The organism is Frankia sp. AgB1.9 (assembly GCF_016786355.1).
Lineage (GTDB): Bacteria > Actinomycetota > Actinomycetes > Frankiales > Frankiaceae > Pseudofrankia.
Window position 1 is genome coordinate 1 of sequence record NZ_JADWYX010000023.1, and the last position, 57671, is coordinate 57671.

At 71.6% G+C, this 57671-nt stretch carries 42 protein-coding genes, 3 rRNA genes and 1 pseudogene (1 of these 46 running past the window's edge); 26 read left to right on the top strand and 20 right to left on the bottom strand.

What is annotated here, in order from left to right:
* From I6A60_RS11070 to I6A60_RS11090, 5 genes are all read left to right on the top strand, one after another.
* Window positions 1-144: ribosomal RNA gene (locus I6A60_RS11070) — 16S ribosomal RNA — on the top strand; the annotation flags it as partial.
* 357 nt (window positions 145-501) lie between these two features.
* A 23S ribosomal RNA gene (locus I6A60_RS11075) occupies window positions 502-3610 on the top strand.
* 107 nt (window positions 3611-3717) lie between these two features.
* Window positions 3718-3834 (top strand): 5S ribosomal RNA (gene rrf / locus I6A60_RS11080).
* Between the two features lie 1303 nt (window positions 3835-5137).
* Window positions 5138-8398 (top strand): fused isobutyryl-CoA mutase/GTPase IcmF, encoded by a 3261-nt coding sequence (icmF, locus tag I6A60_RS11085; protein ID WP_203022517.1) that lies wholly within the window; start codon window positions 5138-5140, stop codon window positions 8396-8398.
* Window positions 8399-9070: 672 nt separating this feature from the next.
* Window positions 9071-9577: a MarR family winged helix-turn-helix transcriptional regulator gene (locus I6A60_RS11090; protein WP_203022518.1), complete on the top strand. Its 507-nt coding sequence runs from the start codon at window positions 9071-9073 to the stop codon at window positions 9575-9577.
* Between the two features lie 245 nt (window positions 9578-9822).
* Here I6A60_RS11090 and mftC read toward each other — a convergent pair whose 3' ends face one another.
* The 3 genes from mftC to mftA all read right to left on the bottom strand — a co-directional run bounded on the left by mftC (window position 9823) and on the right by mftA (window position 11585).
* Window positions 9823-10983, bottom strand: coding sequence for a mycofactocin radical SAM maturase (gene mftC / locus I6A60_RS11095; RefSeq protein WP_374113454.1), 1161 nt, complete (start codon window positions 10981-10983; stop codon window positions 9823-9825).
* Between the two features lie 69 nt (window positions 10984-11052).
* Complete coding sequence (mftB, locus tag I6A60_RS11100) at window positions 11053-11313, bottom strand: mycofactocin biosynthesis chaperone MftB (RefSeq protein ID WP_307873633.1); 261 nt, start codon at window positions 11311-11313, stop codon at window positions 11053-11055.
* Window positions 11314-11453: 140 nt separating this feature from the next.
* Window positions 11454-11585, bottom strand: coding sequence for a mycofactocin precursor MftA (gene mftA, locus I6A60_RS11105; RefSeq protein WP_013422193.1), 132 nt, complete (start codon window positions 11583-11585; stop codon window positions 11454-11456).
* A gap of 429 nt (window positions 11586-12014) precedes the next feature.
* Here mftA and I6A60_RS11110 point away from each other — a divergent pair, with 429 nt between their 5' ends.
* The 7 genes from I6A60_RS11110 to I6A60_RS42785 all read left to right on the top strand — a co-directional run bounded on the left by I6A60_RS11110 (window position 12015) and on the right by I6A60_RS42785 (window position 20011).
* Window positions 12015-13460 (top strand): glycosyltransferase, encoded by a 1446-nt coding sequence (locus I6A60_RS11110; RefSeq protein WP_307873634.1) that lies wholly within the window; start codon window positions 12015-12017, stop codon window positions 13458-13460.
* A gap of 32 nt (window positions 13461-13492) precedes the next feature.
* The gene (locus I6A60_RS11115) at window positions 13493-14686 is read left to right on the top strand and encodes a cysteine desulfurase family protein (RefSeq protein ID WP_203022520.1); all 1194 of its coding nucleotides are present in this window, start codon (window positions 13493-13495) and stop codon (window positions 14684-14686) included.
* A 65-nt stretch (window positions 14687-14751) separates the two neighbouring features.
* Entirely contained in the window at window positions 14752-15831 is a 1080-nt protein-coding gene (mnmA, locus tag I6A60_RS11120) for a tRNA 2-thiouridine(34) synthase MnmA (RefSeq protein WP_203022521.1), read from the top strand.
* A gap of 66 nt (window positions 15832-15897) precedes the next feature.
* Complete coding sequence (locus tag I6A60_RS11125) at window positions 15898-17121, top strand: methionine synthase (RefSeq protein WP_203022522.1); 1224 nt, start codon at window positions 15898-15900, stop codon at window positions 17119-17121.
* A complete protein-coding gene (gene ligA, locus I6A60_RS11130) occupies window positions 17118-19370 on the top strand; it encodes an NAD-dependent DNA ligase LigA (protein WP_203022523.1) in 2253 nt (750 codons plus the stop codon). The genes I6A60_RS11125 and ligA overlap by 4 nt, the downstream gene beginning before the upstream one ends.
* 228 nt (window positions 19371-19598) lie before the next feature.
* The gene (locus I6A60_RS11135) at window positions 19599-19886 is read left to right on the top strand and encodes a hypothetical protein (protein ID WP_203022524.1); all 288 of its coding nucleotides are present in this window, start codon (window positions 19599-19601) and stop codon (window positions 19884-19886) included.
* Entirely contained in the window at window positions 19883-20011 is a 129-nt protein-coding gene (locus I6A60_RS42785; RefSeq protein WP_255545324.1) for a hypothetical protein, read from the top strand. Before I6A60_RS11135 ends, I6A60_RS42785 begins: the two co-directional genes overlap by 4 nt.
* Before the next feature lie 53 nt (window positions 20012-20064).
* On the opposite strand, the gene I6A60_RS11140 is transcribed toward I6A60_RS42785, so the two are convergent.
* Entirely contained in the window at window positions 20065-20763 is a 699-nt protein-coding gene (locus tag I6A60_RS11140; protein WP_013422199.1) for an ACT domain-containing protein, read from the bottom strand.
* A 270-nt stretch (window positions 20764-21033) separates the two neighbouring features.
* Here I6A60_RS11140 and gatC point away from each other — a divergent pair, with 270 nt between their 5' ends.
* The 4 genes from gatC (at window position 21034) to gatB (ending at window position 24802) form a co-directional block, all read left to right on the top strand.
* Window positions 21034-21330 carry an Asp-tRNA(Asn)/Glu-tRNA(Gln) amidotransferase subunit GatC gene (gene gatC / locus I6A60_RS11145; RefSeq protein ID WP_203022525.1) on the top strand — a complete coding sequence of 99 codons (297 nt, stop codon included), beginning with the start codon at window positions 21034-21036 and terminating at the stop codon, window positions 21328-21330.
* Between the two features lie 127 nt (window positions 21331-21457).
* The gene (gene gatA, locus I6A60_RS11150; RefSeq protein WP_203022526.1) at window positions 21458-22957 is read left to right on the top strand and encodes an Asp-tRNA(Asn)/Glu-tRNA(Gln) amidotransferase subunit GatA; all 1500 of its coding nucleotides are present in this window, start codon (window positions 21458-21460) and stop codon (window positions 22955-22957) included.
* A gap of 43 nt (window positions 22958-23000) precedes the next feature.
* Entirely contained in the window at window positions 23001-23288 is a 288-nt protein-coding gene (locus tag I6A60_RS11155; RefSeq protein WP_203022527.1) for a hypothetical protein, read from the top strand.
* Complete coding sequence (gene gatB, locus I6A60_RS11160) at window positions 23285-24802, top strand: Asp-tRNA(Asn)/Glu-tRNA(Gln) amidotransferase subunit GatB (protein WP_203022528.1); 1518 nt, start codon at window positions 23285-23287, stop codon at window positions 24800-24802. Before I6A60_RS11155 ends, gatB begins: the two co-directional genes overlap by 4 nt.
* 85 nt (window positions 24803-24887) lie before the next feature.
* On the opposite strand, the gene I6A60_RS11165 is transcribed toward gatB, so the two are convergent.
* The 3 genes from I6A60_RS11165 to I6A60_RS11175 are packed head-to-tail and all read right to left on the bottom strand — an operon-like array spanning window position 24888 to window position 26841.
* A complete protein-coding gene (locus I6A60_RS11165) occupies window positions 24888-25574 on the bottom strand; it encodes an ABC transporter permease (RefSeq protein WP_203022529.1) in 687 nt (228 codons plus the stop codon).
* Window positions 25571-26467, bottom strand: coding sequence for an ABC transporter ATP-binding protein (locus tag I6A60_RS11170; protein WP_203022530.1), 897 nt, complete (start codon window positions 26465-26467; stop codon window positions 25571-25573). The genes I6A60_RS11165 and I6A60_RS11170 overlap by 4 nt, the downstream gene beginning before the upstream one ends.
* A complete protein-coding gene (locus I6A60_RS11175; RefSeq protein WP_013422206.1) occupies window positions 26464-26841 on the bottom strand; it encodes a GntR family transcriptional regulator in 378 nt (125 codons plus the stop codon). The genes I6A60_RS11170 and I6A60_RS11175 overlap by 4 nt, the downstream gene beginning before the upstream one ends.
* A gap of 187 nt (window positions 26842-27028) precedes the next feature.
* Here I6A60_RS11175 and I6A60_RS11180 point away from each other — a divergent pair, with 187 nt between their 5' ends.
* Window positions 27029-27880 (top strand): metallophosphoesterase, encoded by an 852-nt coding sequence (locus I6A60_RS11180; protein ID WP_203022531.1) that lies wholly within the window; start codon window positions 27029-27031, stop codon window positions 27878-27880.
* A gap of 14 nt (window positions 27881-27894) precedes the next feature.
* On the opposite strand, the gene I6A60_RS11185 is transcribed toward I6A60_RS11180, so the two are convergent.
* From I6A60_RS11185 to I6A60_RS11210, 6 genes and pseudogenes are all read right to left on the bottom strand, one after another.
* Complete coding sequence (locus I6A60_RS11185; RefSeq protein ID WP_203022540.1) at window positions 27895-29790, bottom strand: penicillin-binding transpeptidase domain-containing protein; 1896 nt, start codon at window positions 29788-29790, stop codon at window positions 27895-27897.
* Between the two features lie 255 nt (window positions 29791-30045).
* Window positions 30046-30837, bottom strand: coding sequence for a septum formation family protein (locus I6A60_RS11190; protein ID WP_238435229.1), 792 nt, complete (start codon window positions 30835-30837; stop codon window positions 30046-30048).
* Window positions 30838-31066: 229 nt separating this feature from the next.
* A complete protein-coding gene (gene serA / locus I6A60_RS11195) occupies window positions 31067-32650 on the bottom strand; it encodes a phosphoglycerate dehydrogenase (RefSeq protein WP_203022533.1) in 1584 nt (527 codons plus the stop codon).
* A gap of 205 nt (window positions 32651-32855) precedes the next feature.
* On the bottom strand, window positions 32856-33848 hold the full coding sequence (ilvC, locus tag I6A60_RS11200; RefSeq protein WP_203022534.1) for a ketol-acid reductoisomerase: 993 nt from the start codon (window positions 33846-33848) through the stop codon (window positions 32856-32858).
* A gap of 155 nt (window positions 33849-34003) precedes the next feature.
* Entirely contained in the window at window positions 34004-34528 is a 525-nt protein-coding gene (gene ilvN / locus I6A60_RS11205) for an acetolactate synthase small subunit (protein WP_203022535.1), read from the bottom strand.
* 261 nt (window positions 34529-34789) lie between these two features.
* Window positions 34790-36631: pseudogene (locus I6A60_RS11210) on the bottom strand (acetolactate synthase large subunit); the annotation flags it as partial.
* 505 nt (window positions 36632-37136) lie between these two features.
* On the opposite strand from I6A60_RS11210, the gene leuA reads away from it, so the two are divergent.
* The 3 genes from leuA (at window position 37137) to cysS (ending at window position 41756) form a co-directional block, all read left to right on the top strand.
* On the top strand, window positions 37137-38843 hold the full coding sequence (gene leuA, locus I6A60_RS11215) for a 2-isopropylmalate synthase (RefSeq protein WP_203022541.1): 1707 nt from the start codon (window positions 37137-37139) through the stop codon (window positions 38841-38843).
* A gap of 223 nt (window positions 38844-39066) precedes the next feature.
* The gene (locus I6A60_RS11220; RefSeq protein WP_203022537.1) at window positions 39067-40098 is read left to right on the top strand and encodes a 3-isopropylmalate dehydrogenase; all 1032 of its coding nucleotides are present in this window, start codon (window positions 39067-39069) and stop codon (window positions 40096-40098) included.
* Window positions 40099-40229: 131 nt separating this feature from the next.
* A complete protein-coding gene (cysS, locus tag I6A60_RS11225) occupies window positions 40230-41756 on the top strand; it encodes a cysteine--tRNA ligase (protein ID WP_203042420.1) in 1527 nt (508 codons plus the stop codon).
* A gap of 53 nt (window positions 41757-41809) precedes the next feature.
* Here cysS and I6A60_RS11230 read toward each other — a convergent pair whose 3' ends face one another.
* Complete coding sequence (locus I6A60_RS11230; RefSeq protein ID WP_203055604.1) at window positions 41810-43159, bottom strand: FHA domain-containing protein; 1350 nt, start codon at window positions 43157-43159, stop codon at window positions 41810-41812.
* A 310-nt stretch (window positions 43160-43469) separates the two neighbouring features.
* A complete protein-coding gene (locus I6A60_RS11235; protein WP_203055605.1) occupies window positions 43470-44621 on the bottom strand; it encodes a PP2C family serine/threonine-protein phosphatase in 1152 nt (383 codons plus the stop codon).
* A gap of 665 nt (window positions 44622-45286) precedes the next feature.
* On the opposite strand from I6A60_RS11235, the gene rlmB reads away from it, so the two are divergent.
* Window positions 45287-46534 carry a 23S rRNA (guanosine(2251)-2'-O)-methyltransferase RlmB gene (gene rlmB, locus I6A60_RS11240; protein WP_203018950.1) on the top strand — a complete coding sequence of 416 codons (1248 nt, stop codon included), beginning with the start codon at window positions 45287-45289 and terminating at the stop codon, window positions 46532-46534.
* A gap of 41 nt (window positions 46535-46575) precedes the next feature.
* Here the strand turns inward: rlmB and I6A60_RS11245 are convergent, their stop codons facing one another.
* A complete protein-coding gene (locus I6A60_RS11245) occupies window positions 46576-46833 on the bottom strand; it encodes a hypothetical protein (RefSeq protein ID WP_203018932.1) in 258 nt (85 codons plus the stop codon).
* A 468-nt stretch (window positions 46834-47301) separates the two neighbouring features.
* A complete protein-coding gene (locus I6A60_RS11250) occupies window positions 47302-47982 on the bottom strand; it encodes an acVLRF1 family peptidyl-tRNA hydrolase (RefSeq protein ID WP_203018938.1) in 681 nt (226 codons plus the stop codon).
* A gap of 234 nt (window positions 47983-48216) precedes the next feature.
* Here I6A60_RS11250 and I6A60_RS11255 point away from each other — a divergent pair, with 234 nt between their 5' ends.
* On the top strand, window positions 48217-49266 hold the full coding sequence (locus tag I6A60_RS11255) for a hypothetical protein (protein WP_203018922.1): 1050 nt from the start codon (window positions 48217-48219) through the stop codon (window positions 49264-49266).
* Between the two features lie 57 nt (window positions 49267-49323).
* On the opposite strand, the gene I6A60_RS11260 is transcribed toward I6A60_RS11255, so the two are convergent.
* Window positions 49324-50331 (bottom strand): acetamidase/formamidase family protein, encoded by a 1008-nt coding sequence (locus I6A60_RS11260; protein ID WP_203018912.1) that lies wholly within the window; start codon window positions 50329-50331, stop codon window positions 49324-49326.
* Between the two features lie 207 nt (window positions 50332-50538).
* On the opposite strand from I6A60_RS11260, the gene I6A60_RS11265 reads away from it, so the two are divergent.
* The 3 genes from I6A60_RS11265 to I6A60_RS11275 all read left to right on the top strand — a co-directional run bounded on the left by I6A60_RS11265 (window position 50539) and on the right by I6A60_RS11275 (window position 55000).
* Window positions 50539-51789, top strand: a complete 1251-nt coding sequence (locus I6A60_RS11265) for a winged helix DNA-binding domain-containing protein (protein ID WP_307873636.1) — start codon at window positions 50539-50541, stop codon at window positions 51787-51789.
* A gap of 269 nt (window positions 51790-52058) precedes the next feature.
* A complete protein-coding gene (locus I6A60_RS11270; RefSeq protein ID WP_203018910.1) occupies window positions 52059-53381 on the top strand; it encodes a wax ester/triacylglycerol synthase domain-containing protein in 1323 nt (440 codons plus the stop codon).
* 125 nt (window positions 53382-53506) lie between these two features.
* Window positions 53507-55000, top strand: coding sequence for an MFS transporter (locus I6A60_RS11275; protein ID WP_238435231.1), 1494 nt, complete (start codon window positions 53507-53509; stop codon window positions 54998-55000).
* On the opposite strand, the gene I6A60_RS11280 is transcribed toward I6A60_RS11275, so the two are convergent.
* Both I6A60_RS11280 and I6A60_RS11285 read right to left on the bottom strand, forming a co-directional pair.
* The gene (locus I6A60_RS11280; protein WP_203018906.1) at window positions 54978-56072 is read right to left on the bottom strand and encodes a hypothetical protein; all 1095 of its coding nucleotides are present in this window, start codon (window positions 56070-56072) and stop codon (window positions 54978-54980) included. The two genes, I6A60_RS11275 and I6A60_RS11280, sit on opposite strands and share 23 nt — an antisense overlap.
* Window positions 56069-56401, bottom strand: a complete 333-nt coding sequence (locus tag I6A60_RS11285) for a PadR family transcriptional regulator (RefSeq protein ID WP_203018904.1) — start codon at window positions 56399-56401, stop codon at window positions 56069-56071. Before I6A60_RS11285 ends, I6A60_RS11280 begins: the two co-directional genes overlap by 4 nt.
* A 214-nt stretch (window positions 56402-56615) precedes the next feature.
* On the opposite strand from I6A60_RS11285, the gene I6A60_RS11290 reads away from it, so the two are divergent.
* Window positions 56616-57671, top strand: the beginning of a protein-coding gene (locus tag I6A60_RS11290; RefSeq protein ID WP_203018902.1) for a PKD domain-containing protein. The gene runs 1497 nt beyond the window's last position; 1056 of the gene's 2553 nt are visible here — the first part of the coding sequence; its start codon is at window positions 56616-56618; its stop codon lies beyond the right edge, outside the window.

Genomic DNA, 57671 nt, shown 5'->3' on the forward strand with positions numbered 1-57671 from the left:
CGCCCGTCACGTCATGAAAGTCGGTAACACCCGAAGCCGGTGGCCCAACCCTTGTGGAGGGAGCCGTCGAAGGTGGGACCGGCGATTAGGACGAAGTCGTAACAAGGTAGCCGTACCGGAAGGTGCGGCTGGATCACCTCCTTTCTAAGGAGCGCATGCCGTTTCCGGATGTTCATGCCGGACGGTTGCTCACTGGCGTGGAATGCTGACTTCGAGAGGCTGTTCACGGCCTGGGTTTGTGTCTAGTACTCCCTGTCCTTCGGGGTGGGGGTGGAACGGGCAGCCAGGTGGTGGGTGGTTTCGTGTGGTGCGCTGTTGGGTCCTGAGGGAGCGGAAGCTTCTTCGGCGGCCATCTGCCCCTGCATCCTCGGTTCGAGGGTGTGGGGGCTGGTTGCGGTACGGACCATGTCTTCCGTGAAACTGCCCTTGTGGGTGTGTCCGGGTGTGGATGTGGGGTCGTCCGTTCTTTGAGAACTGCACAGTGGACGCGAGCATCTTTGTGGCCAAGTTAGTAAGGGCGCACGGTGGATGCCTTGGCACCAGGAGCCGATGAAGGACGTGGGAGGCTGCGATATGCCTCGGGGAGCTGTCAACCGAGCTGTGATCCGAGGATTTCCGAATGGGGGAACCCGGCAGGATGCTAAGTCCTGTCACCTACACCTGAATATATAGGGTGTATGGAGGGAACGCGGGGAAGTGAAACATCTCATTACCCGCAGGAAGAGAAAACAACCGTGATTCCGCGAGTAGTGGTGAGCGAAAGCGGATCTAGGCTAAACCTGTGTCGTGTGATAGCCGGCAGGCGTTGCGGCATAGGGGTCGTGGGATTCTTCAGGTTGGGCTGCCGCCTTTCCAGAGAGTTAGAAAACAGTGTGTTAGTCGAACGGTTTGCGAATGGCCGGCCATAGTGGGTAACAGCCCCGTAGGCGAAAACATTCTGTCTCTCGAAGAATATCCCAAGTAGCACCGAGCCCGTGAAATTCGGTGTGAATCTGGCGGGACCACCCGCTAAGCCTAAATACTCCCTGGTGACCGATAGCGGACTAGTACCGTGAGGGAAAGGTGAAAAGTACCCCGGGAGGGGAGTGAAATAGTACCTGAAACCGTGTGCCTACAATCCGTCGGAGCTGGATTTCGGTCTGGTGACGGCGTGCCTTTTGAAGAATGAGCCTGCGAGTTTGCGGTGTGTGGCGAGGTTAACCCGTTGTGGGGTAGCCGTAGCGAAAGCGAGTCCGAATAGGGCGCCCATAGTCGCATGTCTAAGACCCGAAGCCGGGTGATCTACCCATGGCCAGGTTGAAGCGCGGGTAAGACCGTGTGGAGGACCGAACCCACCAGTGTTGAAAAACTGGGGGATGAGCTGTGGGTAGGGGTGAAAGGCCAATCAAACCCGGTGATAGCTGGTTCTCCCCGAAATGCATTTAGGTGCAGCGTCGTGTGTTTCGTGCCGGAGGTAGAGCACTGGATGGGCTAGGGGGCCGACAAGCTTACTGAACTCAGCCAAACTCCGAATGCCGGTACGTGAAGCGCGGCAGTGAGACTGCGGGCGATAAGGTTCGTAGTCGAGAGGGATACAGCCCAGATCGCCAGCTAAGGCCCCTAAGCGTACGCTAAGTGGAAAAGGATGTGGAGTCGCACAGACAACCAGGAGGTTGGCTTAGAAGCAGCCACCCTTTAAAGAGTGCGTAATAGCTCACTGGTCAAGTGATTCCGCGCCGATAATGTAGCGGGGCTCAAGCGTACCGCCGAAGCTGCGGCATTCACATGTTAGCCCAGCTGCCTCCTTGTGGGGTGGTTCAGGTGTGTGGATGGGTAGGGGAGCGTCGTGTGGCGTGTGAAGCGGCCGAGTGATCGAGCCGTGGATGCCACGCGAGTGAGAATGCAGGCATGAGTAGCGAATGACGGGTGAGAATCCCGTCCGCCGGATGACCAAGGGTTCCTGGGGCAGGTTCGTCCGCCCAGGGTGAGTCGGGGCCTAAGGCGAGGCCGACAGGCGTAGTCGATGGATAACGGGTTGATATTCCCGTACCGGCGCTGGTGCGCCAATGCTGAATCTTCCTGTACTAACCTCCCGCTGATTCCCTTTCGGGGGTTGAGGTGGTTGGGATCTTGGGGGGTAGTAGGCAAGCGATGGGGTGACGCAGGAGGGTAGTCCATCCCGGGCGGTGGTTGTCCCGGGGTAAGCGTGTAGGACGACGTGTAGGTAAATCCGCATGTCATGTGTCTGAGACGTGATGCCGAGCCGATTGTGGCGAAGTGGATGATCCCATGCTGTCGAGAAAAGCCTCTAGCGAGTGCCAGGGCCGCCCGTACCCGAAACCGACACAGGTGGTCAGGTAGAGAATACCGAGGCGATCGAGTGAACTGTGGTTAAGGAACTCGGCAAAATGCCCCCGTAACTTCGGGAGAAGGGGGGCCACCACCGGTGACGGAACTTGCTTCTTGAGCTGGTGTGGGCCGCAGAGACCAGGGGAAAGCGACTGTTTACTAAAAACACAGCTCCGTGCGAAGCCGTAAGGCGATGTATACGGAGTGACGCCTGCCCGGTGCTGGAACGTTAAGGGGACGGGTTAGCTCTTCGGGGCGAAGCTCAGAACTTAAGCGCCAGTAAACGGCGGTGGTAACTATAACCATCCTAAGGTAGCGAAATTCCTTGTCGGGTAAGTTCCGACCTGCACGAATGGCGTAACGACTTTCCTGCTGTCTCAACCACAGACTCGGCGAAATTGCACTACGAGTAAAGATGCTCGTTACGCGCGGCAGGACGGAAAGACCCCGGGACCTTTACTGCAGCTTGATATTGGTGTTCGGTCCGGCTTGTGTAGGATAGGTGGGAGACTGTGAAGCGGCCACGCCAGTGGTTGTGGAGTCATTGTTGAAATACCACTCTGGTCGTGCTGGATGTCTAACCTAGGCCCGTGATCCGGGTCAGGGACAGTGTCAGGTGGGTAGTTTAACTGGGGCGGTTGCCTCCTAAAGAGTAACGGAGGCGCCCAAAGGTTCCCTCAGCCTGGTTGGCAATCAGGTGTCGAGTGCAAGTGCACAAGGGAGCTTGACTGTGAGACCGACGGGTCGAGCAGGTGCGAAAGCAGGGACTAGTGATCCGGCGGTGGCTTGTGGAAGCGCCGTCGCTCAACGGATAAAAGGTACCCCGGGGATAACAGGCTGATCTTGCCCAAGAGTCCATATCGACGGCAAGGTTTGGCACCTCGATGTCGGCTCGTCGCATCCTGGGGCTGGAGTAGGTCCCAAGGGTTGGGCTGTTCGCCCATTAAAGCGGTACGCGAGCTGGGTTTAGAACGTCGTGAGACAGTTCGGTCCCTATCCGCCGCGCGCGTAGGAGTCTTGAGAAGGGCTGTCCCTAGTACGAGAGGACCGGGACGGACGAACCTCTGGTGTGCCAGTTGTTCTGCCAAGAGCATGGCTGGTTGGCTACGTTCGGAAGGGATAACCGCTGAAAGCATCTAAGCGGGAAGCTCGCTTCGAGATGAGGTCTCCCACAGGGTCAACCTGGTAAGGCCCCCGAGAGATGATCGGGTTGATAGGCCAGAAGTGGAAGCACTGCAAGGTGTGGAGCTGACTGGTACTAATAGGCCGAGGGCTTGTCCTACAAAGATGCTACGCGTCCACTGTGCGGTTCCTGAGGAACGGCAGACCACCCCCAACCCCCCATATCTGTGGGTCGGGTTGGGGTGAGGTGCCATAACTCAACAGTTTTTCGGTGGTTTTAGCGGGGAGGGTACGCCCGGTCCCATTCCGAACCCGGAAGCTAAGTTCCCCAGCGCCGATGGTACTGCCCGGGAGACTGGGTGGGAGAGTAGGACACCGCCGAAATACCCTTCGGAACGCCCCCACACCACCAGGTGCGGGGGCGTTCCACATTTCCCAGACCTTTCTGGCGGGGAAGTCACCACACGGCGACACGGATCCCAGCCCCGGCGTCCCGCGGAACCGCGGCCGGCCGCCTGCTGGCGGCCCGTCCACTCGATCTTCGCGTCCCGTGGAACGCCCGGGGCGCGCTCGGTCTCGGGCACCAGACGGCCCAACGCCCGCGAGCGGCACGCGATCTCCGCGTCCCGCGGAACGCGAGACGGTTCGGCCCCCAGGACGTGCCGGCCTGCCGCCCACGGCACCGACTCGATCTCCGTTCCGCGGAACGTGCAAGAGCCGCCGCTTCCAGATTCCGTGGGAAGCGCTTGAAGCCCGTTCCTCGCGGCGGCTCGTCAGGGCGAAATCCATACCAAACTGGCCATCACCGGCCCGGGGTAGTCCTCGTCGAGACAATGATCGCGGACTTGGTAGGCAAACCGGCCCGCCGGGTCTTGTATGCCCCATGTATCCATACCTGTTCGCGATCATGCGGGTCGCGGTGGCTGGAAACATCTGAAGATCAGCAGTGTGGAACGGAATCCGGCCACGCCAACCGAACCGAACTTCTACGAGACACGGCCTGGGCACCTTCGGCGAGGTTCACCAGTCCAGGCGTCTCCATGATCGGCGTTCCGGCCCTCCCGTGGTCGTTGCTGGACTCGTTCCGTAGCCACCAGAAGGCGGAAACGCCGATCAAGACGACGGGCTGACCGTGGCGATCGCGGATCTCACGAGAGGAGCGAGCAGACGCGGGGCGTCGCGGTCGGGACGCGGTGGCAGAGGCGGGGCATGCGCCAAATGCGCAGGAGGTGCCACCGGCACTAGGCGGAGCGCCACCCACGGGAGGTACGCGATCTTCGCGTTCCGCGGAACGCGAAGGCCCGACTGTCTGGGGACGACTGCCTGCGGGACGTATTGGCCTGCGGCCCGCAGGGCGCAATCGATCTTCGCGTTCCGCAGAGGGGCACAGGCCGTACCGCCTGCGAGGACGTATCGGCGCGCCGCGTGCGGGACACACTCGATCTTTGCGTTCCGCGGAACGCGCAGGCCCTGCTGCCTGCGGACGTGCAGGCACGCCGCCCACGGGACATTTGATCGTCGCGCTCCGTGGAACGTGCGGACGATTCGCGCCGTGGTGATCGGCAGAGGCGGGTGCGGTGAGACACATGCCTGCGGTCCGGTGGCATCCGATAGATGGACGTCCTACTATCGGGTAGCCAAGCAGGTCGCCTTGCCGCGGGGTGCGGTGTCTCGGAGGTGCAGGTCGATGGGTGCGACGTCCGCTCTCCACACGCCGGTCTACCCGTTCCGCGCGGTGACCGCTGGCTCGCTGTTCGACGGCCATGATGCGGCGATCAACATCATGCGGCGGCTGCTTCAGGCGCAGGGGGCCGAGGTGATTCACCTTGGCCACGATCGGGGCGTTGAGCAGGTTGTGGCGGCCGCGGTCCAGGAGGACGTCCAGGCGGTCTTCGTGTCGTCCTACCAGGGCGGACACGTCGAGTACTTCACGTACCTGGTTGAGCGGCTTCAGGAGCGCGGAGCGGGTCACATCAAGGTCTACGGGGGCGGCGGCGGCGTCATCGTTCCCGAGGAGATCGAGCTGCTGCACGCGCGCGGGGTGGCCCGGATCTTCTCGCCGGCGGATGGTCAGCGCCTCGGCCTGCCGGCCATGATCAACCTGACGATTCAGGAGAGCGACCGTGATCTCGCGGCGGTCACGCCGTCGAGGGACGCGGTGCTGGCGGGGGACGAGGCCTCGCTCGCGCGGGCGATCTCGGTGCTGGAGGCCGGCCGCGACCCCGAGTTCGCGGAGTGGCTGCGCGACGCGATCGCGGACCGGACGACACCGGTACTCGGCATCACCGGCACGGGTGGCTCCGGCAAGTCGTCACTCACGGACGAACTGATCCGGCGCTTCCGGCTCGACCAGGAGGACAAGCTACGGATCGCGGTCATCGCGGTCGACCCGACTCGGCGTCGCGGTGGCGGTGCACTCCTCGGCGACCGGATTCGGATGAACGCTCTCGGCGACACCGCCGTCGGCGGACCGGTCTTCTTCCGTTCGCTGGCCACCAGGACAGCCGGCCAGGAGGTCCCCGAGCATCTCGGCGATGTGATCGCCGCGACCAAGGCAGCCGGCTATGACCTGGTCATCGTCGAGACTCCCGGCATCGGACAGGGCGACGCGGCGATCGTGCCGTTCTGCGACGTCTCGCTGTATGTGATGACGCCTGAATACGGCGCGGCCTCCCAGCTCGAGAAGATCGACATGCTGGACTTCGCGGACGTGGTGGCCGTCAACAAGTTCGAACGACGTGGCGCCGAGGATGCGCGCCGCGATGTGGCCCGCCAGCTGATCCGCAACCGCGAGGCGTTCGGCACCCCGTGGGAGGACATGCCGGTCTTTGGCACCTCCGCGGCCCGGTTCAACGACGACGGCGTCACCGCGCTCTACCAGGAGCTCAAGAGCCTCCTTCGTGGGCAACGCCTGCCGCTCGCCAGCGGAGCGCTGCCGGCGGTCGCGGTGCGCGCCTCCAGCGGGCTGACGACTGTCGTTCCACCGAAGCGGGTCCGTTACCTCGCCGAGGTCGCCGATGCCGTTCGCGACTACCACGCGCAGACCGAACAGCAGGCCGAGGCGGCCCGCCAGCGGGAGCACCTGGCAACGGCTATCACGGCCCTGGAAGGCACGACGGACGGCGATTCGGCGACCAACGCGCTAGCCGCGCTCCGGGACCAGGCAGAGGCCGCGCTTGCCCCGGAGGTCCGCGAGCAGCTCGCGAACTGGCCGGCACTGGTCGCCGAGCGTTCTGGCGACGAGATGGTCTACCGGGTACGGGACAACGAGATCCGCACGCCGTTGACGAGGACGACGCTCTCCGGAACGAAGGTGCCCCGGGTCGCGGTCCCGAAGATTGACGATGACGGCCGCTTGGTCCGCTTCCTGCGCCGAGAGAACCTCCCGGGGCTCTTCCCGTTCACCGCCGGGGTGTTCCCGTTCAAGCGGGCCGGTGAGGCGCCAGCCCGGATGTTCGCCGGCGAAGGCGACCCGTTCCGGACGAACCGCCGCTTCCATTTCCTTTCCGAAGGCGCCGCCGCGACCCGGCTTTCCACGGCGTTCGACTCCGTCACGCTGTATGGCCGGGATCCCGACACCCGACCGGACATCTACGGCAAGGTCGGCACCTCCGGCGTCTCGATCGCCTCCCTTGACGACATGAAGGCGCTCTACGACGGCTTCGACCTGTGCTCGCCGACCACCAGTGTGTCGATGACGATCAACGGGCCGGCGCCCGCGATTCTCGCGATGTTCCTGAACACCGCGATCGACCAGCAGCTTGCGGCGTTCGTCGAGAAGGAAGGCCGTGAGCCCTCCGCGGCCGAGGCGGCCGCGGTCCGGGCGCGCGCGCTGACAACGGTCCGCGGCACGGTTCAGGCCGACATCCTCAAGGAGGACCAGGGCCAGAACACCTGCATCTTCTCGACCGAGTTCTCGCTGCGCTGCATGGCCGACCTGCAGGAATGGTTCATCCAGAACGCGGTCCGCAACTTCTACTCGGTCTCGATCTCGGGCTACCACATCGCCGAGGCGGGGGCGAACCCGATCAGCCAGGTCGCCTTCACGCTGGCCAACGGCTTCACCTACGTCGAGGCCTACCTGGCCCGTGGCATGAAGATCGACGACTTCGCGCCGAACCTGTCGTTCTTCTTCTCCAACGGCATGGACGCCGAGTACAACGTCATCGGTCGGGTGGCCCGCCGGATCTGGGCCGTCGCCATGAAGGAGCGCTACGGAGCCGCCGAGCGCTCGCAGAAGCTGAAGTACCACGTGCAGACGTCCGGCCGGTCCCTGCACGCGCAGGAGATGAACTTCAACGACATCCGGACGACCCTGCAGGCGTTGTGCGCGATCTACGACAACTGCAACAGCCTGCACACGAACGCCTATGACGAGGCCGTCACGACGCCGACCGAGCAGTCGGTGCGCCGAGCCCTCGCCATCCAGATGATTATTGACCAGGAGTGGGGCCTCGCAGGCAACGAGAACCCCCTGCAGGGGTCGTACGTCATCGACGAGCTGACCGATCTGGTCGAGGAGGCCGTGCTCGCGGAGTTTGAGCGGATCTCCGAGCGAGGCGGCGTGCTAGGGGCGATGGAGACCGGCTACCAGCGTGGCCGCATCCAGGACGAGTCGATGCTCTACGAGCACCGCAAGCACGATGGCTCGCTTCCGATCATCGGGGTCAACACGTTTGTCGCCCCCGCTGGCACGGACGACGCGGCCACCACGCTCGAGCTCGCCCGCGCGACTGAGGACGAGAAGAAGTCGCAGCTGACCCGGGTCACCGATTTCCAGAGCCGGCATCAGATCGAGGCCCAGGCCGCGCTGCGCCACCTGCGCGACACCGCGTCCAGCGGCGGCAACACCTTCGCGGCCCTGATGGACGCCGTCCGGGTCTGCTCCCTCGGCCAGATCACCGATGCCTTCTTCGAGGTGGGCGGCCAGTACCGGCGCAACGTCTGATATCGGCGCAGCGTCTGACCTGCGCGGACCCGAGCTGACCGGCGGGCGGCGTCCCCACCCGGCCGCCGTCCGTCGCCGGTCAGCACGTTTGCCGGCTAGTGCCGGCTAGTGCCGGCTAGTGCCGACTAGTGCTGCCTCCGAGAAGGCTCGCCCGGTCTCCGCGTTCCATGATCGTCGTTTCGACCTTCCGGTGGTCGTAACTGGACCTGTTCCGTAGCCACCAAAGGGCGAAAACGGCGATCAAGGCGACGGGCAGACGTTGACGGTCACGGCGCCAGCGCGGCGCCGGCCCGCGTAGCGCGGGACAGTGCGGCGCCGGCCCGCGTAGCGCCGGACAGCGCGGCGCCGGACAGCACAGCGGCCGGCCAGTACAGCGCCGGGCGGCGCTGTACAGCACAGCGCGGCGCGGGCCAGCGCGGCGCTGGCCAGTACAGCGTCCGCCCGCGTAGCGGCCGGGCACCGGAGCTGGCGGGCGCGACGGGGATCACATCTCGGGGTCGCGGTGGGCCCGATTCGACGGTGCGAGTGGGAATCAATCGATCGATCGCGACGCTCGGGCGCCGCGCCGTTTTGCCTTGACGTCCACACCTGAGATGCAATGGGCGCAAGTTACTACGACGTAGCGTTGGCGGTGCCCCCGTTGACGCCCGCACCCGCCGGAGCGCTCCCACCGTGCCGCCTCGTAAACCCCTGCCTTTCGACCCGATCGCCGAGGCGCGGCGTCAGTGGACCGCGCACGGATGGGGGGAGACGGCGGATGGGATGGCCGCGATCACCTCGCTGATGCGCGCCCAGCAGATCGTGCTCGGCCGGGTCGACGAGGTGCTGCGGCCGTTCGAGCTGACGTTCGCCCGCTACGAGGTCCTCATGCTGTTGCTGTTCAGTCGGGAGGGCAGGCTGCCGCTGAACCGGATCGGCGTCCGCCTGCAGGTGCACCCGACCAGCGTCACCAGCGCCGTCGATCGGCTGGAAACGCGCGGCCATGTCCGCCGCATCCCGCATCCCACCGACCGCCGCGCGATCCTCGCCGAGATCACCGACGAGGGTCGCGCAACGGCGCTGGCGGCCACCGAGAAGCTCAACGGCACCGTCTTCGCGGACCTCGGCCTGCCCGAGGGTGGCATCGACACCCTTGTCGGGCTGCTCAACGAGATGCGCCGCACCGCCGGCGACTTCTGACGCGCCGCCGACGGCGCCCCTGGCGGCCCGACGCCCGGGCGCCGCGCCCGCCGGACGCTGTGCCCGGACGAGCCCAGCCCGGCCCAACCGGCCGGTCCCGGCCGAGGCCAGACCGTCCGGCCGGCCCCGGTCTCAACGCCCCGGGACCGGACTGCGTCGGGATAGCGCTGCGGCCGGGACAGCGCTACGCCGGGACAGCACTACGGCCGGGATAGCACTAAGAGGCCGACACGGCCCCAAGCGGCTCAGAGCACCGACAGGGGCAGCCGGCGGCGCTTGCTGTGGTCGTTGTCGATGATGGGCAGGCTGTGCGGGTCCACCGCGGTCAGTGCGGCCTCACCGTGGCCGAGGACGCATTCCGGGTCCGGGCCGTCCAGTGGCAGGCCGGTGAAGAACTTCGCCGCCATGCAGCCGCCCTGGCAGGCGTCGTAGTGACCGCACGAGGTGCAGGCGCCGGGGTTGTCGGGCTCCCGTAGCTCGGTGAACAGGGTCGAGGTCCGCCACACGTTCGCGAAGCCGCCGCCGTCGAGCACGCTGCCGGCCCGGAAATGGTCATGCAGGGCGAACGGGCAGGCGTACACGTCGCCGACCGGATCGATGAGGCAGACCACCCGGCCGGCACCGCACAGGTTCAGACCGGGCAACGCCTGGCCGTAGGCGGCGAGGTGGAAGAACGAGTCGCCGGTGAGCACCTCGGGCCTGGCCAGCAGCCAGCCGTGCAGCTCGCGCTGCTGGTCGGCGGTCGGGTGCAGCCGGGCCCACGAGTCCTGGCCGCGGCCCGACGGGCGCAGTCGGGTGATCCGCAGCTCGGCCCCGTAGTCGGCGGCCAGTGCGGCGAAACTGTCCAGCTGGTCGACGTTGTGCCGGGTGACGACGACCGACAGCTTGAACGCGCCGAACCCGGCGGTCGCGAGGTGTTCCATCGAGCGGCGGGCCCGGTCGTAGGAACCGAGGCCGCGGACCGGATCGTTGGTCATCGCGTCCGCGCCGTCGAGCGAGATCTGGATGTCGACGTAGTCCAGGTCGGCCAGCCGCCGAGCGTTGGACGCGTCGATCATCCCGCCGTTGGTCGAGAACTTCACGCCGACCCCGTGGTCGACCGAGTACTCCAGCACCTCGAAGAAGTCGGGGCGCGTCATCGGCTCGCCGCCGCCGACGTTGACGTAGAAGACCTGCAGGTCGGCCAGCTGGTCGACGACCGACCGCATCTGCGGCGTGTCGAGCTCGCGCGGGTCGCGCCGGCCGGAGGACGACAGGCAGTGCACGCACTGCAGGTTGCAGGCGTAGGTCCACTCCCAGGTGAGGCAGATCGGTGCCTCGAGGCCGCGCAGCAGCGTCTGCTGCAGCGACGCGCTCGCCGGCGTCGGCGCGAGGCTCGGGGCTACGGCCAGGTCGGTGACGCTCACAATGGCCTCCGTCGGGCGAAAGCTGGCGGGTTGTCTACGGGTGCTCGCGCGGCGGGCGAGCACGGGCGGTCAGCGGGGCTGGACGAAGCCGGTCTCGACGAGGCGCGCGAGCGCGCGTTCGACGGCGGGCCGCTTGGCCGCCGGCACGGCGGCCAGCGCGTCGCCCGCCGAGGGCGCGTCGCCGAGTGCCCGGACGACGGTGACCAGGTCGACGTCCTTGAGCAGCGAGAGTCGGCGGGTGGCGTACGAGTACGCCAGCGCGCCGAACCGCTCCGGCCGCAGCGCCACCTTCGGATGCAGGCGGTAGGGCAGCGACGGGTCGAACGTCACCCCGGACGCCTTGGCCACGGCATGCGCCGGTGTCGGGTGAGGGGACGCCGGGGGGGGGGGGGGGGTGGGGGCCGCGGGGGGGCGGCCGTTCCGGGGCCCCCACGGGTGTCAGGCCTGGAGTCATCTGGGAGAGCGGCGATCTAGTAGACGCCGCACATGCCGTCGATCGAGACGTCCTCGACGAGGAGGTCCTCCACGATCGGCTCGGCCGGCGCACCGGCCTCGAGGGTGCTGGCGGCCGCGATGTCCGTCGTCGGGGCGAGCGAGTCCATACCGTTCCTCCTGTGTGTTCTATGGCCAGGTGCGGGCCGTTGTGTTCTGTGGCCAGGCGCAAGCGGGTGTTCCCGGCGGCCGGCCGTAGGTCGGTGGGTGGGGTGTCACCTGCGGGCACCGCGAGGCTCCACCTGGCCGCGTTGCGTGACGCGGTGTGGCGAACCCTGGCGCCCGGCGCTGTCGGGGGCGTGGGTGGCGCGTCGTCGTCGACGGCCGGGGCGGAGGCCGCTGGGCCGGCGACGGGCCCGGCTCGCGCCGTACCCACGCCACCAGGGCCGGGCGTGGTGCCAGGCCCGACCGGGGCGCCGCCGCTACCAGCGGACTTCCATGTGCAGTGTGACCCGGAAACCACCGTTCTGTCGCGCGGAAAGGTGTTGTTGGGTGGTTCGCCATTGCGGTTGCTGACGTTGTCCCCGGCGGGAGGCTCCGTGTGGGAGGCGCTCCTGGCCGGTCGGCCGGTCGGCTCGGCCGGGCCGGGCGCCGGGGCGCTCGCCCGCCGCCTGGTCGACGCGGGCCTGGCCTGGCCGGTGCCGCCGGCCCAGCCTGAAGGCCGGGCGGCGACGGTCACAGCGGTGCTGCCGGTCCGGGACGGCGCGGCCGGGCTCGGTGTGCTGGTCGCGGCGCTGGCCCGCCGGTGCGCCGAGGTGATCGTCGTCGACGACGGTTCGACGGACGCGACCGGCGCGGTCGCGGCGGCCGCCGGAGCCCGGGTGCTGCGCCACGAGCACCCACGCGGCCCGGCCGCCGCCCGGCTCACGGGCGCGGCGGCCGCGACCAACCCGCTTGTCCTGTTCTGCGACGCCGACATCCAGCTCCCCGACGACCTCGGCACCACGACCGGTCATGCCGGGGCTGGCTCCACGGCGACCGATCCCACCGCGACCGGCCCCGTCGGGGCGGGTCAGGCCGGTTGGCTGGGCCTGTTGCTCGGGCACCTCGCCGACCCGGCCGTCGCGGCCGTCGCGCCCCGGGTTGCGTCCCCCGTGCCAGTGGGGGAGCGGGCCGGGCTGCTGGCCAGGTACGAGAGCGCCCGGTCGCCGCTGGATCTCGGGGCGCGGCCCGCGGCGGTCCGGCCGGGGTCGCGGGTGAGCTATGTGCCGACGGCGATGCTGCTGGTCCGCCGCGAACTGGTCGGCTTCGACCAGGGGCTGAGGTACGGCGAGGACGTGGACCTGGTGTGGCGGCTGGTCGCGGCCGGCTGGTCGGTGCGTTACGAGCCGGCGGCGGTCGTTCATCATCGGCCGCGCGCCGACTGGTTCGGCTGGGCGCGGCAGCGGTTCGGTTACGGCTCGTCGGCCGGTCCGCTGGCCGTCCGCCATGCCGGCCCGTTGCGTCCGGCGCGCCCGGCTGCGCTCGCCGTCGTCGGGGCAGTCGCGATCGCCGCCGCCCCCGCGGGCCCGGCGCGGCGAGCCGTCGTCGGGGCCGTCTGCGTGGCGACGGCCGGCCGTGGCGTGCTCACCGCGTCCAGGCTGGCCCGGCGGCTGGCTGCGGCGCCGAGGCCGGGACGGCTCGCCTGGGTGATGGTGCTCGCCGGGCGCCGCTACGCCGTCGAGGCGGCGGCCGACAACATCCGCCGCGGCTGGTGGCCGCTGTTGGCGAGCAGCCGGGCGGGGCGACGGGTGTTCGCCGCGGCCGTCGTCATCCCCGCCGGCCGGGACTGGTGGGCGACCCGCCCGCCGGTCGGGCTCGGGCCCTACGTGCTGGTGCGGATGCTGGACGACGCCGCCTACAGCGCCGGCGTCTGGTGGGGCTGTGTCCGGGCCCGGACGGCTCGCCCGCTGCTCCCACCGGGGCCGGCCTGGGCCGGGCGGGTGGTCGCCGCCCTGCGTCCCAGGCGAAGCGCGGGCGCGAGGGCCGGCGGCCAACGGGGGTGAGCGGGGCGGGCCCGCGGCTAACCTGTTGAGCTGTGAACTATCTCGACCATGCGGCGACGACGCCGATGCGGCCGGAGGCGCTCGCCGCGTTCATGGCGGCGCACGCGGTCGCGGGCAATCCGTCGTCGCTGCATGCCGGCGGCCGCCAGGCCCGCCGGGCGGTCGAGGAGTCCCGCGAGGCGCTCGCCGGCGTGCTCGGCTGCCGGCCCTCCGAGCTGATCTTCACCGGTGGTGGGACGGAAAGCGACAACCTCGCCCTGAAGGGCCTGTACTGGGCCCGCCGGGCCGCCGACCCGCGCCGGCGCCGGGTGCTCGTCAGCGCCGTGGAGCATCACGCCGTGCTCGACCCGGCGCACTGGCTGGAGCAGTCGCAGGACGCCGTCCTGGAGCTGCTGCCGGTCGACGAGACCGGGCTGGTCTCCCCGCGCACCCTCGCCGCCGCGCTCTGCGCCGGCGACGGGCCGGACGACGTCGCGGTCGTCTCGGTGATGTGGGCGAACAACGAGGTCGGCACCGTTCAGCCGGTCGCCGAGCTGGCCGAGCTCAGCCACGCCCACGGGGTGCCGTTCCACACCGACGCCGTGCAGGCGTTCGGTCAGGTGCCGCTGGGGTTCACCGAGAGCGGCGTCGACGCGATGACGGTCACCGCCCACAAGATCGGCGGGCCGGTCGGTATCGGCGCGCTGCTGCTGCGCCGCGGCCTGACCGTCACTCCGCTCACCCACGGCGGCGGGCAGGAGCGGGACGTCCGGTCCGGCACGCTGGACGCCGCCGGTGCAGCCGCGTTCGCCGCCGCCGCGCAGGCCGCCGCGCGCGGCCTCCCGGCCGAGGCTGCCCGGCTCGCTTCGCTGCGCGACGAGCTGGTCCGCCAGGTGCTGGCAGCGGTGCCGACGGCGGTGCTCAACGGGGCCCCGCCCGGCCCCGGCCGGCTGCCCGGCAACGCCCACCTGAGCTTCCCCGGCTGCGAGGGCGACTCGCTGCTCATGCTGCTCGACGCCCGCGGCATCGAGTGCTCGACCGGCTCGGCCTGCACCTCCGGGGTGGCCCGCCCGTCGCACGTGCTGCTGGCGATGGGCGCCGGCGAGCAGAGCGCCCGCGGCTCCCTGCGGTTCTCGCTGGGGCACACGTCGACGGCCGCGGACGTCGAGGCCGTCGTCGCGGCGATCGCCCCGGTCGTCGACCGGGCCAGCCGCGCGGGCGAGCTCGCGGGCCTCGGCGGGACCTAGCGCGCGGGTCAGGCATCCTGGAAGGGAAAGCAGCTCGGGGGACAAGGCGCACAGGAGGTGGCGTGATGCGGGTGCTCGCCGCGATGTCGGGCGGAGTGGACTCGGCGGTCGCCGCCGCGCGTGCCGTCGACGCCGGGCACGAGGTCACCGGCGTGCACCTGGCGCTGTCCCGCTCGCCGGACGCCGAGCGCACCGGCGCCAGGGGCTGCTGCACGGTCGAGGACGCCCGCGACGCCCGCCGCGCCGCCGACGTGCTGGGCATCCCGTTCTACGTCTGGGACCTGGCCGACCGGTTCGAGACCGACGTGATCGCGGACTTCGTCGCCGCGTATGCCGCCGGTGAGACGCCGAACCCGTGCGTGCGCTGCAACGAGCGGATCAAGTTCTCCGCCGTGCTGGGCCGGGCGCTCGCGCTCGGCTTCGACGCCGTCGTCACGGGGCACCACGCCCGGCTGTCCGCCGACGGCGTGCTGCGCCGCTCGGTCGACCCGGCCAAGGACCAGTCCTACGTGCTCGGCACGCTGCGCCCAGAGCAGCTGCGCCGGGCGATGTTCCCGCTGGGCGACTCCACGAAGACGCAGGTGCGGGCCGAGGCCGCCGCCCGCGGCCTGGGCGTCGCGGACAAGCCGGACAGCCATGACATCTGCTTCGTCCCGTCCGGGGACACCGGTGCCTGGCTGCGCGACCGGTTGGGCGCGAAGCCGGGGCCGATCGTCGACGCGGCGACCGGGGAGACCCTCGGCGCGCACGACGGGACCTTCGCGTTCACCGTCGGCCAGCGGCGCGGGCTGCGCCTCGGCCGCCCGGCGCCGGACGGCCGGCCCCGCTATGTCCTGGACATCTCGCCGGTGACGTCGACCGTGACCGTCGGCCCGGCCGAGTCGCTGGACGTGTGGCGGCTGGCCGCGGACGCGGGTGTCTGGGCGGCGCCCGACGGGTTCGACGTCGAGTGCCTCGCCCAGGTCCGCGCGCACGGCGACGCGGTGCCGGCCGTCGCGCGGGCCGACGGAGGCGAGCTGTCGATCGAGCTGCGCGCGCCGGTGCGCGGCACGGCCGCCGGCCAGGCCGTCGTGCTCTATGACGGCGACCGGGTTCTCGGCGGTGGTCACATCCTGCGCACGATGGCCGAGCGCGCCCTGGCCTAGGCACGCGGCCCGCGCCCGGGGCGCGCTGACCCCCGGACGACATCCGGCTGGAATAGCTTTGATCGCGTGACAACAAGTGGTGAGTCGGGATGGACGTCCCTGTGGCCGGCGGGGGCCGCCACGGGAGTCGGATCCCTGCCGGGGACCGACCCACTGATCGCGGCGAAGCTGGTGTTCGACGAGTTCCCCGACCTGCCGCATCTGGTGGAGCTGCCGGGCCGCGGGCCGGGCGGGGACATGCTGGGCCGGGCCGCGGTGATCGCGGCTGAGCTGCCGGTGGACCTGCAGCCGTCCGGCTGGCGGCTGGTGGCCCGCCCCGGGATGGACTACCGGCGGGCGCGCGGCATGGTCGAGCAGGACCTCGACGCGATCGAGGAGGCCGCCGACGGGTACGTCGGTCCCCTGAAGATCGCGGTCGCCGGGCCGTGGACGCTCGCGGCCGGCGTCGAGCTGACCCGCGGCCACAAGGCCCTGTCCGACCATGGCGCGACCCGTGACCTGGCCGAGTCGCTGGCCGTCGGCCTGGCCGACCTGCTGACGACGATCGCGCGGCGGGTGCCCGGCGCCCGGCTGCTCGTCCAGCTCGACGAGCCGTCGCTGCCGGCGGTGCTCGCGGGCCGGATTCGTACCCCGAGCGGGTTCTCGGTGCTCCGGGTGGTCAGCGAGGAGCTGGCCGGCGAGCGGCTCGGGCTGGTGCTGGCGAAGGCCGCCGCCGCGAACCACGTGGCCGGGGTGGGGGTGCACTGCTGCGCGCCCGACGTGCCCCTGGCACTGCTGCGCCGGGCCGGCGCGCAGTTCGTCGGCCTGGACGCGACCCTGCTCAGCCAGGACGCCGACGACTCCATCGGTGAGGCCGTGGAGTCCGGGCTGCGGCTGATGATGGGGGTCGTCCCGTCGACCGACCGGAGCGACACCGTGCCGCCGCCGTCCCCGTCGGCGGCCCTCGCGGCGGACGCGAAGATCGGGACCGGGCCGCGCCGGCCCGTCGTCGCGGCGCGCGGCAGGTCGAGTGAGCGGATCGCGTGGGCGACCGACCGTGACGAGGGGCCGGACAACCAGGCGAGCGGTCCGTCCGCCGGTGGCGGCTGGTCGGATCTGTCGGACCCGGGTCGTACGGTCGATCCAGTCCGGTCGCTGTGGCGCCGGCTGGGATTTCGGCCCGAACAGCTCGGGGAGGTGGTCGCCGTGACTCCCACCTGTGGACTCGCCGGCGCGAGTGAGCGGTACGCGCGCCTGGCGATGAGGCACTGCCGGGCCGCGGCTCGGGTACTCGTGGAGTCACCGGAATGAGCGGCCCCGCGCCGGACGAGACGGCGACCGCTGCCTCCGACGAGGCCGAGCTCGCGGCCGCGGGCGTCCAGTCCGGGGCCGAGCAGGTGCCCGCGGACGCGCGTTCGCGGGCCGCCGAGCTCGCCCGGGTGCTCGACGAGCACGCCTACCGCTACTACGTGCTGGCCGCGCCGACCGTCTCGGACGCCGAGTACGACGTGCTCTACCGCGAGCTCGTGGCGCTGGAGGAGCGTTACCCGGCCCTGCGCACCCCGGACTCGCCGACCCAGAAGGTCACCGAGACCCCGTCCGAGCTGTTCGAGCCGGTCACCCACCTGGAGCGGCTGCTCTCGCTGGACAACGCCTTCGACGAGGACGAGTTCCAGGCCTGGGCGGCCCGGGCCACGAAGGAGACCTCGGTCTCGGCCTGGCTCTGCGAGCTGAAGATCGACGGCCTCGCGGTCGACCTGGTGTACGAGGACGGCGTGCTGGTCCGCGCCGCGACCCGGGGCGACGGCCGGGTGGGGGAGGACATCACCGCGAACATCCGCACGCTGCGCAGCGTCCCGGCGCGGCTGCGCGGGCCGAACGTTCCGGCGCTGCTGGAGGTGCGCGGGGAGGTCTTCTTCCCGGTCGCCGCGTTCGTGGCGCTCAACGAGTCACTGGTCGCCGACGGGAAGAAGCCGTACGCCAACCCGCGCAACACCGCGGCCGGCTCGCTGCGGCAGAAGGACCCGCAGGTGACGGCGTCCCGGGGCCTGGCGATGTACGTGCACGGCCTGGGCGCCCGCCGCGGGTTCGACCCGCCCTCGCAGTCGGCGGCCTACGAGGCGCTCGCCGAGCTGGGGCTGCCGATCTCGCCGCGCTACCGGGTGGTCGGCGACGTCGACGCGGTGCTGGGCTACATCCGCGAGTGGGGCGAGCACCGCCACGACGTCGAGCACGAGATCGACGGCGTGGTGGTCAAGGTCGACGACCTGGCCACCCAGGGCCGGCTCGGCGCCACATCCAAGGCGCCCCGGTGGGCGATCGCGTACAAGTACCCGCCGGAGGAGGTAACCACCCGGCTGAAATCGATCGAGGTCAACGTCGGCCGGACCGGCCGGGTCACCCCGTTCGGCGTGCTGGAGCCCGTCACGGTGGCCGGATCGACGGTGGGCCTGGCCACGCTGCACAACGCCGACCAGGTGAAGGCCAAGGGCGTCCTGATCGGCGACATGATCATTCTGCGCAAGGCCGGCGACGTGATCCCCGAGATCGTCGGGCCGGTCGTCGACCTGCGTGACGGCACCGAGCGCGAGTTCGTCTTCCCGACCCACTGCCCGGAGTGCGGCACCGAGCTGGTCCGCCCGGAGGGCGAGGCCGACACCCGCTGCCCGAACACGGTCGGCTGCCCGGCCCAGCGCCGAGAGGCGATCATCCACCTGGCGTCCCGCGGCGCCCTCGACATCGACGGCCTCGGCGGCGAGAGCGCGATCGACCTGATCGAGGCCGGCCGGGTCAAGGACATCGCGGACGTCTTCCACCTCGACGAGCGCTCCTTCACCGGGATGCCGCTGTTCGAGCGGATCGAGACGGTCCGCGACGAGAACGGCAAGCTCGTCAAGGGCCCGGACGGCAAGGCGCTGCGCCGGTCGGTGCTCGGCAAGAAGGCCCAGCAGGTCCTCAAGGGCATCGAGGCGGCCCGGCACCGCCCGCTGTGGCGCCTGCTCGTCGGCCTGTCGATCCGCCATGTCGGTCCGTCCGCCGCGCAGGCGCTGGCCCGGGAGCTGCGCTCGACCGACGCGATCCGGGCGGCGAGCCTGGAGGAGCTGGCGGTAGTCGACGGCGTGGGCCCGACGATCGCGGCCGCCGTCGTCGAGTGGTTCGCCGACCCGCGCCACCTCGACCTGGTCGAACGGCTGCGGGCCGGCGGCGTGGCCCTGGCCGACGAGGGTGCGGACGAGGGCCCACGCCCGCTGGCCGGCGTCACCGTCGTCATCACCGGCTCGCTGGAGGGCTTCACCCGGGACTCGGCGACGGAGGCGGTCCAGAACCTGGGCGGCAAGGTCAGCGGCTCGGTCAGCAAGAAGACCAGCTTCGTCATCGCGGGCGAGAACGCCGGCACGAAGTACGACAAGGCCGTATCCCTGAAGGTCCCGATCCTCGACGAGACCGGCCTTCGCGCGCTGCTGGCCGAGGGCGTCGAAGCGGCCGAGGCGCTCGCGGTCTCCGTCGAGCCGACGGACCCGACCCCGGTCCCGGCCGAGCCGGACCCCGTCGCCGAATAGCAGCTCCCGGAGGCTTTGCCCGAGTTGTCTGGTGTGGTACTGTCGGAGTCGTCAGTGTCGAAGTGGACAGGTCGAAACATACGGCGGCGGGGGGTCCGGCTGATGTCGCGGCTCGTAGCGCGTTCTGACCATGGCTCGGGCATCGGCGGCGGGAGGGCGGTCGGCTCCGCCGGGATACTCGTCGACGGCCTTCGGTGCGCCACGGGGTGCGCCGACTACTCTCGGATCATGGCGCCCACCGGTGAGCGGCGATCGACGGTCAGCGTCAGTCAGTTCACGGAGGATCCCGAGGCTGTCACCCGCGGCCTTCGCGACGGGTGGATCTACACGCTGACGGTGGACGGCGAGCCGCTCGCGGAGATCGTTCCGGCGCGCCGCTGGCGTGGGGTCTCCCGGGAGGACGCGCTCGCGGCCTTCGCCGATGCTCCGGTCCTCGATCCTGGGGAACTCCGCGAAGACCTCGACGCCTTCCTGGACGACGACCTGGGTGACCCCTACGAGGGGACCGGCTTGTGACTACCCACGACATCGCGGTCGTCGACACCAACATCATCGCGGCCCTGGAGTCCTACGGCCCGCCCGAGCTGCCCGCCAAGATGTTGATCACGACCGTGACGCTCTGTGGGCCGAACAACTTCTGAGATCACGCCTGGCCGGTCGACGCTGGCCGCCGCTTCACCGCCAAGCCGGTTTGTCACAGGGCGGTGCGGCGGGCGAGGGATGCGGTGATGCCGGCGAGGTGGGCCAGGCGGGCGACCTCGGAGGAACGGAACCTCGGGCCACCGGGACGGCCGATGAGGATCACCAGCTCGGCGCAGCCGACGGGGGCGGCGGCCAGTTCCATGCCGCGCTCGGACCACCGCGCCGGCAGGCCGCCTTCGGCCGGGTCGATCACCCTCGCCTCGGGCAGCGGCAGCCACGGCACCGGCTCGATCGCCCGCGGCGGGCTCGCGTAGTCGTACACGCCCAGGTCCGGCGCGCCGACCGAGGCCTCCCGGATGCGCACGTCGCCCGGCCCCGCGTAGTCGAGCAGCAGAGCCCAGTCCGCGTGGAAGACCCCGGGCACGAGGTCGGCGAGCATGGCGGCCGCCTCGCCCGGCCGGTCAGTGAGCGCGTCCACCAGGTCCAGGTCGTCGCTGACCCCGGCCCCGTCCGCGAGATACGGCCGCAGCGACTCGACCCGCACGCCCGCGACCGAGTGCGCGGCCGTCAGCGCGCTGTCCGCGAGGCCACCCATGGGCAGCTGCACCACCAGGTCGTCTATCGCGCCGTCCGTCGACCGTTCGACGACGGCGAGGCTGATGATGTCGATCCCGACCCGCCCCAGCGCCGTCGCCACCGCCCCGAGCGCGCCGGGTCGGTCGGGCAGCAGCAGACGCAGGAGGTACGACATGACGTCGAGGATTCCGGATCGGCGTGACGCCGTGGTGACATCCGCGTGCGTTCCTGAATGTCGTCCCGGCTGCGCCGCCGCCCGGCGCGGGAAGATCGCGTGTCGCCCGACGGCAGGCGCGTCGGCGTCCGCCGTACGATGAGGCTACGCAGACACGCCGAGGTGTCGCTCGTCGTCGCCCCCGGCAAAATCCATGGTCCGGTCAGGCCGTTGGCTGGACACTGGCGACAACCGGCCGACAGACGGCCGTAGAACAGGGGTCCACCGCCAATGGCCATCACCAGGGACGAGGTCGCGCATCTCGCCCGCCTGTCGCGGATGTCGCTGTCGGACGCCGAGCTCGACGCGCTCGCACCGCAGCTGGACCAGATCCTGTCCGCCGTCGCCCGGGTCGCCGAGGTCGCGGCGGCGGACATCCCGCCCACCAGCCACGCCGTGCCGCTCACCAACGTCTTCCGGGTCGACACGACCCGGCCGTCGCTGACGGCGGAGGAGGCGCTGGCCGGGGCGCCGTCCGTCGAGGACGGCCGCTTCCGGGTACCGCGCATCCTCGACCCGGACGAGTAGCGGCGCCTCGGCTCGCCGGGCCCGCTCGCCGGACGGAGTCCCGGTGGCGCGGTGTCGACGCGCCCGCGCGACCGACCAGGAAGCCTCATTGAGGCCCACAGACCACAGAGAAGGACCGACCGCAGCCATGACCGACGCATCCGCCGACGTCGTCCGGCTCACCGCCGTCGAGACCGCGGCAGCGATCGCGGCCGGCGAGCTGTCCGCCGTCGAGGCCACCCAGGCGGCGCTCGACCGGATCGCCAAGGTCGACGACGCCGTGCACGCCTTCCTGCACGTCGACGTCGAGGGCGCGCTCGTCGCCGCGGCCGGGGTCGACGCCCGCCGCGCCGCCGGCGAGCAGCTCGGGCCGCTCGCCGGCGTCCCGCTCGCCCTCAAGGACGTCCTGACGGCCAAGGGCCAGCCGACGACCTGCGGGAGCCGCATCCTCGAGGGCTGGTACCCGCCGTATGACGCGACCGTCACCGCGCGCCTGCGGGCCGCCGACGTCGTGATCCTCGGCAAGGCCAACATGGACGAGTTCGCGATGGGCTCGTCGACCGAGAACTCGGCCTACGGCGCCACCCGCAACCCGTGGGACCTCAGCCGCATCCCCGGTGGCAGCTCCGGCGGCTCGTCGGCCGCGGTCGCCGCCTTCGAGGCGCCGCTGGCGATCGGTACGGACACCGGTGGCTCGATCCGCCAGCCGGCCGCCGTCTGCGGCCTGGTGGGCGTGAAGCCCACCTACGGCGGGGTGTCGCGATACGGGCTGGTGGCCTTCTCGAGCTCGCTCGACCAGGCCGGCCCGCTGGCCAGGACCGTCACCGACGCCGCGCTGCTGCACGCCGCGATCGCCGGCCACGATCCGTGTGACTCCACCAGCGTCGACCGGCCGGTCCCGCCGGTGGTCGAGGCCGCCGTGCGCCGCGAGGTGCGCGGGATGCGGATCGGGGTCGTCCGGGAGCTGTCCGGGGACGGCTACGAGCCCGGTGTGCAGGCCCGCTTCGACGAGGCGGTGGCGCTGCTCGCCGAGCTCGGGGCGGAGATCGTCGAGGTCAGCTGCCCGCACTTCGAGTACGCGCTGGCTGCCTACTACCTGATCGCGCCGAGCGAGTGCTCGTCGAACCTGGCCCGGTTCGACGCGATGCGCTTCGGCCTGCGGCTCGGCGACGACGGGCTGGCCGGCGCCGAGGAGGTCATGAGCCGCACCCGGGCGGCCGGTTTCGGCCCCGAGGTCAAGCGGCGGATCATCCTGGGCACCTACGCCCTGTCGTCCGGCTACTACGACGCCTACTACGGTCAGGCGCAGAAGGTACGGACGCTGATCAGCCGGGACTTCACCGCGGCGTTCGAGCAGGTCGACGTGCTCGTCTCGCCGACCACGCCCACGGTCGCGTTCCCGATCGGGGCGAAGGTCGACGACCCGATCGCCATGTACCTCAACGACCTGTGCACGATCCCGGCGAACCTGGCGGGCGTGCCGGCGATGAGCGTCCCGGCCGGCCTCTCGGATGGTCTGCCGGTCGGCTTCCAGATCATGGCCCCGGCCTTCGCCGACGAGCGGCTCTACGAGGTCGGCGGCGCGCTGGAGGCGGCGCTCGACGCCCGCCGCGGCTACCCGCTGCTGGCGGCCGCGCCCGCGCTCTGACAAGCGGCAGGGCTCAGTCGGACGAGACGGAAGGACAACCATCATGGTCGGGCTGCGCAGCAGGCGGCAGGACAGAACGCTGCTGATCGTGCTGTGGCTGTTCACCGCCGTCGTGCTGGTGATCGGCGGGCTCGCGGTCAGCGGGATCCTGCTGGTCTGGGGGACGGTCGGCCTGCTGGCCGCGATCTTCCTGACCTACATCCACGTGCGCGACACCCGCGGACAGGGCGACGACCTGGAAGCGCCGGCCACGCCGGGCCAGGACGAGGACCCTGCGGCCCCGCACGACACAGACACGGACACGCGCACGGACGCAGAGGAGTCCCGGTGAGCACGGACGGCGCCGTCATCGCCACCCCGTCCTTCGAGGACGCGGTCGCCCGGTACGAGCCGGTGATCGGCCTGGAGACGCACGTCGAGCTCGGCACCGCGTCGAAGATGTTCTGCGGCTGCTCGACCTCGTTCGGTGCGGCGCCGAACACCCAGGTCTGCCCGGTCTGCCTCGGGCTGCCCGGCGCGCTGCCGGTGGTCAACGAGGCGGCGATCCGGTTCGCCGTCATGATCGGCCTGGCGCTGAACTGCTCGATCGCGTCCTGGTGCCGGTTCGCCCGGAAGAACTACTTCTACCCGGACATGCCGAAGAACTTCCAGATCAGCCAGTACGACGAGCCGCTGTGCTCGGACGGCTGGCTGGCCGTCGAGGTCGACGGGGAGGTGCACCGGGTCGGCATCACCCGGGTGCACCTGGAGGAGGACACCGGGAAGTCGCTGCACGTCGGCGGTGCCACCGGCCGGATCCACGGCGCGACCCACTCGCTCGTCGACTACAACCGGGCCGGCATCCCGCTGGTGGAGATCGTCACCGAGCCGGACATCCGCTCGCCCGAGGTGGCCCGCGCCTACGTCGAGGAGCTGCGCGAGCTGTGCCGCTCGCTCGCCGTGTCCGACGTCCGGATGGAGCAGGGCTCACTGCGCTGCGACGCGAACGTCTCGCTGCGCCGCCGGCCGGTTCCCGGCGAGCCGGACGCGCCGTTCGGCACCCGGACGGAGACCAAGAACCTCAACTCGCTGCGGTCGGTCGAGCGGGCCGCCCGTTACGAGATCACCCGCCAGGCGGCGCTGCTGGACGGTGGCGAGCGGATTCACCAGGAGACCCGCCACTTCGAGGAGGCCTCGGGCCGCACCGCGGCTGGCCGCTCGAAGGAGGAGGCGACCGACTACCGGTACTTCCCGGAGCCGGATCTGACCCCGCTGGCGCTGACCCGGGAGTACATCGACGCCGTCGGGGCGTCGCTGCCGGAGCTGCCGTCGCAGCGGCGGGCCCGGCTGATCGCCGAGCACGGCTTCAGCCCGCGCGATCTCGTCGACATGAGCAACGCGGGCGCCCTGGAACTGGTCGAGCAGACGATCGCCGCCGGCGCGGCCGCCCCGGCGGCGCGCAAGTGGTGGCTGAACGAGCTGGCCCGACGCGCGTCCGACCAGGGCGTGACCCCCGCGGAGCTGGCGATCCGGCCGGTCGACGTGGCCCGGATCATCGAGCTGATCGCCGACGGGAGCCTCACCGACGCGCTGGCCCGCAAGGTCATCGACGGGGTGCTCGCCGGTGAGGGCAACCCGGACGACGTCGTGTCGGCCCGCGGCTTGGCCGTCGTCACCGACGACACCGCGCTGTCCGCGGCCGTTGACACAGCGATCGCCGCGTCCCCGGACCTCGCGGACAAGGTCCGCGGCGGCAACCTCAACGCCGTCGGCCCGCTGGTCGGAGCCGTCATGAAGGCCATGAAGGGCCAGGCCGTCGCCTCGACCGTCCGGGCGCTCCTGCTGGAGCGGCTCGGCGCGGCATAAGCCGCGAGCGGCCGACCGGTCTCGCCAGGGCGAGGCCGATCGGCCGCGGGCCGTCCGGGGGATGAGGTCCCGACCGGTCGCCTGGTCAGACCGTGGTCCGGCGGATCGTGCTGAACCCGCCGGCCAGCAGGGCCGCGGCGAGCACCGCCAGGATCGCGGTCAGTCCCAGCGCGTCGGCACTGGTGAGGAAGTCGCCGACGCCAGCCCAGGCGTGCGTCCAGGTGACGACCAGGATGGCGACGACCGCCACGGTGACCTGGGCGGCGCCGAAGGCGAGCGAACCGAGGATGCCCCAGCGGCGGAACACGATCCCGAACCACATGCCGTAGGTGAACAGCATCGCGATGCTCACGAACGACGTCAGCCAGGTGACGTACCAGGGACCGTCGAGGATGTCGGCGATCCGGAAGAAGTACAGGTGCCCGCCCCAGCCGCCGGTGGCCCGCTCGATCGCCTGCAGCGCGGTGATCACGGCCCCGTCGGCCGCGGCGATGGCCGCCCAGAGGCAGATCGTCCCCAGGTAGTAGGACCGCCTGCTGACACCCAGGGCGAGCCCGAACGGCAGCGAGGCCGTGGTGCTGTAGATCCCGCAGACGAGCACGTAGATGAAGATCGCGCCAAGCCCGCCGGTCCGCACCCCGTCCACCTGGGTGGACACGACGAGGTTGACGACGAAGCTGAACCCCACGATGGCCCAGGGCATGCCGAGGTAGACCAGCCGGTTGACCAGGTGGTACTGGGCGACGTTGGCGATGGTGCGCCGGGTGGTCATGCGTTCGTCCTCTCCAGCGAGTCCTCGCCGGCCTGGCCGGAGACGGCGACCAGCATCTGTTGCAGGGACAGGGGTTCCATCCGCAGGTGCAGTTCCTGCGCGCGCAGCCGGTCGGACTCGTCGAGCGGCTCGGCCAGGACGACGGCCTCCTGCGACGCGAGCCTGCGGCGCTCCCAGGTGGGGCGCCCGGCGACCAGCTCGGCCACCGCGGCGGCCGGGCCGCTCACCGACGTGTACCGGCCCCGCAGGTCGTCGGCCGCGGCGTTCAGGACGACCCGGCCGCGGTTGATGATCACGACCTGGTCGAGCAGCCCGGCGACCTCGTCGACCAGGTGGGTGGACAGCAGCACGGTGCGCGGGTGCTCCGCGTAGTCGAGCAGCAGCCGGTCGTAGAACACCTGGCGCGCGACCGCGTCGAGGCCGGCGTAGGGCTCGTCGAACAGCACGACCTCGGTCCGCGCGGCCAGGCCGATCACGATGCTCAGCGCGGACCGCATCCCCCGGGAGAGCTTCTTGACCGGTCGGCGGCTCGGCAGCTCGAACTCGGTGACCAGCTCGTCGGCCAGCTCGGTGTTCCAGTTCGGGTAGAACCGCGCCGCCATCCGCAGGGCGTCGCGGACCCGGATGTCGGGGAAGACCTGGTCCTCACGCACGAAGACCATGCGGCGCAGGATGGCGTCGTTCTCGACCGGGCTGGCGCCGAGAACCAGCACCTGGCCGGCCGACGGGAACTGCTGGGCGGCGATGATCCGCATCAGCGTCGTCTTGCCGGCGCCGTTGCGGCCCAGCAGCCCGGTGATCGTGGGGCCCTGCACGTCGAGTGTGACGTCGTCCAGGGCTACGTGGCCCCGGTAGCGCCGGGTCACGCCGGCGAGCGAGATCGTCGTGGTCATGGGGTGACGCCCTCCTGCGTGTGGCTGGCCTCGTGGATCAGGGCGGTCAGGGTCTCGGCGTCGATCCCGAGCCGGGTGGCCTCGGTGACCAGCGGGGCGACATAGCGCTCCGCGAACCGCTTGCGGCGCTCCTGGATCAGGCGGTCCCGGGCGCCCGCGGCGACGAACATGCCGATGCCCCGCCGCTTCTCCAGCAGTCCGTCGTCGGTCAGCACGTTGATTCCCTTCGCCGCGGTGGCTGGGTTGATCCGGTAGAAGGCGGCCAACTCGTTGGTCGATGGCACTCGTCCGCCCTCCGCCAGGGCGCCATCGGCGATCTCCTCGGCCAGTCGCTCGGCGATCTGGGCGAACAGCGGTGTCCCCTCATCGAGCAAGACCCCTCCCTTCGCTGCCCGGTTGGTTACCTACTCAAGTAACTAACCAAAGAGGTGATCTGTCAAGGGAGATCTCGGGGCGAAGCGAGTGGACCGGTGTCATGGCCACGACTGGTGGCGAACGCGACAAGATCACAGTCCTGGCGGGCGCGGCCTGTTCGGGGCGGCCTGTGCGACCATCGGAAGAATGGCCGCAGCCTCCCGGAACCTGCTCGCGTGCAGCGATCTGCACGTCCGCCATCAGGAGAACCGGGCCGTCGTCGAGGCGATGCGGCCGAGCGGGGACGACGACTGGCTGCTCGTCGTCGGTGACGTCGCCGAGTACGTCGCCGAGTTCCGCTGGGCGCTCACGCTGCTGGCCGGCAGGTTCGCGAAGGTCATCTGGGTGCCGGGCAACCACGAGCTGTGGACGCCGAACCGCGACCCGGTCCAGCTACGCGGCGTCGCCCGCTACTGGCACCTGGTCGACATCTGCCGCGAGCTCGGCGTGCTCACGCCGGAGGATCCCTACCCGATCTGGGACGGGCCGGGCGGCCCGGTCGTGGTCGCGCCGATGTTCCTGCTCTACGACTACACGTTCCGGCCGCAGGGCACGTCGACCAAGGCCGAGGCGCTCGCCTACGCCTACTCGACCGGCGTCGTCTGCTCGGACGAGCACCTGCTGCATCCCGACCCGTTCCCGGCCATTGACGACTGGTGCCGGTCCCGGGTCGCGCTCACCGAGGCTCGGCTGGAAGCGCTTGATCCCGCCGGCCCGCCAACCCTGCTGGTCAACCACTTCCCGCTGGTCCGCGAGCCGACCAGGGTGCTGCGCTACCCCGAGTTCGCCCAGTGGTGCGGCACCGAGCTGACCGCCGACTGGCACCTGCGCTTCCGCGCCGCCGCCGCCGTCTACGGCCACCTGCACATCCCGCGGACCACCAGCTACGACGGCGTCCGCTTCGAGGAGGTCTCCCTCGGCTACCCCCGGGAGTGGACCCGCCGCCCGGCCCACTACCAGCGCCCCCCACTCCGCCAGATCCTGCCGGTCGACGCCTGACCGGTCGGCTGAGCTCAGCCGGGAGCGGCGGTGGTGGTTGCGGGGGCGGTTGCCGGGTTGGCCGGGGGCGGGAGGTTGCCGTCGAGGGCGTTCAGGAAGGCGGCGGCGATCGGGGCGGCGGACTCGGCGCCGAAGCCGCCGTCCTCGACGAGGACCGCGAAGGCGATCGGGCCCCGGTAGCCGACGAACCAGGCGTGGGTCGGCGGCGGGTTCCCCGCGTTGTACTCGGCCGTGCCGGTCTTGCCGAACACCTCACCGGGGAACTGGACCTGCGCCGCTGTCCCGTCCGTGACGACCGCCCGCATGAACGAGCGCAGGTCCGGCAGGATCTTCGCCGGCAGCTGGTGGGACCGGGCCGGGCCGCCGACGACGAACGGTGAGCGCCAGGTGCCGCTGGCCACCGCGGCCGCGACGCTCGCCATCTGCGCCGGAGACGCGGCGATCCGCCCCTGGCCGATCGCGGACGAGGCCAGCTCGGCGCCGTCCCGCGGGGCCGGGAAGACGCCCCCGACGCTCGCGATCGGCAACGGCGCCGCCCCGTCGAAGCCGTACAACTGGGCGGCCTTCTCCAGCGCGCCAGGGGGTAGCGACTCGGCGAGGCCGACGAAAGCCGTGTTGCAGCTGCGGGCGAACGCGTCGCGCAGCGTCAGCGGCCCGAACTTCTCGTTCTCCGCGTTCGAGAAGGATCGGCCGCCGGCCAGGATGGTCTGCGAGCAGTCCAGCTGGGTGTTGGCGTTACGCCCGTTCATCAGCGCGGCGGTCGCCGTCACGATCTTGAAAGTCGAGCCCGGCGGGTACGTGCCGCGCAGGGCCCGGCCGTAGCCGCTGGGCGGGTGGTTCGCCGACGCGAGGATGCCCCCGGTCCGGGTGTCGATCGCGACGAGCGCCGCGGCCGGCCACCGCGAGGTCGCCAGCGCCGCCTCGGCGGCCTGCTGGACGGAGAGGTTGATGGAGGTGCGTATCGTCTGGCCGTTGGCCATCGGCCAGGTCTGCGGAGTCTTCACCGTTTTCCCCGCCGCGTCGCGCAGCACGATCTGGCCGCCGAGAGCCTCGAGCCGGTTGTTGTAGGCCCGCTGCAGCCCGCTCGGCGGGGAGATCTGGCCGACGAGGTTGCCGGCGAGATCCTGGTCCTCGGCCAGCGGCCGGCCGGCGGTGTCGAGCAGCCGCCCGCGGCTGGCCGTCGAGCCGGTCCGGTCGAACCGCAGCCCCGGCGCGAGGTCGGGCTGCACCGAGGACAGCCGCGCCTGCACCCGCCACACGCCCCCGAGCTTCGTCAGGGACAGCTGGCCGGGGTACGTCCACGGCGTCGGCTCGTCCGCCAGGCGCAGCGTCGCGGTGTAGGGGACGGTCGCGCTCGTGCCGGCGCGGTGGACCTTGCCGGGGGTGAAGCTGGCGTCGCTGATGCTCAGCCGGTCGCGCATGTCGGTCATCGCGTTGACCAGGGTCGAGACGTCGGTGTCGCCCGGGACGGTGACGGCCGCGATCCCGGCAGCGCCCGCGGCACCCGGCCCGGTGACGGCGGAGACCCCGGCAGCGCCGGCGCCCGCGCCGCCGCCCGCGCCCGCGCCGCCGTGGGCCGTGCCGTTGGCGACGAACAAGGCAGGCGCCGCGGAGGCCTGCGGGGTGACGGTCGCGCTCGGCGTGGCCGACGGGCCGGCCGCGCTGCCGTCCGAAGCGGCCCGGGACGGCGTCACGGCCGGAGGTGTGGCCGGGCGGTCCCGGTCGATCGCCCGCCACGACCCGAGATAGGCCACCGCGACGTCGCGGACCGCCCGGTCGGCGGAGCTGCGGTCGCGTGCGGTCTTCCAGAGGAACCCGCCGCCGGCCCCGGCGCCGAGCAGCAGCAGTACGACCGCGGCCAGTGCGGCGCCGCGCCGTGAGCCCCGCCGCCGCCGGCCCCCGCCGCCCATCGCTGTGAAACCGCCTGGAGTCAAAGGCACGGCGCTACCTCCCCCGGATCGCCGCGACGGCTCGCGCCCGGACCGTCCGTCAACGGTGCTGGTCCGGGGATGCCGACGGCCGTAACTTACGTTGCGTAGCGGCTCGCCGCATGTCGCGTCAGCGCTGGGTGCTGTCTGTGCCGGTTGTGGAGGTCCCCAGGCGCCGGGCGCACGTCAGGCACAGGACCGACCGGAGGTCGGCCTGGGCATCAGGATGACGTGGCGTCAGGCCGGCGTGGTGGCGAGGCTGGCGAACGACTCGCTGACCGTGGCTCGATTGGGAAGCTGGGCCGTACAGGCCAGCTGCTGCGTCCCCGCGTTCCACCCGTCGGAGCTGGGTTCCAACGCGCTGGAGACGATCTCCAGATCGGGCCTGGCATGACTGGTGTAGCTCAGGAAAGCCTCGGCACACTGGGTCGCCGCGAGGCTGTCCAGGGCCGCGGATCCCGGCCAGATGTCGCCGGGCGCCTGCCCGGCGAGGCCGAGCATCTTCACCACTTCGGCGCGGTGCGGCGTCGTGCACGAGACGACCATGGCGCCGGTCGAACCGGGGCGAAGCGCCCACGTGACGCAGTCGCCGACCTTGAGCGTCGGCAGCAGGGTCGAGGACACCTGGTAGCCACTGGCCGTCCGCGGCGCGAGGGGCGCGGACGTGGAGGTGGCTCGACCGGTGCCGGTCGCGGTCGGTGTCGTCGCCGGAGTGCGGTTGGTTGTGTGACGCAGCGTGATGACGATGCTCATGACGCCCGCGAGCACCGCGACGAAGGCGAGGACCCGGGCTGCCCGGCGCCGCCGCGGCCCCGGGCCCGGAGTCCAGACCATCCTGTGCATGCCGGCGGGAAGACGCCGGTTGGCGGGCACGACCTGGCAACGGCCCGGGTCGCGCCGGTCGCCCGTCCGACCGCGCTCGGCGGCTGATGGCTCGACGAACCGCGCGGCCCGGACGAATCCTTCGTCCAAGCGCAAGTTCTCGAAGGGGTCCCGGTGCTCCGCGGGCTCCCGTTCCGGCGACGCCATGGCAGCAACGGTAAACCCGCGCCGGGCCATCCCGATGGTCTTTCCATCAACGGGCGGATAGACCACAACGAATGCCCCACGGTCCGGGGTCGACCGGGCCTCTTTTTGCCTCCAGCCCCGCCAGAATGGGACGCCCGGTGACTTGTCGCTGACGCGCGGTGCAAAGCGGCCCTCGGCCCGAGTGACGCTCGGTTCGCGCTTCGCCGAGTTGTCCGTGCCGGGGGATTCGCTAGCTGACGCTGACCGCCCGCGCGTACGGCGCGCCGATGATCTTCGCGATCTCCTGCAGGATGTCGGCCGGGACGGCGTCGTCGAGCGAGAGCGACATCAGCGCCGGGCCGCCGACGGCGAGCCGGCTGACCTGGGCGCTGGCGATGTTGATGTGCGCGTCGCCCAACAGCTCGCCGACCGCGCCGACGATGCCAGGCCGGTCCTCGTACCGGAAGAACGCCAGGTGCGCCTCCGGCCTCAGGTCGACCTCGAAGCCGTCGATCGCGGTGATCTTCTCGACCTGCCGGGTGCCGATCAGCGTGCCGGCGATCGAGACCACCGTGCCGTCCGCGAGCGCCCCACGCAGGGTGACCAGGTTGCGGTAGTCCGGGCTGTCCCGGTGGGTCTCCAGAACCACCTCGACGTGTCGCTCCTTGGCCAGCAGCGGCGCGTTCACGTAGGTGACCTGTTCCTCGACGACGTCGTGGAACACGCCCTTGAGCGCCGCGAGCTGCAGCACGGAGACGTCGAACTCGGTGATCTCGCCGCGGATCTCGACGGTCAGGTTCTCCGGCAGGCCGCCGGCGATACCGGTGAACACCTGGCCGAGCTTCTCCGCCAGCGGAAGACCGGGCCGGACGTCCTCGGCGACCACGCCGCCGGCCTGCACGTTGACCGCGTCCGGGACGAACTCGCCCTGCAGCGCGAGACGCACCGACCGCGCGACCGCGAGGCCCGCCTTCTCCTGCGCCTCGTTGGTGGAGGCCCCCAGGTGCGGTGTGACGACGACGTTCTCCAGCCCGAACAGCGGCGAGGAGGTGGTCGGCTCCTTGACGAAGACGTCGAGGCCCGCGCCGCCGACGTGGCCGGAGCGGATCGCGTCCGCCAGCGCTTCCTCGACGACGAGCCCGCCGCGGGCGGCGTTGACGATGATGACGCCGGGCTTGGTCTTCGCCAGCTCGTCGGCGCCGATCAGGCCAAGGGTCTCCTTGGTCTTCGGCAGGTGGATCGTGATGGCGTCGCTGACCCGCAGCAGCTCGTCGAGGTCGACCAGACGCACGCCCATCTGCGCGGCCCGGGCCGGCGCGAGGTAGGGGTCGTAGGCGACGAGCGTCATGCCGAAGGCGGCGAGCCGCGCCGCGACCAGCTGACCGATCCGGCCGAGGCCGACGACGCCGGCGACCTTCTCCGTGAGCTCGACGCCGGTGTACTTCGAGCGCTTCCACTCGCCGTTCTGCAGCGACTGGTCGGCGGCCGGAACCCGGCGGGCGACCGCGAGCAGCAGCGCGATCGCGTGCTCGGCCGCGCTCACGATGTTCGACTGCGGCGCGTTGACGACCATGACGCCGCGGGTGGTGGCGGCGGGTACGTCGACGTTGTCGAGCCCGATGCCGGCGCGGGCGACGACCTTGAGCTTCGGCGCGGCGGCCAGCGCCTCGGCGTCGATCTTCGTCGCGGACCGGACGATCACCGCGTCGACGTCGGCGAGCGCGGGCAGCAGGGCGGAGCGGTCGGCGCCGTCCACGTGGCGGAGCTCGAAGTCGCCGGACAATACCGCCAGGCCGGCCGGCGAGAGCTCCTCGGCTACGAGTACGACGGGCACGGGAGCTCCTCGTTGAGACGCGCAGGGGCGCGGCGCCGCCGCGGATCTTCGCGCGCTGCCGCCGCTCCGGCCGCGCCAGGCAGACGCCTCCGGCGGCTAGGAGCTTAGCGGGTGTCCCAGGTCACGCCGGCCCCAAAAACACGTAACGTCCAGCAACGGCCTACCGGCCGTCACTGGACATTACGCGGAAGTTACGAAACCCCGGCTAGTTGGCGATCCAGGACATCATGGAGCGCAGCTTCGCGCCGACCTTCTCGATCGGGTGGGACTTGCCCTCGTCGACGAGCTTGGTGAAGTTCGGGCGGCCGTTGTCGTCCTCGGCGACCCACTCGCGGGCGAAGGTGCCGTCCTGGATCTCGTCCAGGATCTTGCGCATCTCGCCCTTGACCGCCGGGGTGACGACCCGCGGGCCCCGGGTGACGTCGCCGTACTCGGCGGTGTCGGAGATCGAGTAGCGCATCTGGGAGATGCCGCCCTCGTACATCAGGTCGACGATGAGCTTCAGCTCGTGCAGGCACTCGAAGTAGGCGATCTCCGGCTGGTAGCCGGCCTCGACCAGCGTCTCGAACCCGGCCTGGACCAGGGCGGACGCGCCACCGCACAGGACGGCCTGCTCACCGAACAGGTCGGTCTCGGTCTCCTCGGTGAAGGTCGTGCGCAGCGTGCCGGCGCGGGTGCCGCCGATGCCCTTGGCGTACGCGAGCGCGGTGGCCAGCGCCTTGCCGGTCGCGTCGGTCTCGACCGCGACGAGGCACGGCACGCCCTTGCCCTCCTGGAACACCCGGCGAACCAGGTGGCCCGGGCCCTTGGGGGCGATCATGAAGACGTCGACGCCCTCGGGCGGGCTGATCAGGTTGTAGCGGATGTTGAAGCCGTGGCCGAAGGCGAGCGCGTCGCCGGCCTTGAGGTTCGGCAGGATCGACTCGGCGTAGATCTTCCGGTGGGCGGTGTCCGGCGCGAGGATCATGATGATGTCGGCCTCGGCGGCGGCCTCGAACGGAGTGACGACCCGAAGGCCCTCCTCCTGCGCCTTCGCCCGGCTCTTGCTGGTCTTCGGCAGGCCGACGCGGACGTCGACGCCCGAGTCCCGCAGGTTCAGCGCGTGCGCGTGGCCCTGGCTGCCATACCCGATGATCGCGACCTTCCGGTCGGTCAGGTCGTCGAGGTTGGCGTCGTCGTCGTAGTAGATCTCGACCATCGTGGGCGAATCTCCTTGTAGGGCGTTCGGCGGAAGTCGGCGCTCCGCGCCTCTTCCGCCGCCGGTGAACTTGGTCTGACTGGTCTCGCGAGCTGGGCTTTCGGGCCTGAGGCCCTCGGCGTCAGCGCGCGATCTTACCGTTAGCCAGGGCTTGGCTACGCCGTGCGCTCCAAGGCCCGCAGGCTTCGGTCGGTGATCGAGCGGGAGCCCCGGCCGAGCGCGACCATGCCGGACTGGACGAGTTCCTTGATGCCGAACGGCTCCAGGACCCGGACCAGCGCGTCCAGCTTGTCATGCGTTCCGGTGGCCTCCACCGTGACGGCGTCGCTCGCCACGTCGACGACCTTCGCCCGGAACAGCCCGACGAGCTCCAGGACCTGCGAGCGGACCGTCGCGTCGGCGCGCACCTTGATCAGGACCAGCTCGCGCTGCACCGACACGTCCGCGTCCATCTCGACGATCTTGAGCACGTTCACCAGCTTGTTCAGCTGCTTGGTCACCTGCTCCAGTGGCAGCTCGTCGACGGCCACGACGATGGTCATCCGCGAGATGTCACTGTGCTCCGTCGGCCCGACGGCCAGCGACTCGATGTTGAAGCCGCGCCGGGAGAACAGACTGGCGACCCGGGCCAACACCCCCGGCTTGTTCTCCACAAGAACAGAAAGCGTGTGCCTGGTCACGGCGCTATCGCCCTTCCAGAAGAGTGCGCGGGGTTCTTGATCAAACTGGCGGGAAGGTTCAACGGCGAGAAGCGCTGCCCGACCATGCGGCGCGAAGGCGCGCCTCCGCGGAGGCCCGCCCACGAGCGCAGCGAAGTGGCCGGGCCGCAGCGGAGGTCGCCGCAGCGCACGTTCGCGGAGGAGGACGCGGACCGGAGGTGCCCCGCGACGCCGAAGGCGAGCGGGGCGCCGGAGGTCCGCGCCCGGACGGAGCGAACCATGTTAAAGGTTCACCTCTGCGTCGCCGCTGTAGTCAAAGTCCGGCGCCATGCCGCGGGCGACCTTGATGTCGTCGTTGCTGGAGCCGGCGGCGACCATCGGCCACACCATCGCGTCCGGGTGCACCACGAAGTCGATCACGACCGGCGCGTCGTCGATCGCCATCGCCTTCTCGATCGTGCTGTCGACGTCCCCGGCCGTCTCGCAGCGCAGGCCGACGCAGCCGAGCGCCTCGGCGAGCCGGACGAAGTCGGGGACGCGCTTCACTCCGGTGCGCGAGCTGGCCGGGTGGGTGCCCAGGTCGGTGTTCGAGTAGCGCTCGTCGTAGAACAGCGTCTGCCACTGGCGGACCATGCCGAGGGCGCCGTTGTTGATGACGGCGACCTTGATCGGGATGCCTTCCAGTGCGCAGGTGGCGAGCTCCTGGTTGGTCATCTGGAAGCAGCCGTCGCCGTCGATCGCCCAGACGGTCGCCTCCGGGCGCCCGACCTTCGCGCCCATCGCGGCCGGCACCGCGTAGCCCATCGTCCCGGCGCCGCCGGAGTTCAGGAACGTGTACGGCTGCTCGTAGGAGATGAACTGCGCGGCCCACATCTGGTGCTGGCCGACGCCCGCCGTGTAGATCGCGTCCGGACCGGCGATCTTCCCGATCCGCTCGATGACGTGCTGCGGGGCCAGTGACCCGTCGGCCGGCTCGGTGAAGCCGAGCGGGTAGGTCTCACGCCACCGGTTCAGGTGGTCCCACCAGCCCGCGAGGTCTGGCTTCGACTCGGCCTGCAGCGCGCCGATCAGGTCGGCGATGACCTCCCGGCAGTCGCCCACGATCGGCACGTCGGCGACCCGGTTCTTGCCGATCTCGGCCGGGTCGATGTCGGCGTGGATGATCTGCGCCGACGGCGCGAACGACGACAGCTTGCCGGTGACCCGGTCGTCGAACCGGGTGCCCAGCGCGATCAGCAGGTCGGACTTCTGCAACGCGGTGACGGCGGCCACCGAGCCGTGCATGCCCGGCATGCCCAGGTGGAGGTGGTGGGAGTCCGGGAACGCGCCCCGGGCCATCAGCGTCGTGACGACCGGGATGCCGGTCAGCTCGGCGAGGATCCGCAGCTCGGCGCTGGCCCGGGACTTCAGCACGCCACCGCCGATGTAGAGCACCGGCCGACGGGAGGCGCTGATCATCTTGGCGGCCTCGCGGACCTGCTTGGCGTGCGGCCTGGTCACCGGCCGGTAGCCGGGCAGGTCGAGCGTCGGCGGCCACACCTCGTGCGGCAGCACCGCCGTCAGCGACTGGAGCACGTCCTTGGGCAGGTCGACGAGCACCGGTCCGGGCCGGCCGGTGGCGGCGAGGTGGAACGCCTCGGCGATCGTGCGCGGGATGTCGTCGGCCGACTGGACCAGGAAGTTGTGCTTGGTGATCGGCATCGTGATGCCGCAGATGTCCGCCTCCTGGAAGGCGTCCGTCCCGATCGCCGGCCGCGCGACCTGGCCGGTGATCGCGACCATCGGCACCGAGTCCATGTAGGCGTCGGCGATTGGCGTGACCAGGTTGGTCGCCCCGGGGCCGGAGGTCGCCATGCAGACGCCGACCTTGCCGGTCGCCTGCGCGTAGCCCTCGGCAGCGTGCCCAGCGCCCTGCTCGTGGCGGACCAGGATGTGCCGGACCCGGGTCGAGTCGTACAGCGGGTCGTAGGCGGGCAGGATCGCGCCACCCGGGATGCCGAAGACAACGTCGGCTCCGACCGCTTCCAGGGAATGGACGAGCGACTGGGCTCCGGTGATCTCTCTAGTCATCTGGTCGTCTTCCTTGACGGGCCGTGGATCGGGGGGCGCGCGGGCGTGCCCAGGGCACTAAAAAGCCCCTCGTGCCAGGGGCACTGAGGGGCTGCGTACGAGTCGGCTCCGGGACCTGCCCCGGTGACTACGCACGCTCTCCGCGTACAAGAATGTTCAGACGCACGGACCTACCTTCGCTGACAACTGCCGTCCGAGTCAAGCGCCCACCCGGATCCGGCCGCAAGGGGAAGTGTTGGGCATGCGACGGCGCAGGCGGGGCCGGAGCTGGGTTACTGTGTTGAGGCCATGAGTGCCTCGCTTTCCGTCCGTGCGCCGTTGCATGCTCGCCTTGGGCTGACGCAGCTACGGCTTGGCGGCCTGCTCCTTATCCGCCGCGGCGGGGCCTGACTCATCCGGCTGGCTTCCCCGTCGCGGAGTTCTTGGCGCGTCAGCACATCTGGCCCGTACTTCGCCCGTCGCGGCCCGTACGGGACCCGGATGTCACAGGCACCTCAGGGCTGAGGGCCTCGACAAGGAAGCAGATGCAGTGATCACCAATCCGCAGGTTCCCTCCGGCATGCCCATCGACAAGTACCGGCCGTTCACGCCGGTCGCGCTGCCGGACCGCACCTGGCCGGGCGCCCAGATCACCAAGGCCCCGCTGTGGTGCAGCGTCGACCTGCGTGACGGCAACCAGGCCCTGGTCGACCCGATGACCCCCGAGCGCAAGCTGAAGATGTTCGAGCTGCTGGTCGGGATGGGCTACAAGGAGATCGAGGTCGGGTTCCCGGCCGCGAGCCAGACCGACTTCGACTTCATCCGCCAGCTGATCGAGGAAGAGCGGATCCCGGACGACGTCACCGTCCAGGTGCTGACCCAGGCCCGCGAGGAGCTGATCGAGCGGACCGTCCAGTCCCTGGTCGGCTCCCGCAAGGCGCTGCTGCACCTGTACAACTCGACGTCCACGCTGCAGCGGCGGGTCGTGTTCAACTCCGACCGGGCCGGCATCACCGAGATCGCCGTCCAGGGCGCCCGCTGGACCGTCCAGTACGCGGAGAAGCTGCTGGACGACCGCACCGACCTGCGCTGGCAGTACAGCCCCGAGTCGTTCACCGGCACCGAGCTGGAGTACGCCGTCGAGGTCTGCGAGGCCGTGATGGACGTCTGGGAGCCGACGGCCGACCGCCCGGTCGTGCTGAACCTGCCGGCCACCGTCGAGATGTCGACCCCGAACGTCTACGCCGACCAGATCGAGTGGGTCGGGCGCAACCTGACCCGCCGCGACGCCGTCGTGCTCTCGCTGCACCCGCACAACGACCGCGGCTGCGCGGTCGCCGCGGCCGAGCTGGGCGTGATGGCCGGGGCGGACCGGGTCGAGGGCTGCCTGTTCGGCAACGGCGAGCGGACCGGCAACGTCTGCCTGGTAACCCTGGGGATGAACCTGTTCTCCCAGGGCATCGACCCGCAGATCGACTTCTCCGACATCGACGAGATCCGCCGGACCACCGAGTACTGCAACCAGCTGCCCGTACACCCGCGCCACCCCTACGGCGGCGACCTCGTCTACACGGCCTTCTCCGGCTCCCACCAGGACGCCATCAAGAAGGGCCTGGAGGCGATGGACCGGACCGGTCAGCGGGTCTGGGAGGTCCCGTACCTGCCGATCGACCCGAAAGACGTCGGCCGCACCTACGAGGCCGTCATCCGGGTGAACAGCCAGTCCGGCAAGGGTGGCGTCGCCTACCTGCTGAAGTCCGAGCACGGCCTGGACCTGCCGCGCCGCCTGCAGATCGAGTTCTCCGGGGTCGTCCAGCGGCACACCGACGGCGAGGGCGGCGAGGTCACCGCCGCGCAGCTGTGGGAGATGTTCCGCCGCGAGTACTTCCTGGACGAGACGGCGGGCCCGGCGCCGCTTGAGGTGCTGCAGTTCGCCGCCACCGCAGGCAGCGGCGCCCAGGACGAGGTGACCGTCTCGGTCCGCCGTGACGGCGCCGTGGAGGAGCTGACCGGCAAGGGCAACGGCCCGATCGACGCGTTCGTCGACGCGCTGTCCACCCGGGGCGTGAGCGTCAAGGTCCACGACTACAACGAGCACGCGATCGGAGCCGGCGCGGACGCGCGGGCCGCCGCTTACCTGGAGGTAGCGGTCGAGGACGCCCAGGGCACCCGGGTCTTCTGGGGGGTCGGGATCGACCCGAACATCGTCACGGCCTCGCTGCGGGCCGTCGTGAGTGCCGTCAACCGCGCGGCCCGCGCCCGCACCGCGCCGGTCGTCGCCAGCTGACCGCACAGCAGCGCGGCTGTGGCCGCCGTGACCGGTTCCGACCGGCAACGGCGGCCACAGCCAGTTCCGGGCCCGGACGCAGACCTCCACCTAGGCGCTCGATCAACGGGCGTCTGGACATGAGCCTTCTGCCGGCGAGCGACCGTCGGTGTAGCCAGGAGCACTGTTGGGCCGCTGCGGCGTCCGGCCGGCTGTCCGGGCGCCGCCGGTAAAGTCGGCTGCTATGAAGCTTGCGGTTATCGGTGGTGACGGGATCGGCCCCGAGGTGGTCGCTGAGGGGCTACGGGTCCTGCGCGCCGTGCACGACAAGGTGGAGACCACCGAGTACGACCTCGGCGCGCGTCGCTGGCACGAGACCGGCGAGACGCTGCCCGACACAGTCCTCGACGAGCTGCGCGGGCACGACGCGATCCTGCTGGGGGCGGTCGGCGACCCGAACGTGCCGAGCGGCGTCCTGGAGCGCGGCCTGCTGCTGCGGCTGCGGTTCGAGCTCGACCACCACGTGAACCTGCGCCCAGTGAAGCTCTACCCGGGGGTCACCTCGCCGCTGGCTGGCGACCCGACGATCGACATGATCGTGGTCCGGGAGGGCACCGAGGGGCCGTACGCCGGCGCCGGTGGCGTGCTGCGCAAGGGCACGCCGCACGAGATCGCCACCGAGGAGAGCATCAACACCCGGTTCGGCGTCGAGCGGGTCGTGCGGGACGCGTTCGCCCGGGCGCAGCGCCGGCCGCGCCGCAAGCTCACCCTCGTGCACAAGAACAACGTGCTGACGAAGGCCGGCGACCTGTGGTCGCGGACCGTGACCGAGGTCGCGGCCGAGTTCCCGGAGATCACCGTCGAGTACCAGCACGCCGACGCGGCCAGCATGTTCTTCATCACCGACCCGGGCCGGTTCGACGTGGTCGTCACCGACAACCTGTTCGGCGACATCATCACCGACATCGGCGCCGCGGTCACCGGCGGCATCGGCCTGGCCGCCTCCGGCAACCTCGACCCGTCCGGCGCGCACCCGAGCATGTTCGAGCCGGTCCACGGCAGCGCTCCCGACATCGCCGGCAAGGGCGTGGCCGACCCGACCGCGACCGTCGCGTCGGTCGCGATGCTGCTCGACCACCTGGGCCTGTCCGGCGAGGCGGCCAAGGTCGAGAAGGCGGTCGCCGGTTCGCTGGCCGCCCGCGCCGCGTCCGCCGGCCAGCCGCTGTCGACCCGCGAGGTCGGCGAGGACCTGGCCCAGCGCGCCGTCGCCAACTGATCTCGGCCCTGGACCCGGGTCAGCTGAGACCGACCTGACAGTGCGGCCCGCCGGCGCCGAGCTTGTTGCTCGGGGGGGGCCGGCGGGCGGGCGGCCCCCCCCCCCCCCCCCCAGCGCCGTACTCTTGACAGATGAGCCTGCACCTATACGACACGCGTACGCGGCGCGTGCGGCTTTTTGAGCCGCTGCGCCCCGGCCACGTGGGCGTCTACGTGTGTGGGCCGACGGTTCAGTCCGCTCCCCACGTCGGCCATCTGCGTTCGGCGGTCGCGTTCGACCTGCTGCGACGCTGGCTGCTCGCGTCCGGCTACGCCGTCACCTACGTGCAGAACGTCACGGACATCGACGACAAGATCATCGTCAACGCGGAGCGGGAAGGCGTCTCGGTCTGGGAGCTCGCGACCCGCGAGACCAGGTCGTTCGACGACGCCTACCGGGCCGTCGGCATCCTGCCGCCGACGATCCAGCCCCGGGCCACCGGCCACATCCCGGAGATGTTCGCCCTGATCGCCGACCTGATCGCGGCGGGCTACGCCTACGAGGGCAGCGGCTCGGTGTGGTTCCGGGTCGGCCGGTTCGGCGACTACGGCGCCCTCTCCAACCAGCGGCCCGACGCCATGCAGGCCTCGGCGGAGGCCGAGGCCGGCAAGGAGGACCCGCGCGACTTCGCGCTGTGGAAAGCGGTGAAGCCGGGCGAGCCGGCCTGGGACTCGCCGTGGGGCTCCGGCCGGCCCGGCTGGCATCTCGAGTGCTCGGCGATGGCCGGGAAGTACCTGGGCGACGTCTTCGATATCCACGGCGGCGGTCTGGACCTCGTCTTCCCGCATCACGAGAACGAGCGGGCGCAGACGGTCTGCGCCTCCGCGGCCCGGTCCCACGACGGGGCCGGCGAGCCGGAGATGGCCCGGTACTGGATGCACGCCGGGCTGCTGACCACCGGTGGCACCAAGATGTCGAAGTCGCTGGGCAATTCGTTCTTCGTCACCGACGCGCTGTCCCAGGTGCGCCCCCAGGTACTGCGCTACCACCTGTTGTCGGCGCACTACCGCTCGTCGCTGGAGTACAGCCCCGACGCGCTCACCGAGTCCGCCGCCGCGTACGGCCGGGTGGAGACCTTCGTCCGCAACGCCCTGGACATCCTCGGTAGCCCGGAGGAGGCCGCTTCACTCGCCGCGGAGGCGCCCCCCGCGGCTGCGCCGCGCTCGGCCAAGGGGCGAGGGAAGAACCGGCCAGCGGGCCGGCCCGCTGCCGGCGCGGCCCCGGCTGTCGTGGCGTCCCCGGCGGCTGCCTGGGCGGCCTTCTCCGCCGCGCTGGACGACGACCTCGGCGTCAGCCGTGCGCTCGCCGCGCTGTTCGGCGCCGTGGCCGAGGGGAACCTCGTGCTGTCGAAGACCCACAGAGGGGAACTCGCCGGCTGGCTGGTCGTCGTGCGCCGGATGCTGACCGTCCTCGGGCTCGACCCGGTGACGCAGTGGCCGGCCGCCGGTGGCCAGGTGCGTGCGGCGCTGGACGGCGTCATGGAGATCGTGCGGGACCTGCGCTCGTCGGCCCGGGCCCGCCTCGACTACACCGAGGCCGACTCGATCCGCGACCGCCTGCGCGACGCCGGCGTCATCGTCGACGACACCGGTGAGGGCCAACGCTGGCACCTCGCTTAAAAGGTTGAGGCCTCCACCCAGCTGGGTGGAGGCCTCAACCTTTTGGTTCGGCTCTAGCGGGCGCGGATGGTGATGCGGGTCCAGGCGCCCAGGTAGACGCGGTCGCCGTCCTGCAGCGGGACCGGCCCATGGGGCTCGATCGGCTCCGGCTCGTCGTTCAGCCGGGTGCCGTTGGTCGAGCCCGGGTCCAGCAGCGCGTAGCCGCCGTCAGGCTGCCGCTCGAAGACCGCATGCGCGCGCGAAATACCCGGGTCCTCCGGGGCGCCCGACAGGTCGATCTCCGGGTGGATGCCGCGGGACTCGCTGCGCCGGCCGACCAGCAGCCGCGGCCCGGACAGCGGGAACACCCGGCGCGGGTAGAACGACGGGAACGGGACCCGGTGGTCGTCGCCGCTGTCGTAGTAGTCCCGCTCGGCCTCGACGACGGCCTCCCAGGTGGTCGCGACCGGTGCGCCGCCCCCACCGTTCCAGTTGGCCGCGTTCCCGGTGATGACCGGCTCGCCGTAGCCGCCGTCGACCGGCGGGTCGGTCTGGCGACGGCCGGTCCCGGTCGGGCCGGGGCCCGGCATGTGACCAGTGGTGAAGTCCAGGCCGCAGTTCTCGCAGAACCGAGCGCCGGGCTCGTAGTAGGCGCGGCAGTTCGGGCACTGCGGGTACCGGCCGGCCGCGCGGTCGCCTCGGGCGCCCCCTCGGTCGGCCACGCCCAGTGGGTCGGAGTCGTAGCCCTGGCCGCCGCGTCCGCCGTCGGCGACCGCCGCGTCCCTGCCGCCGCGCCCGCCGCCGTAGCCGTCACGGTCGCCGCGCGCGTAGGCGGTCTCGCCAGCGTCCCGGCCGTACTGGTCGCCGCCACGGCCGCCGAAGTCGTCCCGGCCGCCGCGCGATGACTGGTAACCGTCGGCATCGGCGGGAGCACCGCGCCCACCGCCGTCCCGGCCGCCACGGCCATAGCCGCCGTCCGGGTCGTCCCGCCCGCCGCGAGCTCCGCCGGCCTCCCGGCCCTCGAAGCCCTCGGCGGCGCGGCCATCCCGGCCGCCGCCCCGAGACGACCCGTAGCCGCTCTGGTCGTAGGACTCGGCGCCATAGGACGACCGCGCCGGGCGGTCGTCATAGCCGGCTCCGAAACCGCTGTCGTACTGCTGCTCCCCGCCGTACGGGTCGCCGCCGCGCGGCGTACCGCGACCGGCTGGCTCACCCCCGCGACGGATGCCTAGGGGGTCGTACCCGGCACCAGTGCCACCGCTGCCGCCGCCGCGACCCGAGCCGCCCCCGTAGGAGCCGACGGGCGCGCCACGGTCGTCAGACCGGTAGCCGTAACTGTCCTGACCACTCGTGATGCGGAGGCCGCACTGATCGCAGTAGTCGGGATCCTGGGACAGGTGCCCCTCCGGGCAGCGTGCGCTCACCTGATCACCTTCACCCGGACGGTCCTGGCCGGCCCTGCGACGGGAAGGCCCCCGTCACTCTGGCCGACCTCGATTCCTCTGACGAACCGTACCCGTTGTTGGATTGTCGATCTGCACCGGCATCTGTAGTAGCCGACGGGTTGCCTTGTTGCCCGCTGAGATGTCATAGCCCCCGCAGGCCTTGTGACGGACGCCGCCAGGTCAGCCGCGGGGACGGCCTCTAGTGTCGCAGTGGCCTTCCGGCGACCAACACTGGCCCACCCATGCTCACCCGCACAGCCGGGCAGGTGACCTCCGGGTGACTGGCCTCTCAACGGTCCACGCGTGCCGCGATCACGGTGATGTTGTCGTGCCCACCCTGGTCGATCGCGAACTCGATGAGGTGGCGCCCGACCTCGACGGCCGTCGCGTCCGGTGGCAGCTGGTTGACGATGGCCGCCATGACGTCGGGCCGGGACGCGTAGTTCCACAGCCCGTCGCTGCAGACCAGGATCGTCGCGGGCGCCTCGATCGGGAAGACGGCCGTGTGCGGGGCCACGTCCTCGGCGTCGCCGCCGAGCCAACGGGTCAACGTGTGCGCCCTGCGGTGGGTCTCGGCCTCGGACGCCGGGATGAGGCCGGCGCGGGCCGCCTCCGCCGCCCAGGTGTCGTCCGCGGACAGCCGCTCCGACCAGCGTGGGCCCAGCAGGTACACCCGGCTGTCGCCGACCCAGCCGATGGTCACCGTCCGGGGGCCGCCCGCGACCGGCGGCGAGATGATGGCCGCGGCGATCGTGCACGACGGTGCCATCCGGCCCTCCGCCGCGCTGAGCTGGGCGATCATGTCCTGGGCCGCGTGCACCGCGTGGTGCAGCGCCAGCTCCGCCTCTTCCGGGCCGAAGCCGCCGACCACCGTGGCCGGCAGCGTCACCGGGTCGTGGTAGTCGTCCTCGTCGCCCGGCTCCAGGACGTCGAGCACGTCACCAGGCCGGCCGACCGGGACCGCCCGCCCGGGGCCGGGCGCGCGCGGGGCGGGGGCGAGGAGCGTGCTCGCCGGGGCGGCGGCGGCGGCGGACGCCTCGCCGGAGCCCGGCGTCGTCGACACGCCGTCGCAGACGACGGCGATCATCGTCCCGAACACCTCGGCGACGCCCATGGCGTCCTCGTTGGTGGCGTGCCGCACGCCGCGGTCGCAGACCCCGGCGATCTGGCCGAGGTCCTTCTCCCGGTGATCCGAGTCGCCGCTGACCACTGATGGGCCCTGCAGCGCGAAGCCGCAGGAGTCGCAGTACCGCGCGTCGCCGTAGAGGACGACGGCGCAGCGCGGGCAGCGGTTCGTGCGCTCGTCGATCAGGGACCGTCCTCTCTCCGGCACGCCGCGTTCAGGCAGGTCGTAGCCGGACCCGCCGTCGTAACCGGACCCGCCGTGATAGCCGGATCCGCCGACGTCGTAGCTTCCAGCGGCGTCGTGCTCCACGGTCATCCCGTTCTCAATCGGCGGACCAGGCGCCGCTCCGGGGCCCACCGCGACTCGCGGTGTGGCTGCCCGGGGCGCGGCGAGCAGGAGTTCCCGGCCCGGCGTCCCATACGTCGACTCTCTTGGCATCTCACGGTCGGGAGTTCCAGCGCGCAGATGCCGCGCGGCCGGGCGGGGGATGGCAAAGCCGTCGGCGGCCGGCCCCCGCCGCGGCCAGACGGCGTGCGCGCCACCATTGTCGTGCCTCCCGACCGTCGCGGTTGATCCGGCGTCTCTCCGACCAGCCCGGGGAGCCGGGGCAGTCAGGGGAGAATCTTCGCAGCATAGGCCCAGGTCCGTCGATGGCCGCGATCAACCGGCGGGAATCCGTTGATGCAAGCGCGGTCTCGTTCCGCTTCCCGGTGCAGTCACGCTCGTTCGTGCGCCCACGGACACGTGCGCTGTGGACGGACGGTGGGCCCGCGGGCCGCGCTGGCATGTCGCCAATGATTACTGATCGTGGCGGAGATAGGCAATTTCTCCGGTATGCCCCGGGCCACGGCGCCGCGCGAGGCCGGACGCCGGCCGCCCGAGGGCGGCCGGCGCGGATCGCGGGCCCGGCCGGGGCGGCCCGGATGACCGGCCGGGTAGCCTTGTGATTTCTAGGCTTGACGACGAAGGGTGACCCGACGATGGCGACGGCACGGCGGGGTGGGGGAGGCGTGGCGCGCGGCGGCCAGGGCGGCCGGGCGGCGAAGGCCGGCTCGCACCGCAAGGGCGCGTCGGCCGGAAGCGGTGGCCAGCGGCGCAGGGCTCTGGAGGGCAAGGGCGCGACGCCGCCAGCCGAGATGCGCAAGGGCCATCCGGCGCAGCGCCGCGCGAACGCCGCGGCGCGGTCCGAGGGCACGAGCACCCGTGCCGGGTCGACCGCGCGGCCGGCCGGCGCCCGCGACGGTGGTCCGACGCGGGCGGGCCACACCGGTCAGCGTGACGGGGCTCCGACGCGTGCGGGCAACGCCGGTCAGCGTGACGGCGCTCCGACGCGGGCCGGCCACACCGGTCAGCGTGACGGGGCTCCGACGCGTGCGGGCTACGCCGGTCCGCGTGACGCGGCTCCGCGGGCGGGCTACACCGGTCAGCGTGACGGGGCCACCACCACCGGGCGCGGCGGGCCAGCTGGCCGGCGCCCCGGGGAGACCGACGAACTCGTCGTCGGGCGTAACGCGGTCGTCGAGGCGCTCCGGGCCGGTATCCCCGCCGCGACGCTGTACGTCGCCGGGGGACTCGAGTTCGACGAGCGGCTGACCGAGGCCCGCAGGCTCGCCGGCCGTGCCGGCATGGCGGTCGTGGACATCGGTCGCTTCGAGCTGGACCGCATCTGCGGGGTGGCGCCGCACCAGGGGCTAGCGCTGGTGGTCCCGCCGTTCCGCTACGCGCACCCCGACGACCTGCTGGAGCGGGCGCGGGCGACCGACCCGGGCCTGCTGGTCGCGCTCGACGGGGTGACCGACCCGCGCAACCTCGGCGCCGTCGTCCGCTCAGCTGCCGCGTTCGGAGCGCAGGGCGTCGTCGTGCCCGAGCGGCGCGCCGCGGGGATGACCGCCGCGGCCTGGAAGACCTCCGCTGGCGCCGCGGCGCGGCTGCCGGTGGCCCGGGCCACCAACCTGAACCGGACGCTGCGCTCCTACGCCGACGGCGGCCTGGTCGTCGTCGGGCTCGCCGCGAACGCGGACGTCAGCCTCGACGACCTGGCGGCCGCGACCGACCCGATCGTGCTCGTGATCGGCTCGGAGGGTCGTGGCCTGTCCCGGCTGGTCGGGGAGAACTGCGATCTGCTGGTCCGGATTCCGATGGCCGGAGAGGTCGAGTCGCTCAACGCGGGTGTCGCCGCCGGCGTAGCTCTCGCCGAGATCGCTCGCCGCCGCCGCCAGACGTCCTGACGTCGGCGGCGGCACGGCGGGTGCCGAACCGTGCCGGACGGTTAGGACCCGTTGTTCCAGCAGGGGTGGTGGGCGGCGCCGGAGGTGGCGTCGGCCTCCTGCTGAGCCGCGCTGAGGGTCATCACACCCGGGTTGGCGCCCGACTGGCAGGCGACGAGAGCCGAGAGCATGCGCGGCGCGGAGACGGCGGCACTGGCCGGTGTGGCCGCGGCCATGCCGGCGCTCACGCTGGCTACGACCGCCGAGGCGAGCACGGCCACGCGGGCCCGTCGACAGAGGCGTTTCATTGCACTGGACACGAAGATTCCTTTCCACGGCTACAGGAATGCGCCGGCGATCCCGGCCCGCTGACCGCCCGCGGCTGGCGCGCGTAGCGCCTCTCACGGCCACGGCTGGCTCGGATCATGCGTACCCGCACCTCGGGGGAGCTGGGTGCCGAGCACCACGCGTCTCACGATGCCGGACGAATTCCGCCGGGCAAAACCAGAGGTCTGTGGTGACTCACATCACGTCATGGCGAACGGTTGATTCCCCACGTCGCCCTGGGGGAATAACCGGAATCCGGCGCGGACCGTGGCCGGGTGCTTTGTTTTCGCATTCCCGGCCACTGCCGGTGGTGGTCCCGATGGGCCATTCTCCGTGGCGCGCCGGCTCCGTCGCGCATTGTCGAAGAACGTGACAACCGTCATAGATCAATTGCCAATCCAGGGCTAATGCATTCGACCCGGGCAAATTGCCCGTTCGGTCTCGGTGGCCTGGTCGAGCGGTCAGGCGCCAGCCGCCGGCGGCTCGGCCACGCGGATGCGGACGCAGCGGAACTGGGCTGGCGCGTCCTCGAGCACCCGGCGGCGCGGGTCGGGGACTGTCAGGAACGGGTCGGCGACCAGCGATCGCAGCGGCGCGAGCCGTGCGTCCTGGAGAACCTGCCCGACCGCTCGCCGCTCGCCACCGACGATCACGGCGGCGAGCCCGGGGACCGCGGGCAGCAGCAACCCGGCGGCTGTGTCCGCGGCCGCGCCGAGCGCCACTCGGACCTGCCCCTCGCGGCGGCGGGCGAACCGCTGCTGCGACCAGCCGCCCGCGGAGCTGCGCCCGTGGACCTGCCGGGAGCCGACCTTCGAGGCCACCAGGCGCTCGCCTTCGAACACCCCGGCCGCATACCCGCCCAGCCGAACCAGCAGCACGCCGACCCGTCGCTCGACGCCAGCGTGCGCGGCCAGTGCCGCCCCGGGTGTCGCGCCCGGCTCGACGGTCAGGGGCGGAAGGGGGACCTGGCAGTCGGCGACGGCGCCGTCCGCGGCGGTGGCGATGATCGTCACCGGCGACATCGTCCAGGTCAGCGAACCGTGTCGCTCGGCGAACCGGTCCAGCCAGCCGGCCACCCGCTCGGGCGCGACGTTCACCCAGCGCCCGCCGCCGGCGGCGGGAAGTCCAGGGCTCACTGCCACATCTTGACCGACCAGCACCAGGGCCGTGCCGGCCACCTGCCTGGACCGCGACCTGTCAAGCTGTCGAATTGTCCTATTTTTGTGGTGGACGGGACTTTCGACTCATAGTCTTCGCCTGAAATCGCCACCGGATCACAGGGCGTCGGACGTCACGGGAACTGTCCCCTTTGGTCGCGCACCAGTCGAACGCTGAGGCGCACCACCCGCTCGACCGCGACGCCGGGGCGGGGACGTATGGGTCACGGAAATGGCAGCGGCACCGCCGACCGGCAGTCTGGCCGGCCCTGGCGGCAGGACGGCGCGCGTGAAGGCGCCCCCGGTCGCCCACTGGGCGCGGCCTCAGCCAGCCGCGCCCGGGGTTATCGAGCCGGCCCCGATCCGGACATCGAGGTCTGGGACGCCGAGATCGTCGACGAGCCGTGGGATCCGGCCGTCGCCCGCTCCGCCGAGGACGTCGAGATCATCGACGCCGCCAAACTGGACGCGATCGCCCAACGGCTGCGCGCCGCCGCCGGACCCGTGGCCGACGAACCCGTCGCCGGCCGCCCGCCCCAGCCGGGCACCGATCATCCGACGCCACACCCGACGCCACCGGCCGCGGCGACGGGCCCGGTCCCGCGCCCGGCCGCGGCGACGGTTCGGCGGCGGCATCGACCGCGACCGGCCTGGCGGACCGGGCTTGAGCGTCTGACCGCACAGGTGACGGTGATGGCGGCCCCGAGCCGCCTCGGGCGTGTCCTTCCGGCCCACGGGACGCATGGCCGTCGCATCGGGCGGGCTCCGCTGGCTGCCGTGGCCGGCGCCGTGGTGCTGCTGCTGGTGGTGGCGGCCCTCGCGATCGTCCTTTTCGGCCACCATTCCGGCTCCCGGACCGGCGCCACCGAGGGACGTGGCAGCGCCGGGCAGACCGGCGGCGTCAACCTGGCGCCGGGTGGCCTCGCACTCGCCGACGGCCCGGGAAGCCTGGCCGGTGACGGTGCTGGTGCCGGTGCCGGCGGGAGCGGACCGGTCGGCGGGCAGGGCGCCGAGCAGGTGTCGGGCGTCCAGGCCGAACCCGTGCAGGGCCTGGGCGTGGGCGCGACCCCCGACCTCGCCACCACGCCGACGCCCGATGTCGCCCGGACCACCGCTGGATCGACGGCCGGCGCCTCGGCCCGTCCGTCGTCCGGCGCCAGTGCCGCGCCGCCCTCGTCGCCGGGGGCCACGCCGACCGCTCCACGGTGCTACCGGGGCGGCCCGATCACGACGCTCCTGCTCGCCGTCGTGGGCGTGCGCCCCTGCTGAACCGCCAAGCTGACCCAACCGGGCTAAGAGAGCCGCCTCGCTGCTGGCAGCCGGAACTCAGAACGGCGGGATCCGCGCCGCGAGGTCGCGGAGATAGCTGTGCATCCCGTCGTAGGCGGCGACCGGCGGCAGGTAGGCCTTGGCGATCTTGGCAAGCGCGCTGTAGTTGACGTCGACCACGTTGGCCAGCGGGGCCTCGCTGATCTGGCTGAGCAGTTGATAACTGTCGAGCGTCTCCAGCCCGTACAGCTCCGACATCCAGGTGACCATCTCCACCTGGCCGATCCGCCAGGCGTCCTCCAACGGCCGGCTGGAGCCGACGGTGATGAAGTGCGTGTCGCTTTCCAGCCGCGGCCAGAGTGGCGCCCGGCCTTTGACGAGTTCCACGATCAGCGTCACGTCCATCGCGCCTTCTACAGCCGTGCCGCAGGCCTCGCCCTCACCCTGCCGGTAGTGCCCATCTCCGATCGAGAACAGCGCCCCATCGACGTTGACTCCGAGATAGCAGGTCGCACCGGCCCGCATTTCCGGGGTGTCCATGTTCCCGCCAAACCGGTCCGGGACCAGCGCCGATCTCGCCTCCATCGCGGCCGGTGCTACTCCGACGGTGCCCAGCATGGGCGACATCGGCAGATCAACCTGGAAGTCGCTGGACAGGGCGGTGAACGTGACCGTGCTCTTCGCCTGGTCGACCTCGTAGATCCAGGTCCGTTCCGGCAACGGCGGCGCGAGCGTGGCGGTGCGGTCCGTGCCGGTCAGGCCCCCGAAGAACGGGATCGTCGTCGACGCGCCCCAGCCGCGGGACGGGGTGAGCTCGACCAGGTGCAGCACGAGCGTGTCGCCGGGTTCGGCGCCCACGACATAGAACGGCCCAGTCTGCGGGTTGACGAACGGCATCGTCAGCGAACTGCTCGGCAGGTCGGAGGTCGTGCGCAGGCGTCCGCCGAACGCGTCCTCGGTCCACAGCCGCAGCACGGTGCCCGGCTTCACCGTCCGGATCGGGGCCACCCCGCCGAAGGTCCACGCGAACTGCGCGGGCTCCGGCCGGAACTCGACGACCTCCACGGTCGGCCTCCCTGCGTCCAGGCGCCCCGCCTCCGGTGGCATCCGGCCAGCTCGGCAGCGCCCGCCCGAATCTAGGACTCCGCCGTTACGGTCCCGCTACGAACTTCCCAATGGCGGGCGCTCCGGCGCGGGTTCAGCGGTCGGTCCGGATGGACCGACGGTCGCCGGGCCGCCGGTTCTGTCGGGGGTGCACGGCATGCTGGCGTGGTGATCCCATCGGACGTCGCGATGCGGCGAGTGGCCGCGCAGCTGCTGGCCAGCCCGCTGCCGGCCCGGCCCACGGCCGCGCAGCGGGTGCAGACCGTCGTCCAGGTCGTCGGGCAGGTGCTCGCGGTGCAGGCGCAGGACCTGCGCGGGCTGCGCCTCGCCATCCGGTCCAGGGCCGCCGGGCTGACCGTCGCGGACGTCGACCGTGCCTTCGCCGAACGCCGACTCGTCGTGACCTGGCTGAACCGGGGCACCCTGCACCTGGTCCGGGCCGAGGACTACGGCTGGCTGCACGCGCTGACCGCGTCCCGCCAGGAGGTGAACGTCCGCCGCCGGCTTGGCGAGGAGGGCGTGTCGCCCGCCGAGGCCGAGCGCGGCGTCGCTCTCGTCGAACGGGCGCTGGCCGACGACGGCCCACTGTCGCGGGCCCAGCTTCGGGACCGGCTCGCCGCTGCTGGTGTCCCGGTCGTCGGGCAGGCGCTCATCCACATCCTGGGACTGGCGAGCCTGCGCGGGCTGCTGGTCCGCGGCCCGATCGTCGGTTCCGATCAGGCCTACGTCCTGGTCCGCGACTGGCTCGGCACGGCGGCCGAGACCTCGGTGGCCGTGACCCCGGTGGCCGTGACCTCGGTGGCAGTCGACGCGGCGCCGCTGGCCGGCGTCGGTGACTCCTGGACGCCAGTGCCCGTGGCGGACGAGGCAGGCGGATCCGAGAGCGACCGCGACACGGTGTTGGCGCGACTCACGGTGCGTTATCTCGCCGCTCACGGCCCGGCCGGCGACCGCGATCTGGCGGCCTGGTCCGGCCTGCCGCTGACCGACGCGCGGCGTGGGCTGGCCCTCGCCGCCAGCTCCGGCCGAACCGAGCCGGCCGGCGCCGGTCTGGCGGACCTGGCTGGCCGCCCGCACGGTCTGGGCGACGTGCCCTGGGACGAGGTAAGCCCGGATTCTCTGCCCACTCGGCTGCTCGGCCCGTTCGATCCGATCCTGCACGGCTGGGCGGCCCGCGAGTGGGTGACCGGGCCGTACCGCTCGATCGTCACCGTCAATGGCATCTTCCGGGCCATTGCCCTCGTGGCTGGCCGGGCGGCGGGCACCTGGACGATGCCGGCGGGCCAGGTGAGCCTCGCGATGTTCGAGCCGCTGCCCGCGGCCGTCGAGCTGGCCCTGCGGGCGGAATCGGCCGACGTCCAACGTTTCTTCGCTGCCGGCCCGGGCCCGGCTGCCGGCGATCCGCCCGGGGCCCGCTGACCCAGGGGCCTCCCGGTGGGGGTGCGTCTGCACCGGGGGTGGCGGCCCTACTACCGACGGCCGCAACCGTCGGCACCTTGGGGCGGTCTTGGCCGCCACCTCGCGGCCAGTCGTCGGCCCACCAGTAGGGTGCGGCCCTGAGGTTACCGCCCATACAGGGTGTTACCGACCCAGCGTCATTTCCTGTCCGATACCGGGACGTGGTCCTCCCTGCTGCCGGATGGGCCTGGCGCCGGCCAGCGCCGGCGTCTCGGAACGAGGAGGCCGGTGTGCGCTCTGAGTCGATGGTCGACATGCATGCGGGAGGCCGGCCGCTGAGCCGGATGGACCGCTACATGCTCGATTTCCAGCGGGCCCATCCGTCCCGGCCGGTCAGCGTCACCTGCTACCTGCTGCGCGTGTCCGGCGCGCCGGATCTCGACGCGGTGCGGGCCGCGGTGCTGGAGCGCGTCGAGGCGTTTCCCGCGCTCACCGAGCGCCTGGTCGAACGCCGTGGCCGCGCCCCGCGCTGGGAGCCGGGCGGCGGGATCGACGTGGCCAGCCAGGTGCGGGAGTACCGGCTGCCGGTGGACGCGACCGAGGACGACCTGAGGGCGATGGCCGCGCGGCTGTCCTCGATGGTGACGCCACTGGACCGGCCGGCGTGGGAGGTCGGCCTGGTCACCAGCCCCGGCGCCGATGATGTCCACGTCTTCTTCCGTTCCAGCCACGTCTGGGTGGACGGCCTGTCGCAGACCCGAGTGCTGACCTGCCTGTTCGGCGACCAGACGGCGCCAGCGCCCTGGGTGCGTAACGGGAGGCTGACGGCCCGCACGCTGGCGTCGGCCGCGGTGCGCCAGGCCACCACCTGGTCTGGGCCGTCCGGTGCGCCCGCGGCCCTCACCGAGCCGAGCGACGGGACCTGCACCGTGCACTGGGCGCATACCGACATCGAGCGGCTGCGCGCGCTCGGCAAGGCCTACGGAGGCTCCGTCAACGACGTCTACCTGGTCACCGTGGGCGGGGCGCTCGGCGCCTGGTCGGCTCCAGTGGGCGGGCGGCCGGTGCAGGCGGTGCTCTCGGTCAGCACTCGGCGGCCCGCGGAGCGAGCCGTGCTCGGCAACGCCTTCGTGGCCACCCGAGTCGCATTGCCGACAGAGCCCGCCCCCGCGTCCGAGCGGTTCGCGATGATGCGCGAGCAGACCTCGTACTACAAGGGGGACTCGAACGCGGCCCTCGCCGAGCGCTTCTGGTCTGACCGGGTGCCCAGCCGTTTCGGGCACGCGACGATCGGTGGCGGTCAGGAGCTCCGCCGGGCCGCGGTCAACACGACGAACCTGGGCCCGATTCCCGGGCCGCTGACGGTCGCCGGAGCCCCGGTCACCGCTGCGCTGCCGGTGCCGGCCGTGCGCGAGGGGCGCCGGCAGGTGCTCGTCACGCTTGGTGGCCTGGGACGGACGGCCACCGTCGGCTTCACCGTGCCGGCGCCACGCGGCGCCGAGCTGGCCGGTCTGTGGCTGACGGAGATCGAGAACCTGGAGCGCGCCGCCGGCATCGTCCCGGTACCGGACCAGCACCTGCCTACGCTGGCTGGCGGGCTGGAGCCCCGCTGATCCGGATGGGGCGCTGGTCGGCCGGTTCTGTCCCGGTTTGAGCCACCTGCGAGTATCCGAGGGGCGGGACCGACCGTTCTGCGCCGCTTGTCGAGGAGGGACGGGACGTGGTCGTGGAGTCCAGAATGGCGGGGTCCACGGCGACGAAGGCCGACGCAATGGAGTCGAGAGCGGTGGATCCCGGCCTGGTGGAGTCCAGCGCGGGCGAGGTGGCGGGCAAGACCGCGCGGTTCGGCCCGAGCGCGCAGTACGCGCTGTTGGCGGGCCCGCTGCTGACGATGCTCGACTCGTCGATCGTCAACGTGGCCGTCGAGCCGATCTCCCGCCAGACCCACACGGCGCTGCCGACGGTTCAGTGGATCATCAGCGGCTACCTGCTCGCCCTCGGCGCCGGGCTCGCGCTCACCTCGTATCTCGCCCGGCGTTTCGGCACCATTCCCGCCTACACCGGCTTCCTCGCCGCGTTCACCGTGACGTCGGCGCTGTGCGCGGCCGCGCCGGGCGCGGGCACTCTCATCGCCGCCCGGGTGCTGCAGGGCCTGGCCGGGGCGCCGCTCGTCCCGCTGGCGATGTCGATGCTGCTCGGTGGATCCGGCGGGGCGAAGAGCCGGATGTCCCCGGCGGCCGGCATCCTGCTCTTCCTCGGCCCTGCGCTGGGCCCGAGCCTCGGCGGCCTGCTGCTGGGCGCCGTGAGCGGCGGGGACGGCTGGCGGGTGCTGTTCCTGATCAACGTGCCGATCGGCGCGCTGGCCATCGCCGCGGCCCGCCGGCTGCCGGCCGGTGTCAGCCCCCCGCCGCAGCCCGCCGCCCGGCCCGACCCGGTCGGACTGCTCCTGCTCGTCGCGGGGCTGGTCGGCGTGCTCTACGGCGTCGACCGCATCACCCGGGGCTCGTGGACACCGCCCATGACCTGGGGGCCGGTGATCGGTGGCGTGGCCGTCCTCGTTCTTTACACGCTGCGGTCGCGCAGCGTGGAGCACCCCGCGCTCGACCTCTCGATCCTGCGCGACCGCAGCGTGGCACTGGCGTTCACGCTGTGTGGGACGGCGTCGGTCGCGGCGTGGTCGATCGTGTTCGTCGTGCCGGTCTTCCTTGAGTCGGCGCAGGGCCACTCCGCGTTGATGACCGGCGTCGCGCTGCTGCCGCAGGGGATCGTGACCGGGCTGAGCACGCTGGCCGGCGCGAGCGCGGGCGAGAAGATCGGCGTCCGGCCGACCGTGCTCGGCGGCTTCGCGTTGCTGGTCGTGGCGAGCGCCGGGCTGTTCGTCCTCGGCGACGAGACCCCGCTGTGGCTCACCGCGCTGATCCTCGCGGCCCGCGCGGGAGCGGTCGGCCTCACCATCACCCCGCTGGTGCTCGTGGCGACCGAGCCGTTGCGGCCGGAACAGCAGGCGGACGCGAACACCGCGTTCAACGTCGTGCAGCGCATCCTCGGGTCGTTCGGGATCGGTCTCGTCGCGACGCTGTTCACCCGCCGGGCCGCCCACGCTGGAGCGGTTCCGGCGCTGCACACGGTTGCCCTGCTCATCACGGTGCTTGCTGGCCTCTCGACGTTCGCCGCCTTCTACCTCCCTCGGCCGCGCCGCTCAGACGACGTCAGTCCTGTCGCGCTGCACTAGCGGTCGTCGGGGCGGGCGACCGGCGTAGCCGGCGCAGCGAGCGCGCGGCGAGAAGCGCGAGTGGCACCGCGACGACCAGCACGATCGTGACCTGCGTCAGGCCGAGCGTCGTCAGGGTGGAGCGAGTGGCGTCGGCGGGCGTCAGGCGCGTCCAGAGCAGACTTGCCGTCCGCGTCGCCAGCACCACCGGCGCGATCAGAGCAAGGGCCAGCGCCGAAGCCGCGCCCTGACCCGCGGACCGGCGCACGCGGCTGCTGAGATGGATGGCCGCGGCCGCCAGGAACGCGGCCGTGTAGATGGCCGGTTCGTCGACGAGGAGTCCACCGCCGAGGCGGGCGGCCGCGGCGCCGATCGTGCCGGCGAGCAGCGCGACATACGCGGCCATCCACCGCACGGGACGGCGGACTGGCGGGGCGTCGCGGTGAAGACCGGCGACCAGAGCCACCACCGGGACGACCTTGAGCAGGATCGAGGCGGCGAGCGCGCTCGCCTGGACGTCGACCGTCGGCTGACCGTCGCGCAACGTCCACGCGTCGGCGAGGACGTGCGTCGCGGCGGGCAGGACGGCGATCAGGCCCAGCCCTCGGGCGATCCGCCGGTATCCGAGCAGGACCGCGCCGAACGCGGGAATCCAGACGAACCCGGCGTTCCACTGCTCGCGCCAGCCGATGTGGATACCGAACGCGACCGGGTAGCCAGCCGGTGGCGCGAACCCGGGAATCCGGTCGTTGACCCAAAGCTGGCTCAGCACGTTCAGCGTCGCGATGACGGCGTGGACAAGAAGTCCCGCGAGGGCGATCAGCCGGACCGCGTCCCCCCAGACCACGCTCGTGGGAGATGCTCCGGCTCCGCCCAGCCGGGAACGGACGAGGTCGACGCGCAGCCGGACAGCCAGAAGGACGACGCTGCCGACCTCGGGCCAGCTCGGCAGGGCGAACTCCGCGACGTCGGGGTCGTCGAGGTCCGTCACGCTGGACAGGAAGGTGGCGACCATGTCGTCTTCCCACAGCTGTCGGTAGCTGCGGGGGAGGACCCTCAGCACGGCGCGGTAGCGCTGTTCGAGCGGAGTCACGCGGACCCACCGGTGCCCGCGGGCCGCAGCGCGCGCAGCCGTCGCGAGGCGACCTGCGCGTTGGCCTCCTGCCGGCCGGCCTCCGCCGCCAGCGCCTCGCTTCCCGGCTCGGTCAGCCGGTAGTAGCGGCGCAGCCTGCCCTGCTGGACCTCTTCCCGGTCCAGCGCGACCAGACCGTCGGCGACGAGGCGCTCCAGCACCCCATAGAGCGTGCCTACCTTGAGCTGCACCCTGCCCTGGGAGAGGTCCCTGACCTCGCCGACGATGCCGTAGCCGTGCCTGGGCGCCCCGACCAGCGCGGTCAGGACGAAGAAGGCGGGCTCGGTCATGGTTCGCCCGGTAGTCATGGCAGATATATATCGGTTGCCAGGATATTAGGCAACCGTGGATCCGGACCTGACCACTTCTCGCCAAGTGGCGTGCAATTTGCAAGACTGTGGCGGGCGATGCACGGGGGTGTCGCCCCGGCCCTGGGCTGTGCGGTCTCGAGGCGGTCGTCTTGCTGATCACGGTGAGGGTTGCGGTGCCGGCCGGGGTGCCGCGATGAGCACGCGGGTGCGGCGTTGGGCGGGGCCGGCGGCCTTGGTGGCTCTGGTGGTCGCCGGTGTGGCCGCCCTGGTGGCCGGGTCCGCGCAGGGAGTCGCGGCGCGGTCCGTGAGCCTGGACGACGTCTCCGCCTGGCTGTTGTCCCCGGCGGTCGGTGAGGCCGCGCTGGTCGACGGGAACAGCGGGGCGGTGGTCACGCACGTCGAGCTCGGCGTCGGCGCGCTGACGGGAACCCAGGCAGGGGCCGGCGAGTTCGTCGCGGACAGCGCCACCGGCAAGCTTCGCCGGATCGACGGGGCTACCTACCGGGTCTCCGCGCCCTCGACGTTCGGGAAGCCGGGCGAAGCACTGGGTGTCTACCCGGCCGGCCAGACGGTGTTCGCCGTCGATCAGCCGACCGGCCTGGTCAGCCTGCTGGACCCACGGACGCTGGCGGTGCGCCAGACCTACTCGCTGTCCGCGAAGGTGACCGCCGGCGGGATCGTCACCCAGGGGGCCGACGTGCTGTGGGCCGTCGGCGCGACCACGGGCGACCTCGAACGGGTGGACGGTTCGGGCACGACGATCGAGCGGCACGCCGTCGACCCGGCTCACACCACGCTGGTCACGGCCGCCGGCCTGCCGGTCGCGGTCGACCTGACCGCCCGCCAGGTGCTCAGGCTCGGCTCCCACGGGGTCACCGGGGCCGGGACCTGCGTGGACGTCGCCGCCACCGACTCCAGCGTCCACGTCGTCGGCTCGGCGGAGCGGCCTGTGGTGTACGCCGTCAGTGGGAGCCGTGGCGTCCTGCTGGTCAGCGACCTGGCGACCGGGCGTTGCGGCGACGCGGTCAACCTCGGGGTGGCTGGGCATCGGCTCGGGCAGCCGCGCGAGGCCGCGGGCCGAGTGTTCGTCCCCGACTACACCTCAGGCCAGGTGCTGGTCGTCGACGTGACCGCCGGGCGGGTGATCGCCGATCCGACGGTGATGCCGCCTTCGACGTCGTTCGAGCTGCAGGACGAGGGCACGGTCGTGTTCTACAACGATCCCGCGACGGCGAAGGCCGGGGTGATC

Excerpts from the sequence above, each read along its gene's own strand:
- icmF (WP_203022517.1), top strand. The coding sequence starts at position 5,138 with ATGGGTGCGACGTCCGCTCTCCACACGCCGGTCTACCCGTTCCGCGCG.
- mftA (WP_013422193.1), bottom strand. The coding sequence starts at position 11,585 with ATGGACTCGCTCGCCCCGACGACGGACATCGCGGCCGCCAGCACCCTC.
- mnmA (WP_203022521.1), top strand. The coding sequence starts at position 14,752 with ATGCGGGTGCTCGCCGCGATGTCGGGCGGAGTGGACTCGGCGGTCGCC.
- ligA (WP_203022523.1), top strand. The coding sequence starts at position 17,118 with ATGAGCGGCCCCGCGCCGGACGAGACGGCGACCGCTGCCTCCGACGAG.
- I6A60_RS11135 (WP_203022524.1), top strand. The coding sequence starts at position 19,599 with ATGGCGCCCACCGGTGAGCGGCGATCGACGGTCAGCGTCAGTCAGTTC.
- I6A60_RS11140 (WP_013422199.1), bottom strand. The coding sequence starts at position 20,763 with ATGTCGTACCTCCTGCGTCTGCTGCTGCCCGACCGACCCGGCGCGCTC.
- gatC (WP_203022525.1), top strand. The coding sequence starts at position 21,034 with ATGGCCATCACCAGGGACGAGGTCGCGCATCTCGCCCGCCTGTCGCGG.
- gatA (WP_203022526.1), top strand. The coding sequence starts at position 21,458 with ATGACCGACGCATCCGCCGACGTCGTCCGGCTCACCGCCGTCGAGACC.
- I6A60_RS11155 (WP_203022527.1), top strand. The coding sequence starts at position 23,001 with ATGGTCGGGCTGCGCAGCAGGCGGCAGGACAGAACGCTGCTGATCGTG.
- I6A60_RS11165 (WP_203022529.1), bottom strand. The coding sequence starts at position 25,574 with ATGACCACCCGGCGCACCATCGCCAACGTCGCCCAGTACCACCTGGTC.
- I6A60_RS11170 (WP_203022530.1), bottom strand. The coding sequence starts at position 26,467 with ATGACCACGACGATCTCGCTCGCCGGCGTGACCCGGCGCTACCGGGGC.
- I6A60_RS11180 (WP_203022531.1), top strand. The coding sequence starts at position 27,029 with ATGGCCGCAGCCTCCCGGAACCTGCTCGCGTGCAGCGATCTGCACGTC.
- I6A60_RS11185 (WP_203022540.1), bottom strand. The coding sequence starts at position 29,790 with ATGGGCGGCGGGGGCCGGCGGCGGCGGGGCTCACGGCGCGGCGCCGCA.
- I6A60_RS11190 (WP_238435229.1), bottom strand. The coding sequence starts at position 30,837 with ATGGCGTCGCCGGAACGGGAGCCCGCGGAGCACCGGGACCCCTTCGAG.
- ilvC (WP_203022534.1), bottom strand. The coding sequence starts at position 33,848 with ATGGTCGAGATCTACTACGACGACGACGCCAACCTCGACGACCTGACC.
- leuA (WP_203022541.1), top strand. The coding sequence starts at position 37,137 with ATGCCCATCGACAAGTACCGGCCGTTCACGCCGGTCGCGCTGCCGGAC.
- I6A60_RS11220 (WP_203022537.1), top strand. The coding sequence starts at position 39,067 with ATGAAGCTTGCGGTTATCGGTGGTGACGGGATCGGCCCCGAGGTGGTC.
- cysS (WP_203042420.1), top strand. The coding sequence starts at position 40,230 with ATGAGCCTGCACCTATACGACACGCGTACGCGGCGCGTGCGGCTTTTT.
- I6A60_RS11235 (WP_203055605.1), bottom strand. The coding sequence starts at position 44,621 with ATGACCGTGGAGCACGACGCCGCTGGAAGCTACGACGTCGGCGGATCC.
- rlmB (WP_203018950.1), top strand. The coding sequence starts at position 45,287 with ATGGCGACGGCACGGCGGGGTGGGGGAGGCGTGGCGCGCGGCGGCCAG.
- I6A60_RS11255 (WP_203018922.1), top strand. The coding sequence starts at position 48,217 with ATGGGTCACGGAAATGGCAGCGGCACCGCCGACCGGCAGTCTGGCCGG.
- I6A60_RS11275 (WP_238435231.1), top strand. The coding sequence starts at position 53,507 with ATGGCGGGGTCCACGGCGACGAAGGCCGACGCAATGGAGTCGAGAGCG.
- I6A60_RS11285 (WP_203018904.1), bottom strand. The coding sequence starts at position 56,401 with ATGACCGAGCCCGCCTTCTTCGTCCTGACCGCGCTGGTCGGGGCGCCC.